The 57,099-nt window shown below is 59.7% G+C and carries 53 protein-coding genes and 1 pseudogene (2 of these 54 cut by a window edge); 18 read left to right on the top strand and 36 right to left on the bottom strand.

Annotation, left to right across the window (positions count from 1 at the left end; all coding sequences use genetic code 11):
* From HNR03_RS28270 to HNR03_RS28225, 10 genes are all read right to left on the bottom strand, one after another.
* A protein-coding gene (locus tag HNR03_RS28270; protein WP_259157392.1) for a methionine ABC transporter ATP-binding protein crosses the window boundary here: on the bottom strand, positions 1-796 show its 5' portion. 326 nt of this gene lie to the left of the window's left edge; the window shows 796 of its 1,122 coding nt (coding positions 1-796); its start codon is at positions 794-796; its stop codon lies beyond the left edge, outside the window.
* A gap of 2 nt (positions 797-798) precedes the next feature.
* Entirely contained in the window at positions 799-1,608 is an 810-nt protein-coding gene (locus HNR03_RS28265; protein ID WP_259157390.1) for a MetQ/NlpA family ABC transporter substrate-binding protein, read from the bottom strand.
* 152 nt (positions 1,609-1,760) lie between these two features.
* Positions 1,761-3,119 carry an LLM class flavin-dependent oxidoreductase gene (locus HNR03_RS28260; RefSeq protein WP_259157500.1) on the bottom strand — a complete coding sequence of 453 codons (1,359 nt, stop codon included), beginning with the start codon at positions 3,117-3,119 and terminating at the stop codon, positions 1,761-1,763.
* Positions 3,116-4,309: an SfnB family sulfur acquisition oxidoreductase gene (locus HNR03_RS28255; protein ID WP_259157389.1), complete on the bottom strand. Its 1,194-nt coding sequence runs from the start codon at positions 4,307-4,309 to the stop codon at positions 3,116-3,118. Before HNR03_RS28255 ends, HNR03_RS28260 begins: the two co-directional genes overlap by 4 nt.
* A gap of 38 nt (positions 4,310-4,347) precedes the next feature.
* A complete protein-coding gene (locus HNR03_RS28250; protein ID WP_259157387.1) occupies positions 4,348-5,589 on the bottom strand; it encodes an SfnB family sulfur acquisition oxidoreductase in 1,242 nt (413 codons plus the stop codon).
* Positions 5,590-5,965: 376 nt separating this feature from the next.
* Positions 5,966-6,730 (bottom strand): hypothetical protein, encoded by a 765-nt coding sequence (locus tag HNR03_RS28245; protein ID WP_259157386.1) that lies wholly within the window; start codon positions 6,728-6,730, stop codon positions 5,966-5,968.
* Positions 6,731-7,219: 489 nt separating this feature from the next.
* On the bottom strand, positions 7,220-7,975 hold the full coding sequence (tcyN, locus tag HNR03_RS28240; protein ID WP_222589312.1) for an L-cystine ABC transporter ATP-binding protein TcyN: 756 nt from the start codon (positions 7,973-7,975) through the stop codon (positions 7,220-7,222).
* 4 nt (positions 7,976-7,979) lie between these two features.
* A complete protein-coding gene (tcyL, locus tag HNR03_RS28235) occupies positions 7,980-8,645 on the bottom strand; it encodes a cystine ABC transporter permease (RefSeq protein WP_222589313.1) in 666 nt (221 codons plus the stop codon).
* Positions 8,645-9,445: a cystine ABC transporter substrate-binding protein gene (tcyJ, locus tag HNR03_RS28230; RefSeq protein ID WP_259157383.1), complete on the bottom strand. Its 801-nt coding sequence runs from the start codon at positions 9,443-9,445 to the stop codon at positions 8,645-8,647. The genes tcyL and tcyJ overlap by 1 nt, the downstream gene beginning before the upstream one ends.
* A gap of 298 nt (positions 9,446-9,743) precedes the next feature.
* Positions 9,744-10,736 (bottom strand): D-cysteine desulfhydrase, encoded by a 993-nt coding sequence (locus HNR03_RS28225; RefSeq protein ID WP_259157380.1) that lies wholly within the window; start codon positions 10,734-10,736, stop codon positions 9,744-9,746.
* A gap of 190 nt (positions 10,737-10,926) precedes the next feature.
* Here HNR03_RS28225 and epsC point away from each other — a divergent pair, with 190 nt between their 5' ends.
* Positions 10,927-11,853 (top strand): serine O-acetyltransferase EpsC, encoded by a 927-nt coding sequence (epsC, locus tag HNR03_RS28220; RefSeq protein ID WP_222589316.1) that lies wholly within the window; start codon positions 10,927-10,929, stop codon positions 11,851-11,853.
* Between the two features lie 403 nt (positions 11,854-12,256).
* The gene (gene betT, locus HNR03_RS28215) at positions 12,257-14,212 is read left to right on the top strand and encodes a choline transporter BetT (protein ID WP_259157499.1); all 1,956 of its coding nucleotides are present in this window, start codon (positions 12,257-12,259) and stop codon (positions 14,210-14,212) included.
* 17 nt (positions 14,213-14,229) lie between these two features.
* Here betT and HNR03_RS28210 read toward each other — a convergent pair whose 3' ends face one another.
* Both HNR03_RS28210 and HNR03_RS28205 read right to left on the bottom strand, forming a co-directional pair.
* A complete protein-coding gene (locus HNR03_RS28210; RefSeq protein ID WP_222589317.1) occupies positions 14,230-14,490 on the bottom strand; it encodes a hypothetical protein in 261 nt (86 codons plus the stop codon).
* A 151-nt stretch (positions 14,491-14,641) separates the two neighbouring features.
* Positions 14,642-15,376 carry an SDR family oxidoreductase gene (locus tag HNR03_RS28205; RefSeq protein ID WP_259157377.1) on the bottom strand — a complete coding sequence of 245 codons (735 nt, stop codon included), beginning with the start codon at positions 15,374-15,376 and terminating at the stop codon, positions 14,642-14,644.
* A gap of 127 nt (positions 15,377-15,503) precedes the next feature.
* Between HNR03_RS28205 and HNR03_RS28200 the strand changes: the two genes are divergently transcribed.
* The 4 genes from HNR03_RS28200 (at position 15,504) to mgrA (ending at position 18,366) form a co-directional block, all read left to right on the top strand.
* Entirely contained in the window at positions 15,504-16,394 is an 891-nt protein-coding gene (locus HNR03_RS28200; protein ID WP_259157376.1) for a LysR family transcriptional regulator, read from the top strand.
* Positions 16,395-16,523: 129 nt separating this feature from the next.
* Positions 16,524-16,706, top strand: a complete 183-nt coding sequence (locus tag HNR03_RS28195) for a type II toxin-antitoxin system HicA family toxin (protein WP_259157375.1) — start codon at positions 16,524-16,526, stop codon at positions 16,704-16,706.
* On the top strand, positions 16,703-17,167 hold the full coding sequence (locus HNR03_RS28190) for a type II toxin-antitoxin system HicB family antitoxin (protein WP_405046095.1): 465 nt from the start codon (positions 16,703-16,705) through the stop codon (positions 17,165-17,167). Before HNR03_RS28195 ends, HNR03_RS28190 begins: the two co-directional genes overlap by 4 nt.
* A gap of 161 nt (positions 17,168-17,328) precedes the next feature.
* Entirely contained in the window at positions 17,329-18,366 is a 1,038-nt protein-coding gene (gene mgrA / locus HNR03_RS28185) for an L-glyceraldehyde 3-phosphate reductase (RefSeq protein WP_259157372.1), read from the top strand.
* Between the two features lie 125 nt (positions 18,367-18,491).
* Here mgrA and tauD read toward each other — a convergent pair whose 3' ends face one another.
* From tauD to HNR03_RS28150, 7 genes are all read right to left on the bottom strand, one after another.
* Entirely contained in the window at positions 18,492-19,334 is an 843-nt protein-coding gene (gene tauD / locus HNR03_RS28180) for a taurine dioxygenase (protein ID WP_259157371.1), read from the bottom strand.
* Positions 19,335-19,479: 145 nt separating this feature from the next.
* Positions 19,480-20,313 carry a taurine ABC transporter permease TauC gene (tauC, locus tag HNR03_RS28175; RefSeq protein ID WP_259157370.1) on the bottom strand — a complete coding sequence of 278 codons (834 nt, stop codon included), beginning with the start codon at positions 20,311-20,313 and terminating at the stop codon, positions 19,480-19,482.
* Complete coding sequence (tauB, locus tag HNR03_RS28170) at positions 20,310-21,104, bottom strand: taurine ABC transporter ATP-binding subunit (RefSeq protein ID WP_259157369.1); 795 nt, start codon at positions 21,102-21,104, stop codon at positions 20,310-20,312. The genes tauC and tauB overlap by 4 nt, the downstream gene beginning before the upstream one ends.
* Positions 21,105-21,120: 16 nt before the next feature.
* Positions 21,121-22,098 (bottom strand): taurine ABC transporter substrate-binding protein, encoded by a 978-nt coding sequence (gene tauA / locus HNR03_RS28165; RefSeq protein ID WP_208670555.1) that lies wholly within the window; start codon positions 22,096-22,098, stop codon positions 21,121-21,123.
* A gap of 221 nt (positions 22,099-22,319) precedes the next feature.
* Positions 22,320-23,903, bottom strand: coding sequence for a glutamate--cysteine ligase (gshA, locus tag HNR03_RS28160; RefSeq protein ID WP_259157366.1), 1,584 nt, complete (start codon positions 23,901-23,903; stop codon positions 22,320-22,322).
* Between the two features lie 292 nt (positions 23,904-24,195).
* On the bottom strand, positions 24,196-24,579 hold the full coding sequence (locus HNR03_RS28155) for a PaaI family thioesterase (RefSeq protein ID WP_259157364.1): 384 nt from the start codon (positions 24,577-24,579) through the stop codon (positions 24,196-24,198).
* A complete protein-coding gene (locus HNR03_RS28150) occupies positions 24,579-26,903 on the bottom strand; it encodes a Tex family protein (protein ID WP_259157361.1) in 2,325 nt (774 codons plus the stop codon). Before HNR03_RS28150 ends, HNR03_RS28155 begins: the two co-directional genes overlap by 1 nt.
* A 360-nt stretch (positions 26,904-27,263) precedes the next feature.
* Here HNR03_RS28150 and ompR point away from each other — a divergent pair, with 360 nt between their 5' ends.
* Positions 27,264-28,004: a two-component system response regulator OmpR gene (gene ompR, locus HNR03_RS28145; protein WP_259157359.1), complete on the top strand. Its 741-nt coding sequence runs from the start codon at positions 27,264-27,266 to the stop codon at positions 28,002-28,004.
* Between the two features lie 115 nt (positions 28,005-28,119).
* On the top strand, positions 28,120-29,433 hold the full coding sequence (locus tag HNR03_RS28140) for an ATP-binding protein (RefSeq protein ID WP_090176964.1): 1,314 nt from the start codon (positions 28,120-28,122) through the stop codon (positions 29,431-29,433).
* Positions 29,434-29,577: 144 nt separating this feature from the next.
* Here HNR03_RS28140 and rimK read toward each other — a convergent pair whose 3' ends face one another.
* From rimK to HNR03_RS28125, 3 genes are all read right to left on the bottom strand, one after another.
* Positions 29,578-30,483: a 30S ribosomal protein S6--L-glutamate ligase gene (gene rimK, locus HNR03_RS28135; RefSeq protein WP_007949201.1), complete on the bottom strand. Its 906-nt coding sequence runs from the start codon at positions 30,481-30,483 to the stop codon at positions 29,578-29,580.
* A complete protein-coding gene (locus tag HNR03_RS28130; RefSeq protein ID WP_231997108.1) occupies positions 30,480-30,893 on the bottom strand; it encodes an ATP-dependent zinc protease in 414 nt (137 codons plus the stop codon). Before HNR03_RS28130 ends, rimK begins: the two co-directional genes overlap by 4 nt.
* Before the next feature lie 83 nt (positions 30,894-30,976).
* Positions 30,977-31,756, bottom strand: a complete 780-nt coding sequence (locus HNR03_RS28125) for an EAL domain-containing protein (RefSeq protein ID WP_259157330.1) — start codon at positions 31,754-31,756, stop codon at positions 30,977-30,979.
* A gap of 116 nt (positions 31,757-31,872) precedes the next feature.
* Between HNR03_RS28125 and HNR03_RS28120 the strand changes: the two genes are divergently transcribed.
* Entirely contained in the window at positions 31,873-32,280 is a 408-nt protein-coding gene (locus HNR03_RS28120) for an RNA-binding S4 domain-containing protein (protein ID WP_090176956.1), read from the top strand.
* A 48-nt stretch (positions 32,281-32,328) separates the two neighbouring features.
* On the opposite strand, the gene HNR03_RS28115 is transcribed toward HNR03_RS28120, so the two are convergent.
* Positions 32,329-33,129 (bottom strand): phosphatase PAP2 family protein, encoded by an 801-nt coding sequence (locus HNR03_RS28115; RefSeq protein WP_259157328.1) that lies wholly within the window; start codon positions 33,127-33,129, stop codon positions 32,329-32,331.
* 102 nt (positions 33,130-33,231) lie between these two features.
* Between HNR03_RS28115 and hslO the strand changes: the two genes are divergently transcribed.
* Together hslO and HNR03_RS28105 are read left to right on the top strand one after the other, a co-directional pair.
* On the top strand, positions 33,232-34,134 hold the full coding sequence (hslO, locus tag HNR03_RS28110; protein WP_222589328.1) for an Hsp33 family molecular chaperone HslO: 903 nt from the start codon (positions 33,232-33,234) through the stop codon (positions 34,132-34,134).
* 182 nt (positions 34,135-34,316) lie between these two features.
* Positions 34,317-35,858: a phosphoenolpyruvate carboxykinase gene (locus tag HNR03_RS28105; RefSeq protein WP_222589329.1), complete on the top strand. Its 1,542-nt coding sequence runs from the start codon at positions 34,317-34,319 to the stop codon at positions 35,856-35,858.
* A gap of 130 nt (positions 35,859-35,988) precedes the next feature.
* Here HNR03_RS28105 and HNR03_RS28100 read toward each other — a convergent pair whose 3' ends face one another.
* From HNR03_RS28100 to HNR03_RS28085, 4 genes and pseudogenes are all read right to left on the bottom strand, one after another.
* The gene (locus HNR03_RS28100) at positions 35,989-36,354 is read right to left on the bottom strand and encodes a DUF1493 family protein (RefSeq protein ID WP_222589330.1); all 366 of its coding nucleotides are present in this window, start codon (positions 36,352-36,354) and stop codon (positions 35,989-35,991) included.
* A gap of 88 nt (positions 36,355-36,442) precedes the next feature.
* Positions 36,443-36,598, bottom strand: a pseudogene (locus HNR03_RS28095) (YhfG family protein); the annotation flags it as partial.
* A 135-nt stretch (positions 36,599-36,733) separates the two neighbouring features.
* On the bottom strand, positions 36,734-37,030 hold the full coding sequence (locus HNR03_RS28090; protein ID WP_259157325.1) for a hypothetical protein: 297 nt from the start codon (positions 37,028-37,030) through the stop codon (positions 36,734-36,736).
* Between the two features lie 434 nt (positions 37,031-37,464).
* Positions 37,465-37,641: a hypothetical protein gene (locus HNR03_RS28085; RefSeq protein WP_259157323.1), complete on the bottom strand. Its 177-nt coding sequence runs from the start codon at positions 37,639-37,641 to the stop codon at positions 37,465-37,467.
* 233 nt (positions 37,642-37,874) lie between these two features.
* Between HNR03_RS28085 and HNR03_RS28080 the strand changes: the two genes are divergently transcribed.
* The 3 genes from HNR03_RS28080 (at position 37,875) to HNR03_RS28070 (ending at position 41,694) form a co-directional block, all read left to right on the top strand.
* The gene (locus tag HNR03_RS28080) at positions 37,875-39,809 is read left to right on the top strand and encodes an ATP-dependent DNA helicase RecQ (RefSeq protein WP_259157321.1); all 1,935 of its coding nucleotides are present in this window, start codon (positions 37,875-37,877) and stop codon (positions 39,807-39,809) included.
* 101 nt (positions 39,810-39,910) lie between these two features.
* The gene (locus tag HNR03_RS28075) at positions 39,911-41,137 is read left to right on the top strand and encodes a 3-hydroxyacyl-CoA dehydrogenase (protein WP_259157319.1); all 1,227 of its coding nucleotides are present in this window, start codon (positions 39,911-39,913) and stop codon (positions 41,135-41,137) included.
* A 137-nt stretch (positions 41,138-41,274) separates the two neighbouring features.
* Positions 41,275-41,694 carry a thioesterase family protein gene (locus HNR03_RS28070; RefSeq protein ID WP_259157317.1) on the top strand — a complete coding sequence of 140 codons (420 nt, stop codon included), beginning with the start codon at positions 41,275-41,277 and terminating at the stop codon, positions 41,692-41,694.
* Between the two features lie 68 nt (positions 41,695-41,762).
* Here the strand turns inward: HNR03_RS28070 and HNR03_RS28065 are convergent, their stop codons facing one another.
* The 4 genes from HNR03_RS28065 to HNR03_RS28050 form a co-directional block, all read right to left on the bottom strand.
* Positions 41,763-42,245: a glycine zipper domain-containing protein gene (locus HNR03_RS28065; protein ID WP_259157315.1), complete on the bottom strand. Its 483-nt coding sequence runs from the start codon at positions 42,243-42,245 to the stop codon at positions 41,763-41,765.
* 343 nt (positions 42,246-42,588) lie between these two features.
* A complete protein-coding gene (locus HNR03_RS28060) occupies positions 42,589-44,937 on the bottom strand; it encodes an FdhF/YdeP family oxidoreductase (protein WP_259157313.1) in 2,349 nt (782 codons plus the stop codon).
* Complete coding sequence (fdhD, locus tag HNR03_RS28055; RefSeq protein ID WP_259157311.1) at positions 44,934-45,773, bottom strand: formate dehydrogenase accessory sulfurtransferase FdhD; 840 nt, start codon at positions 45,771-45,773, stop codon at positions 44,934-44,936. The genes HNR03_RS28060 and fdhD overlap by 4 nt, the downstream gene beginning before the upstream one ends.
* Positions 45,774-45,867: 94 nt before the next feature.
* Positions 45,868-46,755, bottom strand: coding sequence for a LysR family transcriptional regulator (locus HNR03_RS28050; RefSeq protein ID WP_222589340.1), 888 nt, complete (start codon positions 46,753-46,755; stop codon positions 45,868-45,870).
* 136 nt (positions 46,756-46,891) lie between these two features.
* Between HNR03_RS28050 and lysM the strand changes: the two genes are divergently transcribed.
* Positions 46,892-47,332, top strand: a complete 441-nt coding sequence (gene lysM / locus HNR03_RS28045; RefSeq protein WP_222589341.1) for a peptidoglycan-binding protein LysM — start codon at positions 46,892-46,894, stop codon at positions 47,330-47,332.
* 126 nt (positions 47,333-47,458) lie between these two features.
* Here the strand turns inward: lysM and yrfG are convergent, their stop codons facing one another.
* Positions 47,459-48,121 (bottom strand): GMP/IMP nucleotidase, encoded by a 663-nt coding sequence (gene yrfG / locus HNR03_RS28040; protein WP_222589342.1) that lies wholly within the window; start codon positions 48,119-48,121, stop codon positions 47,459-47,461.
* A gap of 91 nt (positions 48,122-48,212) precedes the next feature.
* On the opposite strand from yrfG, the gene nudE reads away from it, so the two are divergent.
* A complete protein-coding gene (gene nudE / locus HNR03_RS28035; RefSeq protein ID WP_208670534.1) occupies positions 48,213-48,779 on the top strand; it encodes an ADP compounds hydrolase NudE in 567 nt (188 codons plus the stop codon).
* Positions 48,776-49,603 carry a 3'(2'),5'-bisphosphate nucleotidase CysQ gene (cysQ, locus tag HNR03_RS28030; protein WP_259157307.1) on the top strand — a complete coding sequence of 276 codons (828 nt, stop codon included), beginning with the start codon at positions 48,776-48,778 and terminating at the stop codon, positions 49,601-49,603. Before nudE ends, cysQ begins: the two co-directional genes overlap by 4 nt.
* 100 nt (positions 49,604-49,703) lie before the next feature.
* Here cysQ and HNR03_RS28025 read toward each other — a convergent pair whose 3' ends face one another.
* The 4 genes from HNR03_RS28025 to rfbC all read right to left on the bottom strand — a co-directional run bounded on the left by HNR03_RS28025 (position 49,704) and on the right by rfbC (position 54,050).
* Entirely contained in the window at positions 49,704-50,159 is a 456-nt protein-coding gene (locus HNR03_RS28025; protein ID WP_259157305.1) for a thioesterase domain-containing protein, read from the bottom strand.
* Between the two features lie 40 nt (positions 50,160-50,199).
* The gene (locus tag HNR03_RS28020; protein WP_259157303.1) at positions 50,200-51,594 is read right to left on the bottom strand and encodes a sigma-54 dependent transcriptional regulator; all 1,395 of its coding nucleotides are present in this window, start codon (positions 51,592-51,594) and stop codon (positions 50,200-50,202) included.
* Entirely contained in the window at positions 51,591-53,399 is a 1,809-nt protein-coding gene (locus HNR03_RS28015) for an ATP-binding protein (protein WP_090176894.1), read from the bottom strand. The genes HNR03_RS28020 and HNR03_RS28015 overlap by 4 nt, the downstream gene beginning before the upstream one ends.
* 105 nt (positions 53,400-53,504) lie before the next feature.
* Positions 53,505-54,050: a dTDP-4-dehydrorhamnose 3,5-epimerase gene (rfbC, locus tag HNR03_RS28010; protein WP_222589348.1), complete on the bottom strand. Its 546-nt coding sequence runs from the start codon at positions 54,048-54,050 to the stop codon at positions 53,505-53,507.
* Between the two features lie 145 nt (positions 54,051-54,195).
* On the opposite strand from rfbC, the gene HNR03_RS28005 reads away from it, so the two are divergent.
* A protein-coding gene (locus HNR03_RS28005; RefSeq protein ID WP_259157301.1) for an aminotransferase crosses the window boundary here: on the top strand, positions 54,196-57,099 show its 5' portion. Its footprint extends 9 nt past the window's final position; the window shows 2,904 of its 2,913 coding nt (coding positions 1-2,904); the start codon lies at positions 54,196-54,198; the stop codon falls past the right edge of the window.

Raw genomic sequence — 57,099 nt, 5'->3', positions numbered from 1 at the left:
TGACCTCATGTTGCGGGTTACCGAAGACTTCCCAGACCGGTCCTTGCTCGACGATTCGACCATGTTCCAGCACCACGACGCGGTCGCAGATATCGCGGATCACGGCCATCTCGTGGGTGATCAACACGATGGTCAATCCCAGGCGCTGATTGATCTCGCGCAGCAGGCCGAGGATCGATTGCGTGGTCTCCGGGTCCAGCGCCGAAGTGGCTTCGTCGCACAACAGAATCGCCGGGTCGTGCACCAACGCGCGGGCGATGCCGACGCGTTGTTTCTGCCCGCCGGAGAGCTGCGCCGGATAGGCCTTGTGCTTGCCTTGCAACCCGACCAGTTCGAGCAATTCATGGACCTTTTGCTCGCGTTTTTCCTTGGGCACGCCGGCAACTTTCAGTGGCAACTCGACGTTCTGCCAAACCGTCTTGGCCGACATCAAATTGAAGTGCTGGAAGATCATGCCGATCCGACGGCGCAGCGCCACCAGACGATCCTCATCGAACTCGCCGATGTCCACTTGATCGATCAGCACCCGACCGGTGCTCGGCTGTTCGAGGCGGTTGATGGTGCGGATCAGCGACGACTTGCCGGCGCCGCTGCGACCGATGATGCCGAACACTTCACCGCGCTGGATCGCCAGGTCGATGCCGTGCAGCGCCGCCACCGGACCTTGCTGGCCGTTGTAGGTTTTACCCAGGCCGATAAAGCGCACGTGGGCGCGATTGAGGTCCGGGTGCAGTTCGGTCTGTGCAGCTTTTTGAGGCTCTGGAATTTCCAGTCGCCATTGGGTGGCCGCCGTCATCCTCAGCTTTCCCAGCCGGCTTGGTAGAGCTTGCCGTGGGCCTTGTCCAGAGCTGCACGAACGGCCGGCGAGTGCTGGTAGATATCAACGAACTTGATCAGGCGCGGATCATTTTTGCTCTTCGGCTGGATCACGAACTGAATCACGTATTCCTTGTGATCGAGGCCGTCGAACAGCAGGGCGGAGCTGGCATCGAAGGTCTTCGACAGACGAATGTAGGCCGGGTAGCCCTGGACCAGGTCGGCGTCGTCATAGGCGCGCACCAGTTGCACGGCTTCAACCTGAAGGATTTTGATTTTCTTCGGGTTGGCGATGATGTCTTCTTCGGTGGCTTTGTAGCCGACTCCCGGTTTGAGGGTGATCAGGCCCGCCTTGGCCAAGAGTTGCAGGCCGCGCCCGCTGTTGATCGGGTCGTTGGCGATGGCGACGCTGGCGCCCTCTGGCAGTTCGTCGAAGCTTTTGTATTTCTTCGAGTAGAGACCGACGTTGTTGATGATCCCGGGGGCGAATGGCACCAGATCAAAACCGGCGGCGGCTTTGGCGTTTTCCAGGAACGGGACGTGCTGGAAGTAGTTCACGTCGATGTCGCCGGCCGCGAGGCTGACGTTGGGGGCGATCCAGTCGCTGAACTCCACCAGGTCGACTTGCAGGCCTTGTTTCTTGGCTTCTTCGACGGCGGCTTCCAGCGGGATGGCGAATGCGGCGGTGGTGCCGACTTTTAGCGGCGCGTCGGCGGCGAAGGCGACGGAGCTGAAGAGGCCGAGGGCCAGGGCCAGTGCTTTGACTGGGTGAGAGAGGCGGGTCTTTTTCATGATTGATTTTCCAGTCAGTGCATAAATTTTCGATCGTTCCCACGCTCCGCGTGGGAATGCCTCCCGGGACGCTCCGCGTCCCTACGGTGGTGACGCGGAGCGTCACTGGCTGCATTCCCACGCAGAGCGTGGGAACGATCGGTATCAGGGAATTAGTGTCGGTAGTGGGAGCCGGTATGTTGCTCAGGCAAATGCGCCTCTGCATGAAACAGCTTTTCCCGCAGGCTGCCCGTGTCATAAGCCGTCTTGTACGACCCTCGGCGCTGCAGCTCCGGAATCACCAGCTCAATGAAATCCACATAGCTTTCCGGCGTGACAATCCGAGTCAGGTTGAAGCCATCGAGCCCGGTTTCAGCGATCCACGATTCCAGTTCATCAGCCACTTGCTCAGGCGAACCGACCACCGTGATGTAGCGGCCACCGAGGGCGTGTTGTTCAAGCAATTTGCGGCGGGTCCAGTCGTTGTTTTGCAGGTTCTTGGTGGCTGACTGGATCGCGTTGCTCTTCACGTACTGGATCGGTTCATCGATCTCGTACTCGGAAAAATCGATTCCGGTCGACGCCGAGAAATGCGCGACGCCGGCCTCAGCGCTGGCGTAGCTCAGGTACTCGGCGTGCTTGGCCCAGGCCAGCTCTTCGGTGGCGCCGACAATCACGTTCAATCCCATGAACACCTTGATGTCCTCGGGATTGCGCCCGGCCTCGACGGCGCTGGCGCGGACCTTGTCCACCTGAATCTTGGTCGATGGTTTGTTCTGGCCGCTGATGAACACGCATTCGGCATGACGCCCGGCGAACAGCAAACCGCGATCCGAACTGCCGGCCTGGAACAGCACTGGCGTGCGTTGCGGCGACGGTTCGCAGAGGTGATAACCCTCGACCTGATAGAACTCGCCCTTGTGCTCGACCTTGTGCACTTTCTCGGGTTGGGCGTAGATCCGTTGCTGCGGGTCATTGAGCACCGCGCCGTTTTCCCAGCTGCCTTCCCAGAGTTTGTAGAGCACCTCCAGGTATTCATCGGCCTGGTCGTAACGTCGGTCGTGTTCGACTTGTTCACTCAGGCCCATGGCCTTGGCGGCGCTGTCGAGGTAGCCGGTGACGATGTTCCAGCCGACCCGACCACGGCTCAAATGATCGAGCGTCGACATGCGCCGGGCGAACAGATAAGGCGGTTCGTAGGTCAGGTTGGCGGTGAGGCCGAACCCCAGGTTTTTGGTGACCGCAGCCATCGCGGAAACCAGCAGCAGTGGATCGTTGACCGGCAGCTGGATCGACTCTTTGAGCGGCACATCCACCGAGTTCTGGTAGACGTCGTACACGCCGACGATATCGGCGATGAACAAACCGTCAAACAACCCGCGCTCCAGCAGCTGTGCCAGTTCGGTCCAGTATTCAATCGTCTTGTATTGAGTGGAGGTGTCCCGGGGATGCGTCCACAGGCCATGGTTGATGTGCCCGATGCAGTTCATGTTGAACGCGTTGAGCAGGATCTTCTTTTTCGCGGCCATCAGATGGTCCCTCGCAACGGAGGGTTTTCATCGTTGAGGTAGTAATTGCCGACGGCGTGATACTTCCAGCGCACCGGGTCGTGCAGCGTGTGTACCCGTGCGTTGCGCCAGTGGCGATCCAGACCGTGTTCGATCAGCGTCGCCTGGCTGCCGGCCAGTTCAAACAGCGTGCTGCCGGCGGCGAGGGAGATTTCAGTGCTCAGGGCACGGGCTTCTGCGACGGCAATCGAGGCGGCAGCGACCGTCTCGGCGTTGGTCTCGGCCTGAGCCTTGTCGAGGAATTCGCCGGAGCGTTCCAGCAAGGCTTCAGCGGCGTGCAGGCGAATGCTCAAGTGACCGAAGCTCTTGATAGTCAGCGGATCGTCGGTGGCTTTTTCGTGTGTGGCGTCGATCCAGGGCCGGGTTTTGGTGCGCACGAAATGCAGCGCATCTTCATAAGCGGCGCGGGCGATACCGGTGTCGATGGCGGCGTGAAGAATCTGCGCCAACGGGCCGACCGGGGTCGGACGCTCGAAGGCGGTTTGAAACGGGATCACGTCTTCGGCGGCGACGTAGACGTCTTCGAACACCACCGAACCGCTGCCGGTGGTGCGCTGGCCAAAACCGCTCCAGTCGTCGATGACCGTCAGGCCTTTGCTGTCGCGAGGCACGAACGCCAGTTGTTGAACGCCGTTTTCGTCCACCACCGAGGTGGGGATGCGCTGAGCGTAAATCGCGCCTGTGGCGTAGAACTTGCGGCCGTTGATGCGGTAGCCGTTACTGTCGCGGGTCAGGCGGGTGACACGGTCATGGGCGGTTTTGGTGCCCAGTTCCGCCAAGGCATTGCCGAAGCGTTGCCCGGCGAGCACTTCAGCGTACAAACGTTTTTTCTGCTCTTCGCTGCCGTTCACGCGCAGCACTTCGAGGGCGTAGAAATGGTTCTGCGGGATCTGTCCGAGCGAGCCGTCCGCCTGGGAAATCAAGGCAATCACTTTGGCCAGGGTGACGTTGGAAACGCCAGCGCCGCCGTATTCTTTTGGCACGCTGATGCCCCAGAGACCCGAACGGGAAAACACCTCCAGTTCCGGGTGCGGCAATCGGCGTTCGCGGTCGCGCAGGGCGCTGTCACGCTTGAAGTCTTCGGCAAGGTCACTGGCGACGATCAGGGCTTGCTCATCGCTGGTTATGACCGCGACGTGGTGAGAAAGAGTCATGTGTTTCTCCAGAGATCTGGTCAAAAGTGTTCTGGTCGTTAGATCCAGGAATGGCGAGCGGGCAAAGTGCCGTTCAAGTGATAGGTGCCGACCGCGTGATATTTCCAGCGAACGGGGTCGTGCAGCGTGTGCACGCGGGCGTTGCGCCAGTGACGGTCGAGGTTGAATTCGGCGAGGGTGGCGCGGCTGCCGGCCAGTTCGAAGAGCTTTTCGCTGGCCAGCAACGAGATCTCGGTGGTCAGTACTTTGGCCTCGGCCACGGCAATCGAGGCGCGGGCCGCGGACTCTGCGGTAAGTGGCGCTGCGCTGACCTGATCGAGCACTTGCCCGGCCTTGCGCAGCAGCGCTTCGGCGGCGTGCAGTTCGATTTTCAGTTTGCCGATATCAGCGATCACATACAGGTCATCGCTGGCTCGTTCGACATTCGCGTCGATCCATGGCCGTGCGCGGGTTTTCACGAACTCGATGGCGTCGTCGATGGCGCCACGAGCGATGCCGGCGTCGATGGCCGCTTGGATCAGCTGTGACACGGCACCTTGAATGTTTGGTTGATCGTTGATCTTCCAGTTATCCACCACCAACTCGGCATCGACACGCACGTTGTTGAGCAGAATCGTGCCGCTGGCGGTGGTGCGCTGACCGAAGCCCGACCAATCATCAACGATGCGCAGTCCCGGCGTGCCGCGACGGACGAAGGCCAGCACTTGCTTGCCGTCGTCGTTCAGCGCCTTGACCGCCACCCAGTGGGCGAACAGGGCGCCGGTGGAGTAAAACTTCTGGCCGTTGATGACAAAACCATCACCGTCAGCGGTGATGCGTGCCTTGAGTTCAAGGGTGTTCTTGGTGCCCCGTTCAGGCCCGGCATTGCCGATGCGCCAGCCTTCGAGCACGCTTTTGAACAGCTGTTTTTTCTGCGCCTCGGTGGCACTGCCGAGCACCAGGTTGAGAATGCCGAACTGGTTCTGCGGGATCTGTCCCAGCGCCGGGTCGGCCGCGGAAATGATCGCGAAGACTTCCGCCAGGGTTACGAATGAAACCTGCGGGCCACCGTACTCGCGCGGGATGGCGATGCTGCCTAATCCGCTGCGGGTGAACTGTTCGATTTCCGACCACGGCAACTTGCGCTGGCGGTCACGTTTGGCGGCTTGCAGGCGGGCGACTTGCGCCAGCTCATGGGCGGCCTTGATGGCTTGTGCATCGTTGCGCAAAACCTGCGCGGGCAACAACAACGGGGCGATGTCCAGATCACTCTGAACGATTGCATCTGCCAGACTGGACATCAGTGCCGCTCCTTGGCTGCACGCAATGCCCTGGCGATCTGCACTGGGGTGATTGTGTTCCGGACCATACCTACCTCACATCTCATGGGGTCGCCGCTCTCTGTGCGGCGAACGAAAAACAAGAATGTCCGGTGGTCCGGTGTATATACCCTAAGCGTGTATAAAAATTAAATAAACTAACTTTTTGGAATATGAATAGAAGAGGGCCTGTTCGTAGCGCAACACTTGTTTATGGAGCAACACTTGCTCTTGCAGCCGCTGGAAAAAGCACTGCGGGAGCGAGCCTGAATGCGATAGCGTCGTTTCAGACGACTCCGTCGTTGTCTGATATTCAGCTATCGCGAGCAGGCTCGCTCCCACAGGGGAAACGGGGGATTTACTTCTTGCCGGTCTCTGCGGCCATGAGTATTTCCTTGGGCCGAACCTTCAAATAGGGATTGGCGCAGCCGATCCTCAACCTGCGCGGCGGCGCCCAACCGGAGTTGTTGCCGACCCGATCGAGGATGCAATACGTCACTTCCAGACGCAGGTCTTCGCCGGCTTCGAGAATGATCGCCGGCGGCACCCAGACCTGAATGGGCTGGCCCACATCGCCCGCCTTGATCCGTGGCAAATCCATGCGTGCATCGCCCCAGCGCAGGGTGATTTCGTCGTCGGTGGCCATGTTCAGGTAGGGCTCGATGGTCAGTGGAACGCCGCGCTTGATCTGGTTCGGATTGACCCCCTGGCGGCGAATGGTTTCGGGAAGGCCTACGGGCGCCAGATGCTCGTTTTCGTGACCGCACAGAGTGAGCGATTGACCGCCCGGGCAATCGAGCTTGATCTCTACTTGAGCGGCAAGCGACACCGCCGGCCCTTGGCCGACTTGCATGACGCGGTAGTGGATGCGCGAGGCGCCGTTGGCGATAAAGCTCTGCGGTACACGCAGACTGATGGCTTTGCCGACATCCTCGGCAGTCAGCACGCGGGAGGCCACGTAGCAGCGGTCCCAGAACAGTTCGATCAGGTCGCCGTCGTCCATGCCGGGGTAGGGCGCCACGTCGACCAGCAGATAGGCGGCCGAGGTGACATTGATGCCGGCCTTGTGTGATTGCGCCAGGGTAGGGGCCGCAAGTCCGGATGTATTCGAGGTGCTTGTCATGGGTTTCTCCTTGAAGCCTTGCAGCGAAGTTCCGTTTCTGAAAGATCAAAAGGCGAGCATTACCCAGCAACAAAACAGCTCATTATTTTCAAGTTAAATAATGATTGAGTGCAAAGGTTGGCGCCTGCTGGCAACTAGATAAGAGTGCGCTTGAAGAGGTGTCAATAGAACTGACTAGTTAAGTTGGTGATTAACTGTTATTCAGAAGTTTCCTACGTGTTGAAGTTAATAAGCCGCACCGCCCTGTCGAACATGCCTTGTATTTGTGGGGGTTGTCGCGCTTGTGATCACCAAAGGCCACCCTTTGAGTAGCGTGGATTCTGGCGAATTTTAGGCGAAGTGATTTTGTTGCAGGACATATATATGTACCGCACAAGGAGTTGATGGGTTATCTAAGGTGTCAGTGAAGGAGTGCGAGAGGGAGGACGTTGATGGTGGGGATAGTTGTCACTTCCATCCATGGAAGTTAACAAGTAGTGAGGCGGTAGTTCAAGAGTGCGCGTTATTCAGGAACTTGCTGAGGAACTGCTTTGTGCGCTCTTCTTTCGGATTGGCAAACAGCGCCTTGGCTTCGCCTTGCTCGACGATCACACCTTTGTCGAAAAACACCACACGGTTTGCCACGTCCCGGGCAAAGCCCATTTCGTGGGTGACAATGACCATGGTGCGTTTCTCTTCGGCCAGACTGCGAATGGTCGACAGCACTTCCCCTACCAGCTCGGGATCGAGCGCAGAAGTGGGTTCGTCAAACAGAATCACTTCCGGTTCCATCGCCAGTGCGCGGGCAATCGCCACACGCTGTTGCTGGCCACCGGAAAGGCGACGCGGGTAAGCGTCTTCCTTGCCCGCCAGACCCACCCGGGCCAGGAGCTTTTTACCCAGGGCAACGGCTTCGGCGTGCGGGATCTTCTTCACGATGATCGGGCCTTCGATGACGTTTTCCAGGGCGGTGCGATGCGGGAACAGGTTGAAGTTCTGGAACACGAAGCCCACATGCTGACGCAAGCGTCGCACCAGGCTCTGCTGCTGGTTCAGTGGACGGCTGCCATCGATCTCGATGTCACCGACCTTGATCCGGCCGCTCGTGGGTTCTTCCAGAAAATTCAGGCAGCGCAGGAAGGTGGTTTTGCCCGAGCCGCTAGGCCCGATGATCGCTACCACCTCGCCTTCCTTCACCTGCAAATCGATGCCGTTAAGCACGACTTGACCCTTGAACTGCTTTGTCAGTTTTTCCACGACAATCATGGGGTCAGGACTCCTGGTCGTGCCGATTGACCCGCTCTTCCAGCTTGTTCTGCAGGTGCGAGAGCACCGTGGCCAGAACCCAGTAGATCAGCGCGGCGGCAAGATACATGGTGAAAATTTCAAAGGTGCGCGCGGTAATCAGCTGCGCCTGACGGAACAGCTCCGGCACCTGGATCGTGGCGGCCAGCGCGGTGTCCTTGACCAGCGAAATGAAGCTGTTACCCAGCGGCGGCAGGGCCGTGCGCATCGCTTGCGGCAGGATGGCCCGACGCAGGGTCTGCGCACGGGTCATACCGATACTCGCGGCAGCTTCCCACTGGCCGCGTTCGATGGAACTGATCGCGGCACGCAGGATTTCACAGGCGTAGGCGGCCATGTTCAGCGAGAAGCCGATCAGGGCCGCTGGCAATGGATCGAGTTCGATGCCCAATTGCGGCAAGCCGTAATAGATCACGAACAGCTGCACCAGCAACGGCGTGCCGCGAAAGAACGACACGTAGATGCGGGCCAGCCAACTCACCAGTTTGAAGCGCGACAGGCGCATCAACGCCAGGCCAAACCCCATCAGCAGGCCGAAAAACATGCCCCCAAGGCTCAAGATGACCGTGTAGTACGCGCCCTTCAGCAAGAAGGGCGCGGAATCCAGCGCAAGTTGGAAAGCTTCTTCCATTATTTGGTGACGTCAGCGCTGAAGTATTTTTCCGAAAGCTTTTTCAGCGTGCCATCGGCGCGCAGCTTGTCGATGGCTTTGTTCACCGCTGCCAGCAGCTCAGGCTCGCCTTTGCGCAGGGCAATGCCGGCTTCCTGACGTGAGAACGCTTCGCCTGCAGCGGTAGTGTCCTTGGCCTTCTTGGCGTATTCCAGCGCGGCGAGACGGTCGATCAGAATGGCGTCAGTGCGACCGTTACGCAGGTCTGCGAACTTGCTCGGGTCATCTTCATAGGTGCGCACGTCAGCGGTCGGCACGTTGGCTTTCACCCACTGCTCGTAGTTGGTGCCCAGGCCCACGCCGACTTTCTTGCCAGCCAGATCGGCGGCAGACTTGATGTTCAGTTCCGCAGCCTTCTTGGTCAGCACCAGCGCCTGAATACCGGAAACGGTGTAGGGCTCGGAGAAGTCATACTTCTTCTTACGCTCTTCGGTGATGGTCACCTGGTTGACCACTGCGTCCAGACGCTTGGATTCCAGCGCTGCGAGGATGCCGTCCCATTTGGTCGGTTGCAGTTTGACCTTCACGCCCAGCTCTTTGGCCAGGGCTTCGGAGAACTCGACTTCGAAACCGGTCAGTTTGCCGTCGGCGTCAACGAAGCTGAAGGGTGGGTAAGTGCCTTCCAGACCGACGTTGATCACGCCTGCGTCCTTGATTTTTTGCAGCTGCTCACCGGCAACCGCTTGACCCAGCAGGCCAGCGCTCAGTGCCAGGCCCAGCGAACCGACCAGCAGATTTCGACGTAGTGCGGAAAAATTCATGACAAGCCCCTGTGTTTTCTTATGAAGACGCTTTTAGGAATGTTGGCAAAATCGGGATTTGGACGACTGCAATATCCTGCCCTAAAGCAGCGTATGCGTCTCGCTGCAAATTCGCCTGCGGCGTGACTATATGATGGCGCTTTTAGATAGGAAAATAATAAATATCATCTTTGTTATTCTTTTTAGAACTAAGTGATCGTTCCCACGCTCCTGCGTGGGAATGCAGCCCGTGACGCTCCGCGTCACTGGACGCGGAGCGTCCCCAGAGGCATTCCCACGCAGAGCGTGGGAACGATCACTACAGAAAATCCTTATAGGCAAACAACGCCGGCGCCCCACCGGTGTGCAAGAAGATGATCGGGCCTTCGTTGAAGCGTTGACGACCGATACCGTCAAGCAACCCGGCCATGGCCTTGCCGGTATACACCGGGTCCAGCAACAGACCTTCCTGACTTGCCAACAGTTTCACCGCTGACAACGTCCCGGCATTCGGTTCGCCGTAGCGTGGGCCGAAATACTCGTCCCACAGCTCGATTTTGAAACTGGTCGGCAAGTTCACACCCAAAAGCTCAGCCGTGCGTTCGGCCAGTCCTTGGACTTTCGGCCGCTGATCCTCATCGCTCCGGGAAACCGTGACACCAATCACTGGCAAATCCGGCAGTGCTTCACTCAACGCCAGCGCCAGGCCACTGTGTGTGCCGGCGCTGCCTGAAGCCAGCACCACGGCAGCGAATGACAGGCCGGTGTCCTTGATCTGTTCGGCCAGTTCCAGCCCGGCGCGCACATAACCCAAGGCACCCAATGCATTGGAGCCACCAATCGGCACCAGGTATGGCTTCTTGCCGTTGTTGCGCAGACGGTCGGCCAGGGACTGCAATTGCTCGTCGGCGTTGTCGAGGTTTTCCACCAGCTCGACCTTGGTATCGAACAGGTCCAGCAACAGCCGATTGCCGTTGCCGACATAGTTGGCGTCGTCGGTGCCCAACGGGTTTTCCAGCAGCGCTACACACCCCAGGCCGAGCTTGGCGGCAATGGCGGCGGTCTGGCGTACGTGATTGGACTGCAGCGCGCCAGCGGTGATCAAGGTGTCGGCGCCCTGGGCCAAGGCATCGGCCGCCAGGTATTCGAGTTTGCGCAGCTTGTTGCCGCCCATTGCCAGGGGCGTCAGGTCGTCGCGTTTGACGTACACGTCGCGGCCCAGCCAGGTCGAGAGGCGTTCGAGTTTTTCCAGAGGGGTCGGGTGGCCGAGCAAATCGAGGCGGTCGAAACGGTCGAGCTGTTGTTTGATCATGGTTCCATACTGGCGGAGAAAGGTTTCAGGACTATAGGCACGCCCCCAAGCGTGGGCAACTGCCAATCACTTATATCCAAAAGTGCTGACCACAGCATAATCGGTTCTTAATTCGGCTTCCGGACCTTGCCGTAAAGTAATCGCCGTCAGCGCGGCCAGACAGTCCGGCCGCCCATGAGGAGTTTCAACCGTGAGCGAGCGTTCCAGCCATTGGCAATTGCAGACCATCGTCAGCCAACTGCGCACAGCGCGCGACCAGTGGCGCGCACAAAACGGCCGCGCCAGCGGCGAGCAGGGCGGTCGCGAATTGCCTTCCCGAGCGGCCATGGCGGAAATTCTCGAGGCATTGTGCGGTGCGCTATTTCCGATGCGCCTTGGCCCGGTGGATTTGCGTGAGGAAAGTGAAGATTTCTACGTCGGGCACACGCTGGACGTCGCATTGAATGCGTTGCTGGCCCAGGCCCGGCTCGAACTGCGTTACGCGGCGCGCCACAGTGCCCAGGCCGACACTGAGGTCGAGGCCAGGACCATTCAGATCATTCAGGACTTCGCCCTCGCGCTTCCAGGCCTGCGCAGTTTGTTGGACACCGACGTGCTGGCGGCCTATCACGGCGACCCCGCGGCTCGCAGCGTCGATGAAGTGTTGCTGTGTTATCCCGGGATTCTGGCGGTGATTCACCATCGCCTGGCCCACCATCTTTACCGCGCGGGGCTGCCGTTGCTGGCGCGGATCAGTGCGGAAATCGCGCACTCGGCCACAGGAATCGACATTCACCCGGGCGCGCAGATCGGCCGCAGCTTCTTCATCGATCACGGGACGGGCGTGGTGATCGGCGAGACCGCGATCATTGGTGAGCGGGTGCGGATTTATCAGGCCGTGACGTTGGGCGCCAAGCGTTTCCCGTCGGATGAAGACGGGCAGTTGCAGAAGGGCCACCCTCGGCATCCGATTGTCGAAGATGATGTGGTGATCTATGCCGGCGCGACAATTCTGGGGCGCATCACCATCGGCAAGGGCTCGACCATTGGCGGCAACGTCTGGCTGACCCGCAGCGTGCCGCCGGGGTGCAACCTGACGCAGGCGAATCTGCAGCATGATGACGGGACGCAGAAGTAAGCCTTTCACCCGACTGTACTGATCGTTCCCACGCTCCCGCGTGGGAACGCCTCAAGGGACGCTCCGCGTTCCAGGGCCGCCGCCGATGCCGTGTCTGGCACCGATGTGACGCAGAGCGTCACGGGCTGCATTCCCACGCAGAGCGTGGGAACGATCGCGATAACCCTGCCTCAAACCCCTCCTTGAGCTAGCGTACAGAACGTACCGCCGAGCCTTGCGATTAGTCCTTAGCAACCTATTCATGTTTAAATTGAACGCTCATTCAAGTTAAACCGCCGGTTTGCTGCCCGCTCACAACAGGAGGCTTGCTTTTGCCGAGTCCGTTATTGATTGCCCTGATTCACCCCCTTGAGGTGCACCTTTCATGAGTGCATCGCCCACCCCCGCCAGCGGCCAGGTCCGCATGAATCCGCCGGTATTTTACTTCGCGGCAACGTTCATCCTGCTATTTGGCATCGTCGTTATCGCCATGCCTGAACAGGCTGGTGCCTGGCTTCTGCAAGCGCAAAACTGGGCGGCCAATACGGTCGGCTGGTATTACATGCTCGCGATGACGCTGTATCTGGTCTTCGTGGTGGTCACCGCCTTGTCCGGCTACGGCAAGATCAAGCTCGGTGCCGACCACGACGAGCCCGAGTTCAGCTACCTGTCCTGGGCCGGCATGCTGTTTGCCGCCGGGATCAGCATCACGCTGTTCTTCTTTTGTGTGTCCGAACCGCTGACGCACCTGGCGCAACCGCCGCAAGGCGAGGCCGGTACGGCGGATGCGGCGCGTCAGGCGATGCAGATTCTGTTTCTGCACTGGGGCCTGCATGGCTGGGGCGTGTTCGCCTTCGTCGGCATGGCGCTGGCCTACTTCGCCTACCGTCACAACTTGCCGCTGGCCCTGCGCTCGGCGCTTTATCCCCTGATCGGCAAACGTATCAATGGCCCCATCGGTTATGCGGTGGATGGTTTCGGCATCATCGCCACGGTGTTCGGCCTCGGCGCCGACATGGGCTTTGGCGTGTTGCACCTCAACTCAGGGCTGGACTACCTGTTCGGCATTGCTCACACCCACTGGATTCAGGTCGGCCTGATCACACTGATGATGGGCGCGGCGATCATCGTCGCGGTCTCCGGCGTCGACAAAGGCGTGCGGGTGATGTCCGACATCAACATGCTGCTGGCCTGCGCGCTGCTGCTGTTCGTGTTGTTTGCCGGCCCGACTCAGCACCTGCTCAACACCTTGATCCAGAACATCGGCGATTACCTCGGCGCATTGCCGATGAAGAGTTTCGATCTTTACGCCTACGACAAACCGAGTGACTGGCTCGGCGGTTGGACGGTGTTTTATTGGGCTTGGTGGATTGCGTGGTCGCCGTTCGTGGGCCTGTTCATCGCACGGATTTCCCGTGGCCGAACCATCCGCGAATTCGTCTTTGGCGTGCTGTTGATTCCGCTTGGTTTCACCCTGGCGTGGATGTCGATCTTCGGCAACAGCGCCATTGACCAAGTCCTAAACCACGGCATGAGCGCGCTTGGTATGTCGGCTATCGACAACCCGTCGATGACGCTCTACCTGCTGCTGGAAACCTACCCGTGGAGCAAAACCGTGATCGCGGTCACGGTGTTCATCAGCTTCGTGTTCTTCGTCACCTCCGCCGACTCCGGCACCGTGGTGCTGTCGACGCTGTCCGCCAAAGGCGGAAATCCTGACGAAGACGGGCCGAAATGGCTGCGAGTGTTCTGGGGCGCGATGACCGCGTTGGTGACCAGCGCGCTGCTGTTTTCCGGCAGCATCGATGCGCTGAAGTCAGCGGTGGTGCTGACGTCGTTGCCGTTCTCGTTGATTTTGCTGCTGATGATGTGGGGGCTGCACAAGGCGTTTTACCTGGAATCGCAGAAGCAGATCGCGCAACTGCATTCCCTGGCGCCGGTGTCCGGCTCGCGACGTGGCGGCTGGCGTCAGCGCTTGACTCAGGCTGTGCATTTCCCGTCTCGCGATGAGGTCTATCGCTTCCTCGATACGACGGTGCGTCCGGCCATTGAAGAAGTCTCGGCGGTGTTCGTCGAGAAGGGATTGAACGTGGTCACCCAACCGGACGCGGCCAACGACAACGTCAGCCTGGAAATCGGTCATGGCGAGGAGCATCCGTTTATCTATCAGGCGCAGATGCGTGGTTACTTCACACCATCGTTTGCCCGTGCCGGCATGGGCTCCAAGGAGCTCAACAACCGTCGTTATTACCGGGCTGAAGTGCATTTGAGCGAGGGCAGTCAGGATTACGATCTGGTGGGCTACACCAAGGACCAGATCATCAACGACATCCTTGACCAGTACGAACGGCATTTGCAGTTCTTGCACTTGGTGCGTTGATCGAGTGCCGGTGGCACTCACGCTTCAGTGCTGAGCACCATGAACAGCACCAGCGCCGCCACCGGTACACCGAACACGGCGCTGCCGACCACCAGTTCCGTGCTCAACGGTTGGCCGGTATGAACCATGCCGACTGCGCCGTTGATCAGCGTCAGCGCCAGCCACAGCGCCACAAAGCTGTAGGCCAGGGTCTGGCGGCTGAAGCCGATTTTCTCGCCGATGAACAGCATCAGCGCCAGGAGAATCAGGCCGAAGGTGATGATGATCGTGGTGTGCATGGGTGTGTCCTCCTGAGTAAATGATCGTTCCCACGCTCCGCGTGGGAATGCAGCCCGTGACACTCCGCGTCACTGGACGCGGAGCGTTCCTTGAGGCATTTCCACGCAGAGCGTGGGAACGATCAAGACTGCGGTCTCAAGTTGAGCATAGTTAAACCAACCCTCCATTCACCCGCAGAATCTGTCCATTGACCCAAGCCGAATCCGGCCCGACCAGAAACGACACCACGCGAGCGATATCTTCCGGCTGACCCAGACGCTCCAGCGGCGGCATCTTGGCGAAGTTCTGGATCTGTTCCTCACTCTTTCCGTGCAAAAACAACTCGGTAGCGACCGGACCCGGTGCCACGGCGTTAACGGTGATGTTGCGTCCGCGCATTTCCTTGGCGAACACCTGGGTCAGCGATTCCACCGCTGCTTTGCTGGCGATGTACACCGCGTAACCCGGCAGGTTCATACCGACCGTGCTACTGGAAAAGTTGACGATCCGCCCTCCGCTATTCAACCGCGTTGCCGCTTCACGCAGGGTATTGAAGGTGCCCCGAGCGTGGATGTTGAAGGTCTGGTCGAACAGTTCATCGGTGTGCTGCGCCAACGGCATCATTTTGAGAATGCCGGCGTTGTTGATCAGCACATCGACCTTGCCCAGTTGTGTTTCGGTCTCGTCGAACATCCGGCGCACGTCATCGGCATTGGCCACGTCAGCCTTGATCGCTATGGCTTGATGGCCGGCCTGACGCAACTCCACCACCAGCTTGGAGGCTTCTGTGGCGCTGCTTGCATAGTTGATGACGACGGCGAAACCTTCGCTGGCCAGTTGTCTGGCGATCACAGCGCCGATGCCGCGGGAGGCGCCGGTCACGATGGCAACTTTCTGAGTAGTCATGGCGTTGATTCCTGATGAGGGAGGGGGGGTGTGAAGCCAGATTCACATGTTTACTCAGGCCGATAAATGCCCGAGAGTTGCCTTGACTATTCAATAATCGCCAACAATCGCGCGCCAGGAGCCAAACGTGGATCAAGTCAAAGCGATGAAGGTTTTTGTGCGGATCTATGAGCGCAGCAGCTTCACCCTGGCGGCTGATGACCTGAACCTGCCACGGGCGACCCTGACCCACACGCTGAATCAATTTGAAACCTGGCTCGGCACTCGGTTGCTGGAGCGTAGTACGCGCAAGGTGCGCCCGACGCTTGATGGAGAGGCGTACTACCTGCGTTGCGTGCAATTGCTGGCGGAGCTGGAAGAGGCCGAGTTGGCGTTTCGTGGCTGCGCCCCCAAAGGCCGGTTGCGTGTCGACCTGCACGGCACGCTGGCCAGGCATTTCGTGATTCCGGCATTACCGCAGTTCATGGCGCGTTACCCGGACATCGAACTGTCCATCAGCGAGACTGACCGTTTCGTTGACCTGATCGCTGAAGGCGTCGACTGTGTGTTGCGCGCCGGCACGCTGAGTGATTCGGCACTGATCGGAAAGCGCATCGCCAACCTGCGTCAAATCACCTGCGCCAGCCCCGCCTATCTGCGCCAATACGGCGAACCGAAACGCCTCGACGACCTGAAGCATCACCGCGCCGTGAACTACGTCTCGCGCACCACCGCCAAGCAGTTTCCGTTTGAATTCATGGTCGACGGCCACCTGAAAGAAGTCGCCATTGAAGGTGCGCTTTCAGTGTTCGGCGCGGAAATTTACGCCGCATCGGCGATTGCCGGGCTCGGCTTGATCCAGTGCCCGCATTACCGAATGGAGACGCAGATTGCCCAAGGGCTGGTGCAGGAAATCCTCACCGACACACCGCCACCGACAATGCCGGTTTCAGTGCTGTACCCCCACAACCGACACATGTCGCCACGTGTTCGGGTGTTTGTGGATTGGTTGGGGGAGGTGTTTGCGAGGGCCAGCTAGCCGCTCGTCCGGGGGCACCATAGCTCCGGGCGGGAACGGTTAATATTTATCAGAGTGTGTATTGTGTGTATTAAAAATATTCTCGTCGCGTAGTGTGCGCAGCTGATGTTGCCCACAAGGACGAAGGTAATGCGAAGTCGGGAAATGATCAGGATGATCGAGGAGGATGGCTGGTATCTGGTGGCGGTGAAAGGTAGCCATCATCAGTACAAGCATTCGGCTAAAGCAGGGAGGGTGACGGTGAAGCACCCTGACTCGGATCTTCCCAAAGGGACGATCAACAGCATATTGAAACAGGCGGGTCTGAAATGAGGCCCGAGATCGGAAACGAGAGCCTCGAAGAGGCCATATCACAGGAAGGACTCACCGAAATGAAATTCCCGGTCGTTCTGCACAAGGATGCAGACTCAGAATATGGAGTGATTATCCCGGACGTGCCGGGGTGCTTCTCTGCGGGCGTTACTGTGGCTGAGGCATTTGAAAACGTAAAAGAAGCGTTGGCTTTGCATTACGAAGGCTTGGTAGCCGATGGTGATCCACTGCCGCAAGTGCGAGAGATAGATGCTCATCTGGACAATCCTGACTACGCCGGAGGGGTATGGGGTGTGGTGGAGTTTGATATCACGCCTTATTTCGGCAAGTCAGTACGCTTCAATGCCACGCTTCCTGAGCAGTTGCTCGAGCGTATCGACCAGACGGTAAGACGAGATCAGCGATACAGCTCAAGGTCCGGCTTTTTGGCGGCTGCCGCGTTACGTGAGTTGTCAGCGTAAGCGCGCAATGGATGGCGGTGTTATCAACGGGCCAGATTTAAAATCTGTGAAACGTTTCAGCATTTTCTCGAGTCCGAGGTTTATCGGCGTTTGTCTGGGCGTATGCTGGGCAACTTGCGAAGCAGTCGATACCAATATCAAGACGGACAAGAGAGGATTCGATGACTTATACCGCTGCCGAAAACCGCTATGACTCCATCCCGTACCGCCGCGTAGGCCGCAGCGGTCTGGTGCTGCCGGCGCTGTCGCTGGGCTTGTGGCACAACTTCGGTGACAGCACGCCGATCGACACTCAGCGCTCGCTGTTGCGCACGGCGTTCGATCTGGGCATCAACCATTTCGACCTGGCCAACAACTACGGTCCTCCGTACGGCAGCGCCGAGATCAATTTTGGTCGTTTGCTGCGTGAGGATTTCAAGCAGTATCGCGACGAGTTGATCATCTCCAGCAAGGCCGGTTGGGACATGTGGCCCGGTCCTTACGGGCAGGGCGGCGGTTCACGTAAATACGTGCTGGCCAGCCTGGATCAGAGCCTGCAGCGCTTGGGCGTGGATTATGTGGATATTTTCTATTCGCACCGTTTCGACCCGGACACCCCGCTGGAAGAAACCGCCAGCGCACTGGCGACTGCGGTGCAGCAGGGCAAGGCGCTGTATATCGGTATCTCCTCGTATTCGGGCGTGAAAACCCGTGAGATGGCGGCGCTGTTGAAAGAGTGGAAAGTGCCGTTGCTGATTCACCAACCAGCGTACAACCTGCTCAATCGCTGGGTTGAAAAGGATCTGCTGGAGGTCACCGACGAACTGGGCGCTGGCGTGATTGCTTTCACGCCATTGGCGCAGGGGCTGTTGACCGACAAGTACCTCAACGGTATTCCGAAGGATGCGCGGGTCAATCGTCCGGGCGGTGGTTCGCTGCAGGAATCTCATCTGTCCGAAGCCAACATCGCCCATGTTCGCGGGCTCAATGAAATCGCCAAGCGTCGCGGCCAGAGCCTGGCGCAACTGGCGTTGGCGTGGACCCTGCGCGATCCGCGCGTGACCTCGGCGCTGATCGGTGCGAGCCGGCCGGAGCAGATTATCGAAAACGTCGGGGCGTTGAAGAATTTGAGCTTTAGCGCAGAGGAACTGGCGGAGATTGACCGGTTTGCCCAAGAGGGCGGGATCAATCTTTGGGAGAAGCCTTCGACGGCTGAGTAACACCCTAACTGATCGTTCCCACGCTCCGCGTGGGAATGCCTCCCGTGACGCTCCGCGTCACAGTGGACGCGGAGCGTCCATCGCTGCATTCCCACGCAGAGCGTGGGAACGATCTGGTGATCGGCTCACCGGAAAAACGGCGCATCCCCCAACACCGTTGCCCGCTGCATCACCCGCCGTGCCGGCCGGTAATCATCCACGGCGTAATGCTGTGTCACGCGGTTATCCCAGAACGCGATGTCGTCTTTCTGCCAGCGCCAGCGAACGGTGAATTCTGGTCGTGTGGTGTGGGCAAACAAAAACTTCAGAATCGCCTCGCTTTCGGTCTCTGACAGCTCGTTGATCTTCGCTGTGAAGCCTTCGTTGACGAACAATGACCGGCGTCCGCTCACCGGGTGCGTGCGAATCACCGGGTGCGACAGTGGCGGATTCTTGCGGCGTGCTTCTTCCCATTGCGCCAAGGCCTCAGGCGTATTGCCATAACGCTCCAGCGGGAATGAGCGGGTGAAATCGTGTGTCGCGGTCAGGCCTTCAAGCAAGCGCTTCATCGGCGCCGACAACGCTTCATACGCCGCAATCCCGCTGGCCCACAATGTGTCGCCACCAAACTCCGGCAGCAGCTTGGCGCTGAGCACTGCGCCCATGGCCGGGGTGGGCAGGAAGGTCACGTCGGTGTGCCAGATCGCGTTGTCGCGCACATCGGTGACGGCGGTGTCGAGGATCAGCACTTCGGGCTGTTCCGGCACGTTGGGGTAGATCGGGTGAATGTGCAAGTCGCCGAAATAGGCAGCGAATCGCGCCTGTTGCTGCGGCGTGATCGGCTGGTCACGGAAGAACAGCACTTGATGCTTGAGCAGGGCCTGCTCGATGGCGTCGCGCTGCTCCAGGTTCAGTGGCTGGCTGACGTCGACGCCACTGATTTGCGCGCCGAGAGCCGTGCTGAGGGGGACGATTGTCAGGTTGCTCATGGTCTTTCTCTTCGAATTCGGAGTGTCGAGCTTTTGTAGGAGTGAGCCTGCTCGCGATAGCGCAGTGTCAGGCGACACGGCTGTGGCTGATGCACCGCCATCGCGAGCAGGCTCACTCCTACAGGGTTGTTCACATGATGATTTTTCAATGAGCCTGGCCGTGCCACGGCACCAGTTTGCGCTGCAGCGCGCGCAGGCCCATTTCCATGGCGAAGGCGATCAGTGCGATGACCAGAATCCCCAGCACTACCACATCGGTGACCAGGAACTGCGCGGCCGACTGCACCATGAAACCCAAACCGCTGGTGGCGGCGATCAGCTCGGCGGCGACCAAGGTCGACCAACCCACACCCAGGCCAATCCGCACGCCGGTCAAAATGTCCGGCAAGGCGCTCGGCAAGATCACATGACGAATCAGCTGCGCTCGAGTCGCACCCAGCGACTGCGCCGCACGTAATTTCGCCGGGTCGACTGTGCGTACGCCGGTCGCGGTAGCGATGGCAATCGGCGCGAAGATCGCCAGATAGATCAGCAAGACTTTTGACAGCTCGCCAATACCGCACCAGATCACGATCAGCGGCAGGTAAGCCAATGGCGGAATCGGTCGGTAGAACTCGATCAGCGGATCGAGAATGCCGCGAGCAATGCGGTTGTGGCCAATAGCAATGCCGACAGGAACGGCGGTCAGCACGGCAAAGCCCAGGCCCAGGCCGATGCGGCTGAGGCTCGCGCCCAGGTGCTGCCACAGGGTTGAATCCATGTAACCGGTGGTCACCAGCAGCCAGCCTTTTTGCAGCACGGCGGACGGTGGCGGTAGAAACAGCGGTTCGATCATGCCGGTAGCGGTCACCGCCCACCACAGGGTTACGAGCGCGACCAGCGTCAATACGCTGATCCAGCGCGTGCTCAAGCTGCGACGAACCGGAATCACCGTCGAACCCGGTTTCACCGTCACCGCAGGAATTTCATAGCTGCTCATGCGCGCTCCTGCCGCTGGGCGGCGCTGCGTTGGGAGAACACTTTGGCGAGTACGTGTTCGCGGGTTTCGATAAAGCGCGGGTCGGATTTGATCGCCCGTGCCGACTCGCCGGCTGCGTAACGCTGACCGAAATCCAGGCTCAGGCGTTCGACGATTTGACCAGGATTCGGCGCCAGCAGAATCAGGTCCGTGGCGAGGAACACCGCTTCTTCAATGTCGTGAGTAATCAGGAACACCGGTTTGGCGGTGCGCTGCCAGACTTGCAGCAGCAGCTCTTGCATTTGTTCGCGGGTGAAGGCGTCGAGGGCGCCGAAGGGCTCGTCCATGAGCAAGACCCGAGGGTCGGCGGCGAGCGCGCGAGCGAGGCCGACACGTTGCTTCTGGCCGCCCGAGAGTTGCCAGATGCGGCGATTTTCGAAACCGGAAAGGTCCACCAGCGCGAGCATTTCCCGAGCACGGATTTCGCGTTTGTCCCTGGACACGCCGGCCAGTTCCAGACCGAAGCCGACATTGGCCAACACGTCCTGCCACGGCAGCAGGGCGTCGTCCTGAAACACCACGCCGCGCTCGGCGCTCGGGCCTTTGACCGGCACCCCGTCAAGGGTGATGCGCCCGGCGCTGGGCTCGACGAAACCGGCGATCAGGTTCAACAGCGAAGTCTTGCCACTGCCGGACGGGCCGAGGGCGACCAGCAATTGCTGGGGCCCTAGGCTCAGGGAAATATCCGCCAGTACCGGTTCCGGACTGCCGGGGTACTGTGCGCTGATGCGCTCCAGCTGTAGCAAAGCCATCGCGGTTAACTCCCGATCAGTTGGTGATGTACTTGGCGCTGACGTACGGGGCGTAGTCCGGCAGCACGGCCTCGACTTTGCCTTGTTCTTTCAGGAACGCGGCGGTGTCGGTGATGGCCTTGGTGGTCGGTGCGCCGAGGGTGATCACCTGGTCAGCCGCCAACGGGTAGACGTTGCCTTGCAGCAGCAATGGAATGTCGCTGGCCTTGGCGCCGGAGAGTTTCACCAGTTTGTCCACGTTGGATTGATTGGCGAGCCAGGCTTTCGGGTCTTTGCGGTAATCGGCGTACGCATCCAGGGTCACTTTAGCGAAGGCGGTGACGATTTCCGGGTGCTTCTCGGCGAAATCCTTACGCACGATCCAGGCATCGAAGGTCGGAGCGCCAAACTTGGCCAGTTCGCCGGAGGTGATCAGCACTTTGCCGTTTTCCTTGGCCACGCCGAGCGCCGGGTCCCAGACGTAAGTGGCGTCGATGTCACCGCGTTTCCACGCGGCAATGATGGCGGGCGGGGCAAGGTTGAGTACGGTGACTTTCGACGGGTCGATGTTCCAGTGCTTCAGCGCAGCCAGCAGGCTGTAGTGACCGGTGGATACGAATGGCACGGCGATTTTCTTGCCGATCAGGTCTTGAGGCGTTTTGATCCCGGACCCGTCGCGGGCAACCAGGGCTTCAGCAGCGCCGATCTGCGTGGCGATGAGGAACGTTTCTACCGGAACTTTGCGCGTGATCGCAGCCGTCAGCGGGCTGGAACCGAGGTAACCGATCTGCACGTCACCGGAGGCAATGGCCGCGATGATGTCGGCACCGTTATCGAATTTTCGCCAATCAATCTTGGCGTTGGTGGCTTTCTCGTACGCGCCGTCGGCCTGGGCAACTTTCGCCGGGTCGACGGTGGTCTGATAGGCGACGGTGACGTCAGCCGCCTGGGCAAAGAAACTCGCCGCAGCCAGCGATGCGGCCGCCAGGAGGCGAAGAGGGAAAGTCAGTTTCATGGAAAAGCTCCTTGTCAGGCGACCGAGAGTCGGCGTGAAAGGAGACTAAATGATCTAAGAATACGAAAATAAATAACTTTTTCGAATGAGCTTATGAGCGGAAAATTCTAAAGGATCCAAAAATCGCAGCCTCGTTTCACTCGACAGCTCCTACAACCGAAACACGGTTCCTGTAGGAGCTGTCGAGTGAAACGAGGCTGCGATCTTGTAGCAGGCGCCGATTAGTTGCTGATCGACAGAATGCTCGCCTGATACGACCCGACAAACACATCGAAGTCGCCGACTTCGTTCTGTTCCAGCTCAGCTTGCTCAACCAGCGAGGAACGTGCCCGCTCTTCGAATTTTGCCTGGTCTTCGCTTGAAAGCGGCTCACTGCGGAAGTACTCCGCGTGCGCCCGGCTCTGGCGCAGGGAGAACTGAGCAAAGCTTTCCTTATGCTCGGCCATTGCCGCCAGTACCTGGGCTGAAGGTGTGCGGGACGAATCCTTGACCTTCTCCATCTGCACGTCCAGCGCGTTGCTGTGCGCATCGCCGCCATGGCTCTGATCGAGCAGCGCGGCGAGCGGAGCGATCTTCTCCAGCAGTTCGGTGGCCCATTCCTTCATGTCCACCGGTTGACCGTCGCGCTGCAGTTGCAGACCCGGACGACGACCTTCCTTGACCACGCTGAGGAAGTTCGACGTGGCGTTGCTGCATGAGGTGTTGGTCAGCAGCGGGCTGTCGTTCAGCGCGCAATACAGCAGGAAAGCGTCGAGGAAACGCGACTCCGGCAGATCGATGCCCATCGGCAGGAACGGGTTGATGTCCAGGCAGCGCACTTCAACGTACTGAATGCCACGGGCCACCAACGCCTGAATCGGCCGTTCGCCGGTGTAGGTCACGCGTTTTGGGCGGATGTTGGAGTAGTACTCATTTTCGATCTGCAGGATGTTGGTGTTGAGCTGAACCCACTCACCATCCTTATGCGTGCCGACTTCAACATACGGCGGATACGGCGTGGCCACCGCTTTGCGCAGGCTGTCGGTGTAGCTGACCAGGTCGTTGTAGCACGGCGTCAGACCGGCCTGGGCGTTGCTCTGGTAACCCAGGTCGCTCATGCGCAGGCTGGTGGCGTAAGGCAGGTACAAGGTGTCCGGGTCCAGTTGTTCCAACTGGTGCGAGCGACCGCGCAGGAAACCGGCGTCCAGGGCAGGTGAGGCACCGAACAGGTACATCAGCAGCCAGCTGTAGCGCCGGAAGTTGCGGATCAGCGCGATATAGGCCGAGGACTGATAGTCGCGGTCGGTACCGACAAAGCCTTCGGCCTCTTTAAGCAACGGCCAGAGCTTTTCCGGCAGGGAAAAGTTGTAGTGAATCCCGGCGATGCACTGCATGGTCTTGCCATAGCGCAGGGCCAGGCCCTTGCGGTAGACGTACTTGAGCTGACCGATGTTGGACGTGCCGTAATAGGCGATCGGGATGTCTTCCTCGGCCGGCAGCGGGCACGGCATCGATGGACTCCACAGAAACTCGTTGCCGAGCTTGCTGTAGGCGAAGCGGTGAATCTTGTCGAGGCTCGTCAGCGTATCTGCCGGGTCGGGCAGGGCGGGCGTGATGAACTCCAGCAGCGACTCGGAATAGTCGGTGGTGATTTGTTCGTTGGTCAGCGCGGAACCCAATTCTTCCGGGTGCGGCGTTTGCGCCAGGCGACCTTCGCCGGTCACGCGCAGGCATTCACGTTCGATACCGTGAAGACACTGTTCGAGCAGAGAGAGGTTAGCGCGCTCGCCGAGCAGAGCCAGGCGGCGGTTGAGAAGTTCGCTCAAGTTGGATTCCTTCACGCGTCAGTCGCCCCAATATGGGGGTGGGCAAGACGGTCTACAAGGGTGAAGTTGAAACTGGCGTTTTCGCCTGGTTTTCGAGCTGCACAAACTACTGGCAGCCGGCCAAGGATCGAGCGCCGCAATTTCCTGTAGGAGCGGGCTTGCTCGCGATTGCGGTGTGTCAGTCAACATTTAAGTCGTCTGGCACACCGCAATCGCGAGCAAGCCCGCTCCCACAGGAAATTTCGGCGCTGCGGTCACAGCGCCGAAATTACCTCAAAACGATGGTATTCATCTACAGGACAGCGAACGTGCCTTGTGCTTTTGCGACGAGTTTGTCGCCCTGCATCACGTCGGCTTCGACCACCAGCGTGCGCCGGCCCGGGTGAATTACCCGTGCCGTGCACATCACTTCACCGTCTGAAACAGCGCGAATGTAGTTGATCTTGCATTCGATGGTCGCGCTCTGCTGGTCAAAGCCGTGGGTGCTGGAACAGGCCAGCCCCATGGCAATGTCCACCAGACTGAACAGCGCCCCGCCGTGCAGCTTGCCGCCGCGATTGCGCAGTTGCGGTTCCAGCCTCAGGGCGACTTGCGCCACCCCGGTTTCCAGGCTGTGCAAGCGACACCCCAGCAATTTGAAAAACGCGCTTTCGGTCAGCCCGGCAGGAATGTCCATCAACGTTTCTTCAATTGCTTGGCGTTGGCGAACAGCGAAGCCATGGCGTTGTTGGCCGGAGCCGCTGCCGTGGTTTCTTTACGTGGCGCGTTGTTCTGGGATTGGCGTGGCGCCGAACCCGGACGTGCACCGCGAGCACCGTCGATTTTCTCGCCCGGCGTGTCGCTCATGCGCATCGACAGGCCCACGCGTTTGCGCGGGATATCGACTTCCATGACCTTCACTTTCACCACATCACCGGCCTTCACTGCTTCGCGCGGATCTTTGATGAATTTCTCCGAAAGCGCGGAGATGTGCACCAAACCGTCCTGATGCACGCCGATATCGACGAACGCACCGAAGTTGGTCACGTTAGTGACGACACCTTCGAGGATCATGCCCAGTTCGAGGTCCTTGAGGTCTTCGACGCCTTCCTGGAACTCGGCAGTCTTGAACTCGGGGCGTGGGTCGCGGCCCGGTTTTTCCAGCTCTTGCAGGATGTCGGTGACCGTCGGCAGACCGAACGTCTCGTCGGTGTACTTCTTCGGATCGAGGCGCTTGAGGAACGCGGCGTCGCCGATCAGTGAGCGAATGTCGCGGTCCGTTTCAGCGGCGATGCGTTGCACCAGCGGATAGGCTTCCGGGTGAACCGCGGAGGAGTCGAGCGGGTTGTCGCCGTTCATCACGCGCAGGAAACCGGCAGCCTGCTCGAAGGTTTTCTCGCCCAGACGCGCGACTTTCTTCAGCGCTGCACGGGTTTTGAACGCGCCGTGCTCATCGCGGTGGCTGACGATGTTCTGCGCCAGGGTCGCGTTGAGGCCGGAGATGCGGGCCAGCAGCGCCACCGAAGCGGTGTTCACGTCCACGCCCACGGCGTTTACGCAGTCCTCGACCACAGCGTCCAGGCCGCGCGCCAGTTTCAGCTGCGACACGTCGTGCTGATACTGGCCGACACCGATGGATTTCGGATCGATCTTCACCAGTTCGGCCAGTGGATCCTGCAGGCGACGGGCAATCGACACCGCGCCACGGATCGACACGTCGAGGTCCGGGAATTCCTTGGAAGCCAGTTCCGACGCCGAGTAAACCGATGCGCCGGCCTCGGAGACCATGACCTTGGTCATTTTCATCGCTGGGTATTTTTTGATCAGCTCTGCGGCCAGCTTGTCGGTTTCGCGGCTGGCGGTGCCGTTGCCGATGGCGATCAGGTCCACCGAGTGCTTGGCGCACAGGGCAGCCAGAATCGCGATGGTCTGGTCCCACTTGTTGTGCGGCACGTGCGGGTAAACCGTGGCGTGATCCAGCAGCTTGCCGGTGGCATCGACCACGGCGACTTTGCAGCCGGTGCGCAGGCCCGGGTCGAGGCCCAGGGTGGCGCGCGGGCCGGCCGGAGCCGACAGCAGCAAGTCGTGCAGGTTGTGGGCGAACACGTTGATCGCTTCGGTTTCGGCGCCGTCGCGCAGCTCGCCCAGCAGATCGGTTTCGAGGTGGGTATAGAGCTTGACCTTCCAGGTCCAGCGCACCACTTCGCCCAGCCATTTGTCGGCGGCGCGGTTCTGGTTCTGGATGCCGAATTGCTGGCCGATCATGCCTTCGCATGGGTGCATGGTGCCCGGCAGCTCGTCACCGACTTTCAGCGCGGAGCTGAGAATGCCTTCGTTGCGGCCACGGAAAATCGCCAGGGCGCGGTGCGATGGCATGCTTTTCAGCGGTTCGTCATGTTCGAAGTAGTCGCGGAACTTGGCGCCTTCCTCTTCCTTGCCGGCGATCACGCGGGCACTGAGGGTGGCTTCCTGCTTGAGGTAGCTGCGCAACTTGTCCAGCAGGCCGGCGTCTTCGGCGAAGCGCTCCATGAGGATGTATTTTGCGCCTTCGAGGGCCGCCTTCACGTCAGCCACGCCTTTTTCGGCGTTGATGAAGCGCGCAGCTTCAACGTCCGGGGTCAGTGTCGGGTCGTTGAACAGGCCGTCGGCCAGCTCGCCGAGGCCGGCTTCCAGGGCAATCTGGCCCTTGGTGCGGCGCTTCTGCTTGTACGGCAGGTACAAGTCTTCGAGGCGGGTCTTGGTGTCGGCGAGTTTGATGTCGCGCTCAAGTGCAGGGGTCAGCTTGCCTTGCTCTTCGATGCTGGCGAGGATGCTGATGCGCCGTTCGTCGAGTTCTCGCAGGTAGCGCAGACGCTCTTCCAGATGACGCAACTGGATGTCATCGAGGCTGCCGGTCACTTCTTTCCGGTAACGGGCGATGAAGGGAACGGTAGAGCCTTCATCGAGTAGCGCGACGGCCGCTTCGACCTGTTGTGGGCGTACACCGAGTTCCTCGGCGATGCGGCTGTTGATGCTGTCCATAAAACCACCTGACAAATTGTGAAAGCAGGCTCGCAGGCGCAGAAATAAAGGCTCGGCGAGTCTGGTTGAGCGGCCTGGCGTGCGCCGCTACCTGGATCAACAGGCATCCCGTTGACCCGTGAAATCGAACAATTACTGCCGCCGGCATGAAAATAAAAAACGGCCGTCTGCAGTAATGATCAGACGTTGCCTGACACAAAAGGCCGCGCATTATAACCAGCGTTCTATCATTCAGGGACATCGCAGGCTGTCGCGCCAAGGCCGGATTTCTAACGGTGAAGGAAAAATCTGCTAACAATGCACTCGGTGCGTATAACGGCAGCTACGCCATAATGCGCGCCGAGCTAAAAGGAGCATCTAATGAGCAGCACTGCAAACATTGCTGAAGGCGAAAAAATTCTTATTGTTGACGACGATCCAGGGCTGAGCAGCCTGCTGGAACGTTTTTTCGTCAGCAAGGGCTACCGCGCCCGTGCCGTACCGAACACCGAGCAAATGGATCGCCTGCTGGCGCGCGAAGTGTTCAACCTGGTCGTGCTCGACCTGATGCTGCCCGGCGAAGACGGCCTGACCGCCTGCCGCCGCCTGCGCACGGCGAACAATCAGATCCCGATCATCATGCTGACCGCCAAGGGCGATGAGCTGAGCCGCATCAAGGGACTGGAGCTGGGTGCCGACGATTACCTGGCCAAGCCCTTCAACCCGGATGAGCTGATGGCCCGCGTCAAAGCGGTCCTGCGACGTCAGTCGACGCCTGTGCCGGGTGCGCCGGGCAGCGAAGACGAAAGCGTGACGTTTGGTGATTACGAGTTGTCCCTGGCCACCCGTGAATTGAAGCGCGGTGACGAAGTGCACATGCTCACCACGGGCGAGTTTGCGGTGCTCAAGGCCCTGGTCATGAACGCGCGTCAGCCACTGACCCGCGACAAGCTGATGAACCTGGCCCGTGGTCGTGAATGGGATGCGCTGGAGCGTTCGATCGACGTGCAGGTATCCCGACTGCGCCGCATGATCGAGCCCGATCCTTCCAAGCCGCGTTACATCCAGACGGTCTGGGGCGTGGGTTACGTGTTCGTTCCGGATGGCGCCGCCACCAAGTGATCGGCGATTTGTAGGAGCGGGTCTCGCGGTCAACGGGTCAGATGACGTTGTCCGCAGACTCGCGATCCGCAATATGCGAGCATCGCTCGCTCCTGCAAGTGTGTAGCGGTTATCCATGAAAACCCCCGTTTGGTTCCCCCAGAGTTTTTTCTCCCGCACCCTGTGGCTGGTGCTGATCGTTGTCCTGTTCTCCAAGGCGCTGACCCTGGTTTATCTGTTGATGAACGAAGACGTGCTGGTGGACCGCCAATACAGCCACGGCGTCGCCCTGACGCTGCGCGCCTATTGGGCCGCCGATGAAGAAAACCGCGCGAAGATTGCCGATGCCGCGACCCTGATCCGGGTGGTGGGCGCTGGCGTGCCGGAAGGTGAGCAGCATTGGCCCTACAGCGAGATTTATCAGCGGCAGATGCAGGCGGAGCTGGGGGCCGACACTGAAGTTCGCTTACGCATGCACTCGCCACCGGCCTTGTGGGTCCGGGCGCCAAGCCTGGGCGATGGCTGGCTGAAAGTGCCGCTCTATCCTCACCCGCTGCGCGGCCAGAAAATCTGGAACGTGCTTGGCTGGTTCCTCGCAATCGGTCTGCTCTCCACTGCCTCGGCGTGGATTTTCGTCAGCCAGCTCAACCAACCGCTCAAAAGACTGGTCTACGCCGCACGGCAGCTTGGCCAGGGCCGAAGCGTACGCCTGCCGATCAGCGACACGCCGAGCGAGATGACCGAGGTTTACCGCGCCTTCAACCAGATGGCCGAGGACGTCGAACAGGCCGGACGCGAGCGGGAGTTGATGCTGGCGGGGGTGTCGCACGACTTGCGTACGCCGTTGACCCGTTTGCGGCTGTCCCTGGAGTTGATGGGTGACCACAACGACCTGACCGACGCGATGGTGCGCGACATCGAAGACATGGACGCGATTCTCGACCAGTTCCTGGCGTTTATCCGCGATGGCCGCGACGAGTCGGTTGAGGAAGTGGACCTGAGCGATCTGGTTCGCGAAGTCGCTGCGCCGTATAACCAGAATGAAGAGAAGGTGCGTCTGCGCCTGGAACCGATCCAGCCGTTCCCGTTGCGTCGGGTGTCAATGAAGCGGTTGTTGAACAACCTGATTGGCAATGCCCTTCACCACGCGGGCAGCGGGGTGGAGGTGGCAGCGTATGTCTCCGGGGATACCAGCGCGCCATACGTAGTGCTGAGCGTCATGGACCGTGGCGCGGGCATTGATCCGTCAGAGCTGGAGGCGATCTTTAACCCGTTCACTCGGGGCGATCGTGCCCGGGGTGGCAAGGGCACCGGGTTGGGCCTGGCGATCGTCAAGCGCATTGCTTCGATGCATGGCGGGAATGTCGAGTTGCGCAATCGCTCGGGTGGCGGGCTGGAAGCGCGGGTGCGGTTGCCGCTTGGGTTGATGCTGCCGCGGGATGCTGTCTGACCTGATCGTTCCCACGTCGAGGCGTCGAACCGTCTACGTGGGAATGCCTCAACGGACGCTCCGCGTTCGGCTTTGAATGGGACGCGGAGCGTCCCGGGCTGCATTCCCACGCAGAGCGTGGGAACGATCAGCAAGGCTGGGCGTCTAGCCCTTACCTTTGGTCCGCGTCATATTCGGCCCGCCATTCTTCTCAAGATGCTCAATGATGATCCCCGCCACGTTCTTCCCGGTGGTGGTCTCAATCCCTTCCAGACCCGGCGAGGAGTTCACTTCCATCACCAGCGGCCCGTGGTTGGAGCGCAGGATATCGACCCCCGCTACCGCCAACCCCATCACTTTCGCCGCGCGCAAAGCGGTCATGCGTTCTTCCGGGGTGATCTTGATCAGGCTGGCGCTGCCACCCCGATGCAGGTTGGAGCGAAACTCCCCAGGCTTGGCCTGGCGCTTCATTGCCGCAATCACCTTGTCGCCGACCACGAAGCAGCGAATGTCTGCGCCACCGGCTTCCTTGATGTATTCCTGAACCATGATGTTCTGCTTCAGGCCCATGAACGCTTCAATCACCGACTCTGCCGCCGTTGCCGTTTCACACAGCACCACGCCAATGCCCTGGGTGCCTTCCAGCACCTTGATCACCAGTGGTGCACCGTTGACCATGTCGATCAAGTCGGGAATGTCATCCGGGGAGTGCGCAAAACCGGTGACCGGCAAACCGATACCGCGGCGCGAGAGCAGTTGTAGCGAACGCAGTTTGTCGCGTGACCGGGCGATGGCCACCGATTCGTTAAGGGGGAAAACCCCCATCATTTCGAACTGACGCAACACCGCGCAGCCATAAAACGTCACCGACGCACCGATCCGCGGGATCACCGCATCGAAGCCCTCCAGCGGCTTGCCACGGTAGTGGATCTGCGGCTTGTGGCTGGCAATGTTCATGTAGGCGCGCAGGGTGTCGATCACCACCATTTCATGGCCACGCTCGGTACCGGCTTCGACCAGACGACGAGTGGAATACAGACGCGGGTTCCGCGACAGCACAGCGATCTTCATGCAACACCTGTGGAGGAGGTAGATACCGGGAACACCGGCTTGTCTTGTACGTACTTGATACCCGGATTGACCACCAGTTGGCCGTCGATCAGGGCTTTGGAACCGAGTAGCAGGCGATAACGCATGGATTTGCGGCAGGCGAGGGTGAACTCGACCCGCCAGACCCGATCACCCAAGGCCAGCGTGGTGCTGACCACGTAGCGCATCTGCGCGTGACCGTTGGAGCTTTTAATGGTTTTCATCGTCACCAGTGGCGCTTCACAGCGCCGGTGACGCAGTTGCACCACCGTCCCCAGGTGCGCAGTAAATCGCACCCAGCGTTCACCATCGCGCTCGAACGGTTCAATGTCCGTGGCGTGCAGGCTGGAGGTGCTGGCACCGGTGTCGATTTTTGCCCGCAGGCCCGCCACTCCCAAATCAGGGAGCGCCACCCACTCGCGCAGACCGACAACGGTCAAATGGTCAAATGTCTTCAATAGGAAAAAACCGGCGGTTAACGCGTCCAGGCCTCAGGGTTGACCTGGGCCAACGCTTTGAATGCAGGCTTGGCGAACCAGTAACCCTGCATCAGAAATATTCCACAGTCCGCCAGGAAATCCCGTTCTCCGGCGCTTTCGATGCCTTCGGCAATGACTGTAACGTTCAACTCCGCACAGATTGTGACAATCCCTCGAACGATAGCCTGACGAACGCGATCGCGATCGACATCGCGGATCAGCGCCATGTCGAGTTTGATCAGGTCCGGTTGGAAATCAGCAAGCAGATTGAGCCCCGAGTAGCCCGCGCCGAAATCGTCGATGGCGGTCTTGAAGCCGAATTCGCGGTATTCACGCAGAATATTGGTCAAATGGCGATAGTTATCTACAGGCTGGCTTTCGAGTGTTTCGAAAATCAGACGATTGATAGGGAAGTCGTACTTTTTCGCCGCCTCCAGGGTGCTGCGAATACACAGCTCGGGACGGTACACAGCGTTGGGCATGAAGTTGATCGACAAGTGTGTCTGCATATTTAAAGCTGCCGCACCTTCAATGGCTCGCGTACGGCATAGCTGGTCGAAACGATAGCGATTGTCGTCAGTGACATGCGCCAGAATCGACATCGCCCCTTCACCGTTCACTCCGCGCACCAATGCTTCGTTAGCGAAAATCGATTGGTCGCGCAGATCGACGATCGGTTGGTAGGCAAACGCAAAATCAAAGCCCAAAGGCTCGCTTTGCCGGCAGCCCTGGCAACCAGCCTGAGGCGAAGTCAATGAGGAAGGGAATATAGTCATTCGATCACTCCATGCCGGGAGCCGGCCAAGATCACATTCTATCTGGGGTTGCCGGGTTCTTGCGCCCGACAGAAACGGTAGTACAGTTCCGACTATTCACCGAGCGAGGAATTCCAGTGGGACAAAAACAGGAAGAGGACGACAAGGTCCGTCTCGATAAGTGGCTGTGGGCCGCGCGTTTTTATAAAACACGTGCTTTGGCCAAGGCTGCGATTGAAAGCGGCAAGGTGCATTGCCGGGGCGAGCGCTGCAAACCGGGCAAGGAGCCGCGGATCGGCGACGAGTTTCAGATTCGTGCCGGGTTTGAGGAACGTACAGTAGTGGTTCAGGCGTTGTCGATAGTGCGCCGTGGCGCGCCGGAGGCTCAGACCTTGTACGCGGAAACCGAAGCCAGCATTGCCAAGCGCGAAGCCGCCGCGGCCATGCGCAAGGCTGGCGCGCTGGGCGTGAGCACGGATGGCAAGCCAAGCAAGAAACAGCGAAGGGATTTGTTCAAGTTTCGTGGTAGCAGCAACGACGAGTGATCAGGTGTTTTGTGTCGTCCGGGCTGACGCTTTCGCAAGCAGGCCCGCTCAGACGCCACGCACCACACTCATCCGCTTTACCACCGGCAACTTCTCCAACAACCCAAATGCCGGCGCAGTCACTTTCAGGAAAAACGCCGAGGCGTGATACGCAAACGGTGTGTAGTAACCCCAGCCCAACGCCCACACCGCCAGCAGCACGCCGCCGATGTAATCGTCCTGGCCCCAATTTGCGCCGGCGACCAGTCGCGGCATCATGAACAGCAGCGTCAAGGACCAAATCAGCAAGGTCTGCCATGAGTTTCGGCTGAACACGGTCATGAACAGCGCCCAGATCAACAACACTGAAGCGTGATCGCCGGGAAAGCTTTGCGTCGACCGGTCCTTCAATTCCCAGCGATTCTCAAGGTCCGGGAAGTAGTCGCTCATGCGCACGGCGCCTTTGATCACCATCGATGGGCTGTTGTGCTGCCAGTCCATGCACCCGACAAGCGTTGAAAACAGCAGGCGGATACACACCAGCACCAGCAGAATCGAGAGAAAGCCCAAAAATGCCTGACGCACCTCATCCCTTTCGAATACCCAGTCGCCTTTGATCGTGAGTGCCAGCAGAATCACGCCGACCACCGTATCGAATGGGCGCAGACTTGCAATCGCCCAACTGTGTAGCCATATCGGGTGACTGGCCAGCGGTGCATTCAATCGATGGAAAAGCCACTCGTCGAAAATCACACACAGCATCTGGCCGGTAGGCCATAACCAGAAGGCCAGCAGCGCCAAGGGCAAAAAATTGCACAGAGCCAACCGGCGGAGGTTCCACCTTGCTTGGAACAAACCCGGATTGTTCATAAAATGCCTCCCATGGCTGAACATTGCGCACAAAACGGCGCCGCACAGGCGCGATTTTCATGTTTTGTAACCCTATTGTCATTACTTCAGATACCCAGACCTATGACCGATCTACCGGATACCGACTACACCCAACGCTTCATCTTCGATGACAGCGACACTCGCGGCGAGCTGGTCGGGCTGGAGCGCAGCTATGCCGAAGTGCTCGCCAAACACGCCTATCCGGAACCGGTGGCGCAACTGCTCGGCGAATTGATGGCGGCCGCCTCATTGCTGGTCGGCACGTTGAAGTTCGATGGCTTGCTGATTCTCCAGGCTCGTTCCGATGGCCCCATTCCGCTGCTGATGATCGAGTGCTCCAGCGAACGCGACATCCGTGGCTTGGCCCGTTACGAGGCCGACCAGATTGCCCCCGGCGCGACCCTCGCCGACCTGATGCCTAATGGTGTCTTGGCGCTCACCATTGATCCGAACCAGGGTCAGCGTTATCAAGGCATTGTTGATCTGGATGGCGAAACCCTGTCGGAGTGCTTCACTAATTACTTCGTGATGTCCCAGCAGGTCGGTACGCGTTTCTGGTTGTACGCCGATGGCCGTCGCGCCCGTGGTTTGTTGCTGCAGCAACTGCCCGCCGACCGCTTGAAAGACGAAGAAGAACGCGCCGCCAGTTGGCAGCACATCACCGCGCTGGCCAGCACCCTGACCGCCGATGAATTGCTGAGCCTGGACAACGAAACCGTGCTCCATCGCCTCTACCACGAAGAACAGGTGCGCCTGTTCGACGTGCAGAAACTGCGCTTTCATTGCAGTTGCTCACGCGAACGTTCGGGCAATGCCCTGGTCAGCTTGGGTATGGAAGACGCCCAGGCGCTGGTCATCGAACATGGTGGGCACATCGAGATCGATTGCCAGTTCTGCAACCATCGCTACCTGTTTGATGCTGCGGATATCACCCAATTGTTCGCGGGAGCGGGGGTCGATACGCCGTCAGATACCCGTCACTAAAACGGTTCAGCGTAGGTAAATTCACTGCTTAGCGCCGGAATAACGCCGTTCTGACCGGAGGGCTCTACTATTTTTGGGCTTTTCTGGCATAATCCGGCCCACTTTTTGTCGCGGTAGTAGTGCACGACTTTCTACTACAAAACGTTTGGAGCACACTCGGCCACTGGCCGACGGGGAATCTCATGACGCAAGCCAATAACGCCGTGTACACCGATCTGAGTGTTGATGATCTGGTAAAAGAAGCTCTGAGTCGCGGTGAGGGCGAGCTTGCCGATACCGGCGCGCTGGTTGTTCGCACCGGTCACCGCACCGGCCGCTCGCCAGTCGATCGTTTCATCGTTGACGAGCCATCCACTTCGGCTTCCATTGCTTGGGGCCCGATCAACCGCAAGTTCCCGGCCGACAAGTTCGATGCCCTGTGGGACCGCGTAGAAGCGTTCAACAACGCGCAAGAGCATTTCGTTTCCCACGTTCATGTAGGTGCATCTGCTGATCACTACCTGGCCGTGAAAATGACCACGCAGACTGCCTGGCAGAACCTGTTCGGTCGTTGCCTGTTCATCAACCCGGCCCAGTACAACCCGGCTGGTCGTGAAGAGTGGCAAGTTCTCAACGTCGCCAACTTCGAATGCGTTCCTGAGCGTGACGGCACCAACTCCGATGGTTGCGTGATCCTCAACTTCGCACAGAAGAAAGTGCTGATCGCCGGCATGCGCTACGCCGGTGAAATGAAGAAAGCCATGTTCTCGGTACAGAACTACCTGCTGCCGGCCGCCGACGTGCTGCCAATGCACTGCGCTGCAAACATCGGTGAAGCGGGCGACGTGACCCTGTTCTTCGGTCTGTCGGGCACCGGTAAAACCACCCTGTCCGCCGACGAAAGCCGTTACCTGATCGGTGACGACGAGCACGGCTGGGGCGAGGGCGTGGTGTTCAACATCGAAGGCGGTTGCTATGCCAAGTGCATCGACCTCTCCGAGAAGAACGAGCCGGTTATCTGGAAAGCCATCAAGCACGGTGCTGTCCTGGAAAACGTCGTTATCGATGAAGCCAAGCACGCCGACTACTCCGATGTCAGCCTGACCCAGAACAGCCGTGCGGCCTACCCGCTTGAGCACGTTGCCAAGCGCTCCGAGAAAAACCTCGGTGGCGAGCCAAACGCTGTAATCTTCCTGACCTGCGACCTGACCGGCGTTCTGCCGCCAGTCTCGATCCTCAGCGAAGAACAAGCGGCCTACCACTTCCTGTCCGGCTACACCGCACTGGTGGGCTCGACCGAAATGGGTTCCGGCAGCGGCATCAAGTCGACCTTCTCCACCTGCTTCGGCGCACCGTTCTTCCCGCGTCCAGCTGGCGAATACGCAGAACTGCTGATCAAGCGCATCCGCGGCTTCGGCTCCAAGGTCTACCTGGTCAACACCGGCTGGACCGGCGGCGGCTACGGCGTGGGTAAACGCTTCAACATCCCGACCACTCGTGGCGTGATCGCAGCGATCCAGAGCGGCGCGTTGATCGGTGCTGAAACCGAACACCTCGACACCATCAACCTCGACGTGCCGTTGAGCGTACCGGGCGTTGAGACTGGCCTGTTGAACCCACGTAATACCTGGGCTGACAAGGCTGCTTACGATGAAGCTGCCAAGGCATTGGCCGGGTTGTTTGTTGAGAACTTCAAGAAGTTTGAAGTGAGCGACGCGATCAAGGCTGCTGGGCCTAAGTTGTAAGGCTTGGTTTGATGTAATGAGAAAGCCGCCCTTTGGGGCGGCTTTTTTGTGGGTGTTCGCTTTAAACCATCGAGTGCGCAACTGCCAATATTCCAGCTGAATTTCCGCTAAACGACCAGAATAATGGCACTTATGCGTTGAGCTCCATGCCTTCCAAACCCTGTGTATCCCACCGTTGCACCTTCACCGCTTGATAAAGCATGCCGATGGTCAGCGGAACTTTGTCGCCGCGACCCTTTGCCCTTCGTTTGAGATGCACATCAAATCCTTCCGGCTGAAAATAGCGATAGGCGTCGTAGTCCACGAAGTCGATCCCGAACTGTTCTTCCAGCGCTTCCATCAAATGCCGCGCATCAGCGCCGTTGCAGCCGAGGTCGAAGTTGATCGAGGTGGTGAGGCTGATGGTTTTGCGTTCGGGCAGGCCGAGTTCTTCGTGCAGCAGCTGCATGAGCAGGTGCATGGTGTGGTCGTCGGGGAAATTGGGGGCGAGGTTCATTGCGGGGTGTCCGGTTGGGCTTGGGTGGATTTTATTGGCCGCCAGGCTTAGGGGGAAGAGCGGGAACAGATTGTTGCGGAATGGCTTGTTGGTATTTGGCGAGCGCTTCTTTTCGTGTAGGAAGTGGTCTGTCGAGGTCCGCCTGTGAGGTGTCGAATCCTGAAAGATGTAGGCTGGCCAAGTAATTTGAACGACGGACCTTTTCGTAATGAGTTTGTTTTTGTTTGAACGTTAATTCGCTCATCGTAGTTGTCTCGTGTTTGATCGTTCCTCGCTCCGCGAGGGAGTGCAGCCAGGACGCTGTGCGTCCCAAGAGCCGAACGCGGAGCGTCCGTAGAGGCATTCCCACGCGGAGCGTGGGAACGATCTTCACTTGGGGTCAGGCGGGTGCTTTCCAGCCGATCATGCGTTGCTGTGCGACTTGCAGCAGGTCGCAACCGTCCTGGGCCAAGAGGAAGAGCGCGTGAGTGATGTGGGGGATGTCTTCGACGTCGCCGTGTTTGAAGCAAACGCAGTGCAGGGTTTTGAGGAGGTCACTGGAGGCTCGGATGCGCTGGAGGGCAGCTTCGAGGATGTCCTGGGGGTTGGCCTCAGTGTCGATGATCAGGGGGCGGGAATCGGTGAGGTTGGTTTGGAGTGGGCGGTAGCGATCAAAAAGAGGATTTAACGTTGTCACTGAGAAACACCTTAGTTAGTTGGAAATGTGAATTCTCTTTGTCGAGTGACCAAGCCCGAGTCGCTGAACCTTCAACGACACCTGAACTATAGATGCGAGCCACCTGGCAGTTATAGGCGACAAAGCCCCGTCTCTTGTAGGACCGGGACGAAGCTTTGATAGGGCGTTGCCTACGGACTTATCCCCAGCCGCAAATTCTCTCGTTTGTTGTCAGGTGCACCGCGTTATCGTTCATCGCGGGCAAGCCCGGCTCCCACAGGGATTTTTCCTTGGGGCTTAACCTGCGGTGGTTTTCGGCAGGCGTTGCCGGGCGATGTCGAGCAGTTCGTTGCCGTCCTAAAGGGAGCCAGATTTGCAATGGCTACGTATGGCCTCGATTTTGTTGCTGTGGACGGATGTCTGTGAGGGTGCCGTAGCCACTTATCCCGCCGTCGTCAGGATGTGCGCCAAGCCTGTTGCGCCGAACGCTCCGGGGTGTCGCATGTCGCGAGCAATGGAGGCTCTTCGGGAATCCTGTTGCAGCCACTCGACAGCAGGGTTGTCAGGATCAGGGCGGAGGCAAAAAATGTTTTTTGAGGCATGGTCGTTCCTTCTTTAAATGCCGCGCTCATCAGGCGTCCTGCCGTGATGTGAAGTGCGCGAGCGGTGGTTGTGCGAGAAGACCTTAACGCCAGATTGAGCGATGCCGCGAGCTACAAAGTGTTTCGTTTGTTTCATCCTGTGGCGAAGGACATTGGGGCGAGGCTGTATCATCCCGTATCGTTTTGGTCCCCGACCTTTTCTCGACTCGCTGCATCTGCCGGCTACGCTTTGGGCTTCGCAGCGGTCAACGGAGTGACAGCTTATGCACAACACCCTGGAACAGGTTTTCGGTTTTTCACAGTTTCGACCCGGCCAGGAAGCGGCGGTCAGCGCGGTGTTGGCCGGGCGTTCGGCAGCGGCCATTTTCCCCACAGGCTCCGGCAAATCCCTTTGTTATCAGCTGCCCGCGCTGTTGCTGCCGCACTTGACGCTGGTGGTGTCGCCGTTGCTGGCGTTGATGCAGGATCAACTGGCCTTTCTTAAGCGCCACGGCATTGCGGCCGGCAGTATCGATTCGGCCCAGAGTCGCGATGACGCCAGCGATGTGATGGCCCGGGCCAAGTCCGGCGAGCTGAAGATTCTGATGATTTCCGTGGAACGCCTGAAGAACGAGCGCTTCCGCCATTTCCTGCAGCAGGTGCCGATCTCGTTGCTGGTCGTCGACGAGGCGCACTGTATCTCGGAGTGGGGCCATAACTTCCGCCCTGACTACCTGAAACTTCCGGACTATCAGCGCCAGTTCAACATTCCCCAGGCACTGCTGCTGACGGCCACCGCGACGCCCAAGGTGATCGCGGACATGGAGGCCAAATTTTCCATCGCGCCGGAAGACGTGGTGACCACCGGGTTCTATCGGCCGAACCTCAACCTGTTGGTCGAACCTGTCCGCGGCCAGGACAAACGCCGACGTCTGGTCGAATGGATGGGCGAGCGCCCTGACCAGCCCAGCATCGTCTACGTCACCCTGCAGAAAACCGCCGAACACATCGCCGAACACCTGAACCGCAACGGCATACAGGCCGAGGCCTATCATGCTGGATTGCCCCACGAGCAACGCGAAGCCATCCAAAAGCGATTCATGGGCGGGCAGTCCAATTGCATCGTTGCCACCATTGCCTTCGGCATGGGCATCGACAAGAGCGACATTCGTAACGTGGTGCATTTCGATCTGCCCAAATCCATCGAAAACTACAGTCAGGAAATTGGTCGCGCCGGGCGTGATGGCTTGCCGTCCGACTGTCTGGTCTTGGCCAACCGCGACAGCCTCAATGTGTTGGAAAACTTCGTCTACGGCGATACGCCTGAACTGGACGGCATCCGCTGCGTGCTGGATGAGTTGAAATCTGCCGCGCCCGAAGGGCAATGGGAGTTTCTGCTGGGGCCGCTGGGGGATCAGAGCAACATCCGGCAACTGCCGCTTAAAACCTTGTTGGTGCAGCTTGAGCTGCGCCGGATCATTGCCCCGCGTTACGCCTATTACGCCGAATACCGTTTCAAGTACTTACAAGAGCCCGAGGACTTGCTGGCCCGTTTCGAAGGTGAGCGCAAAGACTTTGTCGCAGCGATCATCCAGACCTCCACTCGCGCGCGGACCTGGGCCACGGTGAATTTCGATGCGCTGTACGAGCAGCATCAGGCCGAGCGAAGCCGGGTGGTCAAGGCACTGGATTATTTCCAGGAGAAAGGTTGGGTCGAGCTGGAAAGCAAGCAGATGACCGAGGTCTACAGCCTGCTTGATACAAATGTCGACAGTCAGGCACTGAGCGCCGAACTGCATGCCTGTTTCACCCATCACGAACGCACAGAGATTGCGCGGATTCACGCCATGCTGGATTTGTTCGCCACCGATCATTGCCTGGGCTTTCGCTTGGCCGAGTACTTTGGCGACGACAATGCGCCTCGGCAATGTGGGCACTGTTCGGTCTGTCATGGTCAGGTCGCGCGGTTGCCAGCACCGCCTGAGCTGCCGGCGCTTGTGGATAAAAACTTTGAAGCGCTGTGTGGTGATTTTATCCACAGGCACGAACAGCACACCGGCAATGTGCCATCGGCGGAGCGGGTAACGCGTTTTCTGTGCGGGATCAGCGTGCCGCTGTTTACCAAGCTCAAGGCGCGCTCGATTCCAGGTTTTGCGGCGTTGGAAAATTACCCGTATGCCGAGGTGCGCGGGTGGGCCCAGGCGCATTTACCGGTGTAGATCCATCCGCTGAATGTCGCTCATCACAGGAATAAATTTCAAAACTCGCGGTGGCTGACTATGGTGAGGGCTGTCTTCGGATCGCCAACAAGAGAACAACAATGAGCCAGACACCGTTCAATATTCAGCGCGCCGCCGTGATCGGCGCAGGCACCATGGGCCGTGGCATCGTGATGTGCCTGGCCAACGCCGGGGTGCCGGTGCAGTGGGTCGATAACAATCCACAGATGCTGGAACAGGCGCTGTCCGCCGTAGCGGATACCTACGCCCATAATGTGCGTCAGGGGCGGATCGATCAGGCCGAAGCCGACGCCCGCATTGCCCGGGTCACGGCGGCGGCTGATTATGCGGCGATCCGCGATGTCGACCTGGTTATCGAAGCGGTCTACGAAAATCTGGAGCTCAAGCAAAAGATTTTCCGTGAACTGGACGGCCTGCTTAAGCCCGAAGCCATCCTGGCCAGCAACACGTCGGCGCTGGACATCGACGCCATCGCCGCCGCTACACGCCGTGCGCCCCAGGTCCTGGGCCTGCATTTCTTCAGCCCGGCGCACATCATGAAATTGCTGGAAATCGTCCGAGGTGCCCAGACTTCGCCAGCGGTGCTGGACGCGGCGCTGGAGTTGGGCAAGCGCATGGGCAAGGTGAGTGTGGTGGCGGGTAATTGCGAGGGTTTCATCGGCAATCGGATGCTCAATACCTACGTCCTTGAAGCGCGCAAGATGCTGCTTGAAGGCGCCTACCCTTATCAGGTGGATGCGGCGCTGCAAGGTTTTGGTTTTGCCATGGGGCCGTTTCGCATGTTCGACGTCGTCGGTATCGATCTGGGATGGCGTGCACGGGAACTGGCGGGTCAAGGCCAGGATGCGCCGGAGGTTCAGGTGGATAACCGCTTGTGCGAGCTGGGGCGTTTTGGGCAGAAGAGCGGCGACGGCTATTACCACTACGAACCTGGCAGTCGCCAGGCTGAGCACGATCCGCAAGTCGATGCGCTGGTGCTGGAGGTCAGCGAAAGGCTCGGGTTTCAGCGTCGGGAAATAACACCTGAGGAGATTCTGGAGCGCTGTCTGCTGGCACTGGTCAATGAAGGCGCCAAGATCCTTGAAGAAGGCATCGCCGGCTCGGCCCACGACATCGACCTGGTGTACCTCAACGGTTATGGTTTTCCGGCAGACAAAGGTGGGCCGATGGCTTGGGCGGACCAGCAAGGGCTGACGGATATTCATCAGCGCTTGAGGGCGCTGGAGACCCGACAGGGCGATCACTGGAATCCCGCTCGCTTGATCGGCGAGTTGGAGGCGGTGGGTAAAGGGTTTGCTGATCGGTAGACTCCACGAATACTGATCGTCCCCACGCTCTGCGTGGGAACGCCTCCATGGACGCTTTGCGTCCGCTGTCGGGACGCGGAGCGTCCCAGGCTGCATTCCCACGCAGAGCGTGGGAATGATCCTTAAGGCGAGAACCCATGAATCAACGCACCGACTACCCGCACTTCCAGCCCATCACCACTCGCTGGCATGACAACGACGCCTACGGCCACATCAACAACGTCACCTACTACAGTTTTTTCGACACGGCGGTGAATACCTACCTGATCGAAGTCGGTGGCCTGGATATCCACGACGGCGCGGTGGTGGGTTTTGTGGTGAGTTCGTCTTGCGATTACTTTGCATCTATCGCCTTTCCGGATCGCATCGAGATCGGCCTGCGGGTGGGCAAGCTGGGCAACAGCTCGGTGCAGTACGAACTGGCGGTGTTCAAGGCGGGGGAAGATGACGCCTGCGCGGTCGGGCGCTTCGTGCATGTATTTGTCGATCGTGCTTCGAATCAACCCTTGGCGATTCCTGCCGGTTTGCGCGATGCGCTTGAACGTTTGGTGGTTTGACCGGCAAAAAAAAATCGCAGCCCGTGGGCTGCGATTTTTTCATCTACCGTAAACGAGGCGATCAAGCCTCAGTCGTGATAGCGATGATGCTTGCGGTGGCCGTAAGCATGGCCGCGACCACGATGGTCGTCATCACGGTAATAGCGGCGATCATCATGGCCACGATAGGAACGACGATCATCTTCGTCATTGCTCTGGTTGCCCATGTAGTTACCCAGCGCGCCACCGGCGCCGCCGCCTGCCGCGGAGCCGATCAGGCTGCCGGTGGTGCCGCCCATGCTGCGGCCGACCACGTTACCGCCTGCTGCGCCGAGCGCACCGCCAATGGCGGCTTGGCCACGGCTGCGTTTGTCGGCGCCGACGGCGCTACCACCCGCGCCGCCCAAGGCCGCGCCAATGGTTGAACCTGTATTGCCGCCTAAGGACTGACCGACGACCGAGCCAAGAACCCCGCCCAATGCGCCGCCCACACCTGCTTCGGTGGTGCCTCCGGCAGAAGCGAAGCCACTGACCAGGCCAAGGGACAACAAGAGAATCGAGGAGAACTTCATAGAGGAACCTCAAGGGGATGACGGCGCGATCCTGAGGCTGTGTCATAGTTGTGACAATCGAATTCCGACGAGTAACACGACTTCACCACATTTCTATAAGTTACTGTTTTTTAGTCGGAACTTAAGTGTTTTTCGCTGGTCTTTTACTACTTCGGACAGGCCGTTTCCATGCAGAAACGGCCTTTTTTGTGGGCGATGGAAAAGTATTGGCTTCGAGATCTTCGTTGAATGATTCAGCGCTTTCGCGAGCAAGCCCGCTCCCACAATGACCGAGTTCTTTCAGGAATAATGCGATCACTGTGGGAGCGGGCTTGCTCGCGAAGAGGCCATACCTGCTAGCGCGTCAGGCCGACTTGGCCATGATCAACCCGGTCTCACTCGCCGCCTCCAGGCGGATCGCGACAAACTTCGACGTCGGTGTATGGCTGCCGTCACCGGTGCTTTCCAGGGGCACCAGCGGATTCACTTCCGGATAGTAAGCCGCTGCCTGCCCCGCAGGGATATCAAACGCCAGCAGCGTAAAGCCCTTCACGCGACGCTCACGACCATCGTCCCAGATCGAAACGATGTCCGCCTTCTGCCCTGGCTTGAAGCCCAGGCGAATGATGTCCGCTTCGTTCACAAACAACACGTCACGCTGTCCCTTCACCCCGCGATAACGGTCATCAAGACCATAAATCGTGGTGTTGTACTGATCGTGGGAGCGCATCGATTGCATGATCAGATCCGGCAACACACCCGTGGCGCGCGTGCGTTCGTGAACCAGGTCTTTTGGCAGGACGTTGGGACGGAAGTTGGCCCGGCCCGACGGTGTATTCCACTTGCGCGCACCAGCGCTGTTGCCAAGGTAGAACCCGCCCGGGTTCTTGATCTTCTCGTTGAAGTCGCGAAAGCCCGGAACGGTGTCGGCGATCAAGTCGCGGATGCGGTTGTAATCGGCCACCAGCCAGTTCCAGTCCACCGGTTTGCTGCCCAGGGTCGCGGCGGCGATGCCGGCGATGATCGCTGGCTCCGAACGCATCTGGTTCGACAATGACTGCAATTGGCCGTTGGAGGCGTGGACCATGCTGAATGAGTCTTCAACGGTCACCGCTTGCGGGCCTTCGGTCTGGATGTCGATGTCGGTACGGCCCAGGCACGGCAGGATCAGCGCCTCTTTACCGTGGGTCAAATGACTGCGGTTGAGCTTGGTACTGATCTGCACGGTCAGGTCGCAGTTGCGCAGGGCCTGGAAGGTCCGTGGGCTGTCCGGCGTGGCTTGGGCGAAGTTGCCGCCCAGACCGATGAAGACCTTGGCGCGGCCTTCGGCCATCGCATGAATCGCCTCGACCACGTTGTGGCCGCTTTCACGGGGCACTTTGAACTGGAAGCGTCGTTCCAGGGCATCGAGGAAGGCCGCCGGGGGACGCTCGTTGATGCCCATGGTCCGGTCGCCCTGCACGTTACTGTGACCACGCACCGGGCACAGACCGGCACCCGGCCGGCCAATGTTGCCGCGCAGCAACATCAGGTTGGCGATTTCCTGGATGGTCGCGACCGAGTGGCGGTGCTGGGTGATGCCCATCGCCCAGCACATGATGACGTTCTTGCCCTTGGCATACATGCGCGCCGCTTGTTCGATTTCCACCAGGGGCAGGCCGGATTGCTCGACGATCTGCTCCCAAGGGGTGTCGTCAATGGTGCCCAGGTATTCCAGCACGTTGACGCTGTGTTCATTGAGGAAGTCGTGGTCGAACACCGCAGGCTCACCGGCCTTCTGCGCGTCGCGCTCCCATTGCAGCAGGAACTTGGCCATGCCGCGCATGATCGCCATGTCGCCGCCCAATGCGGGGCGGAAGTAGGCCGTGTTGGTTGGCTTGTCGCTGTTGGTGAGCATTTCGATCGGGTGTTGCGGGTGCTGGAAGCGTTCCAGACCGCGCTCTTTCAGCGGGTTGATGCACACCACCTGCGCACCGCGTTTCACCGCTTCGCGCAGTGGTTCTAGCATCCGTGGGTGGTTGGTGCCAGGGTTCTGGCCCCAGACAAAAATCGCATCCGCATGTTCGAAGTCGTCGAAGGTCACGGTGCCTTTGCCGACGCCAACGCTTTGCGCCAACGCAACACCGCTGGCCTCGTGGCACATGTTCGAGCAGTCGGGAAAATTGTTGGTGCCGTAGGCGCGCACGAACAATTGATAGAGGAACGCCGCTTCGTTGCTGGCACGGCCCGAGGTGTAGAACTCGGCCTCGTGGGGGCTCGACAGGCCCTGCAAATGTTTGGCGATCAGGGAAAATGCAGCATCCCAGCTGATCGGCTTATAACGATCGGTTTCGGCGTCGTAGCTCAGCGGCTCGGTCAAACGGCCCTGATACTCGAGCCAATAGTCACTTTGCTCCAGCAACGAACTCACGCTGTGCTTGGCGAAAAACGCGCCATCGACCCGCCGTTTGGTCGCTTCCCAGTTCACTGCTTTGGCGCCGTTCTCGCAGAACGCCACCATGCCGGCTTCCTTGGAATCGCCCCAAGCGCAGCCGGGGCAATCGAATCCGCCGTTCTTGTTGGTCTTGAGCATCATGCGCAGGTTTTTCAACGCGTTGTCGCTGGTCAGCCAGGCCCGGGCAACGCTGGCCAGTGCGCCCCAGCCACCGGCGGGGCCTTTATAGGGTTTGTAACGTGGAACGGGTTTCTGGTCGGCTTGTTGGTGTTGGCTCACGCTTGATTCTCCGAAGCCGGGCTGTAGACCCGTGGCGCATTCTTTTGTGGCAAATGGATGAGATTGAGGTTGTGGCGACGGGCCCATTGCACGGCAAGGCCGGTAGGTGACGACAGGCTGACCAGGGTCTGGATACCGGCGCGCAATACTTTCTGGATCAGTTCGAGGCTGCAACGGCTGGTGACAATCGCCAGGCCGCCCGTGGTCGGGATCTTCTGACGGATCAGCCCGCCAATCAGTTTGTCGAGGGCGTTGTGCCGGCCGATGTCTTCACGGCCCAGCAGCAATTCGCCCTGACCGTTCATGAAGACCGCCGCATGCACCGCGCCGCAATGCTGGCCGAGCGGCTGGAAGGCGCCGATGCGCTGGCGCAAGCCATCGAGCCATTCGGCGGGTGGCAACGGCGCACCCGGCAACACCTTGAGGTCCGGCAATGCCTGTTCGACCGCTTCCACTCCGCAGAGCCCACAGCCGCTGGTGCCGGCCAGTTGCCGACGCTGTTGCTTGAGGTTCCAGAACGCACGATTGGCGATGGTCACTTGCGCGTATTGCGCCGAGCCCGAGCCGCTGAGCTGCAAGTCGTAGATGTCAGTGGCGTCTTCGATGATGCCGCTGCCGAGGCTAAAACCGACGATGAAGTCTTCAAGGTCGGTCGGCGTCACCAGCATTACCGCCTGGCTGATGCCGTTATAGGCGATCGCCAACGCCACTTCCTCGGCCAACGCGGTGCTGGCGGATTCGGTGTATTGAAGGTCGCTGTAGGTGTACGTCTGGCTAGCGGCGGGCGCGGGCGTTTCAAGGGCGGGCGCCGCGCAGACAGGGCGCTTGGCGTTCATGGGGCATCACCGACGGTTTGATCAGCTTTAAGCCTAGGCGCGTCAATAGGTCGCGTCTAATCGCTATTACTGATCTACCGATAGATGACGTCGATCAAGAGTCTGTCCGCGATTTCTGATACAGCGCAAAACAGGCTTCCGCCAACGCCGAACGCGGGGCACTGCGGCGCATGATCAGCCCAAGCCGGGCAAGGGTTTGCGCGTTTTCGATGGGTTGCAGGCGCAAATGATCGGTGAGGTTTTCGAGACCAGCGTCCAACGGCATCACCGCGCAACAGAAGCCGCCGTGCACCGCTTGTAACAACTGGTGGACGGCATCGGTTTGCAATAACGGTTGCGGCACCAGGCCACGGCTGTGGAAGTTATGGTCGATGGACTGGCGAAAATGCATGCCGCTGGTGAGCATGCCCAAGGGCAGCTCGATCAACGACTCCCAACTCAGCGGTGCCTCGCCGAAGCTGAAGAAGCGCTGATCGTATAGCAGCCCCATGTGGGTTTCGCTGAAAGCCACTGAGTCGAAACGCTCACCGTCCAGGCGTTCCAGGTACGATACGGCAAGGTCGATGCGGTTATTCGACAGTTGTTCGAGGATCTGTTCGGAACTCAGGGACGAGAGTTCAAAGCGCAGGTTCGGGTGTTGGGTGTGTAGCCGTTGCATTAACGCCAGCGGATCGAAACTCGACAGCGGCACCACGCCCAGTCGCAACGTACCCACCAGATTGCCGCGACACGCAGCGGCTTCGGCCTGCAAACCGTCGTAAGCCGCCAGCACGGTGCGGGCCCACGCCAGCACTCGCTCGCCCGGCGCGGTGAAACCTTCGAAGCGCTGGCCGCGATTGACCAACGGCAAGTCGAGCTCTTCTTCAAGGCTGCGCAGACGCATGGACAGGGTCGGTTGAGTGATGTGGCAGCGCGCGGCGGCCTGGCCGAAGTGGCGGGTTTCGTCGAGGGCGATGAGGAATTTCAGCTGCTTGATGTCCATCTTCGCTCCAGGGCGCGGGAAGGACTGGATTCTAGCGCCTGGGTGCAACCGGCGTCATTGGTCGGGTGGGAACCGTGTGTTGCAGCCTTGGTCTAGTCTTTTGCGTCTGGAACCCAAAACCCAAGGAGAGTGCACCATGAGTATTTTTAGCTTTGTGAAAGAAGCAGGCGAAAAACTTATCGATCTACTGACACCGGGCAATGCCAATGCCAGTGAGCAATTGAAGGAACACATCAGCAAGGTCGGCCTGGGTAACCCGAATGTGCAGGCTACGGTGGACGGCGACAAAGTCACGGTCACCGGTGAAGTTGGCAGTCAGGAAGAGAAGGAAAAGATTCTGCTGGCGGTGGGCAATATCGCCGGTGTTGGCAGCGTCGACGATCAGATTACCGTGACCGGGCCGGTGGTTGTGGCCGCAAAGTTTGTCACCGTCGTGAAGGGCGACACCCTCAGCGCTATTTCCTTGCGCGTGTATGGCGATGCCAACAAGTACAACAAAATCTTTGAGGCCAACAAGCCGATGCTCAAGGATGTGAACAAGATCTATCCTGGGCAGTCGTTGCGGATTCCCGAGTAAGCCTCAAGACCGTGTGATGGCCTTCGCGAGCAAGCCCGCTCCCACAGGTTTTGTGTTGGTCACGATGTATGTGTACGACACAAGTCCTGTGGGAGCGGGCTTGCTCGCGAAGCAGGCGACCCAGTCTCAGAGCCCTGTAATCAGCTCCCGATAATCCCCAACCGCCGCAAACTCCGCCGTGTCTTTCGGCCCTTTGCGGCTGTCCGGCTCGCTCACCGCCAACAGATGCGCCACGCCAAAGCCGCGTGCGCTGCGCAGTATCGGCAACGTATCGTCGATAAACAGACTGCGCGCCGGATCGAAGTCGATATCGGCCTGCAACGCTTCCCAGAATTGCGGATGCTCCTTGGGAAAACCGTAGTCATGCGAGCTGATCAACCGCTCGAAGTACGGCGCCAGCTCAATCCGTTCCAGCTTCAATGACAGCGAGTCCCGGTGCGCATTGGTGATCATCACCACACGCTTGCCGGCCTTTTTGATTGCCGCCAGAAACGTATCCGCGTCCGGGCGCAAGGCAATGAGATGCGCGGTCTCCAGTTTCAATTCACGCACTGGCAACTTCAGTTCAGCGCTCCAGAAATCCAGGCAGTACCACTGCAACTGGCCAGCATTGCGTTCGAACAGCGGCTGTAATTCCATCTCGGCCATGGCCCGGCTTACCCCGTGCAGCTCGGCGTAGCGCTGTGGCAGGTGTTCCATCCAGAAATGGTTGTCGTAGTGCAGGTCCAGCAGCGTGCCGTCCATATCCAGCAGAACGGTGTCGATGTCGCGCCAGGGCAGCAGGGACATAAAAAACTTCTCCAGACGGTAAAAAAGATATCCGAGGTCAACAATCAGGATAGGCCGGGTATAGTAACCCGCTTACGCCAAGGAGCCTTTCATGCGCCAGAAACCCACCGTACTCGCTCGCGAGATCGTCGCCACCAGCCGTTTATTCTGTGTCGAGGAGCTCAAGCTGCGCTTTTCCAATGGCGTGGAGCGCACCTACGAGCGTTTGGTCGGCAAGGGCGCGGGGTATGGCGCGGTGATGATCGTGGCGATGCTCGACGCCGATCACGCCGTTTTGGTCGAAGAGTATTGCGGTGGCACCGATGAATACGAGCTGTCCTTGCCTAAAGGCTTGATCGAGCCGGGCGAAGACGTGCTGGCGGCGGCCGAGCGCGAGCTCAAGGAAGAGGCCGGGTATGGCGCGCGGCAGCTGGAGCATCTGACCGAGCTTTCGCTGTCACCCGGTTACATGAGCCAGAAAATCCAGGTGGTGCTCGCCACCGATCTGTACGAAGAGCGCCTTGAGGGCGACGAGCCCGAGCCGATGGGTGTGGACAAGATCAACCTGCGTGAATTGTCGTCCCTGGCGCAGAACCCACGATTCACGGAGGGTCGGGCCTTGGCGGCGCTGTACCTGACCCGTGACCTGTTGACCCAGCGCGGGGTATTTCTGCCATGAATTTTCCGCATCCATTGATGGCGCCGGTCATTGAACTGGCATTGAAGGCTGGCGAAGCGATCCTGCCGTTCTGGCGCACGGGGACTGCCGTGACGGCCAAGTCTGACAACTCGCCGGTGACTGCCGCGGACCTGGCGGCTCATCACCTGATCCTCGCCGGGCTGACCGCGCTGGACCCAAGCATTCCCGTGCTGTCCGAAGAAGACGCCAACATTCCCCTGAGCGTGCGTGCCGGGTGGCAGCGCTGGTGGCTGGTCGATCCGCTGGACGGCACCAAGGAGTTCATTTCCGGCAGTGAAGAGTTCACCGTCAACATTGCCCTGATCGAGCAAGGTCGGGTGGTGTTCGGCGTGGTGTCGATGCCGACCAATGGGCGCTTTTACGTCGGTGGCGCCGGTTTGGGCGCCTGGCGTGGCGATAAAGATGCTGAGCCGCTGCCGATTCAGGTTCGCGAAGTGCTGGCGGCGGGTGAAGCCTTTACCGTGGTCGCCAGTCGCCGTCATTCAAGTCCGGAGCAAGAGCGCTTGCTTGCCGGGTTGAGCGACAGCCTGGGTGAGTTGCAACTGGCCAATATCGGCAGTTCGCTGAAGTTTTGCCTGTTGGCGGAAGGGGCGGCGGATTGTTATCCGCGACTGGCGCCGACTTCGCAATGGGACACGGCTGCCGCTCAAGGGGTCTTGGAAGGGGCGGGCGGTGAGGTGCTGGATCTGAGCGGCGCGCCGTTCTGTTATCCGGCGCGGGAATCGTTGCTGAATGAGTTCTTTTTGGCGCTGCCGGCCAAAGCTGCCTGGCGCGAAAAATTGTTGGAGTTGGCGCGTAGTTAAGATCGTTCCCACGCTCTGCGTGGGAATGCAGCCCGTGACGCTCCGCGTCACTGGACGCAGAGCGTCCCTTGAGGCGTTACCACGCAGAGCGTGGGAACGATCATTTGTGAAGGACGTACTGCCCGGTAAACGTCACGGCATCTTCATCACTGTCCGCATTGACGATCCGCGAATGCAGCGTCAATCGCGCCCGTCCATAACGCTGATACATTGCCAGAAACTTCTTCCACACTGCCGCGCTCGGTGCCTGGCAAATCGCCGTTGCGTCCATGGTCACCGGCAATGGGTAGGCGATTTGCCCTTCCTGAATCACGATGTGCCCGTCCTTGATCCCTTCTTCATGCAACCGCAAATGCAGCCAGCCCCAACCCGCCAACACGGCGCCGCAATACAGGCTGCCGCCAAACATGGTGCTTTTGTGGTTGACGTTGGCGTCCAGCGGCAAGTACAGGCGCAATTGCTGATCGTGCCAGTCGAGCACTTTGATGCCCATGGCCCGCGTCAGGGGAATGTCGTGATGGAGAACTGATTCCAGGTGACGACTGTCGCGGCTCATGCATTGATCTCTTGTTTGAAAATGATGATTGGACGGTAGCTCAATCGAGTTCGTCGGTGTGGCTGCTGGCGCCACCGTCGGCGAAATTCAGGCCATGCTTGCGCAGTTTGTCGTGCAAGGTTTTGCGCGGAATGCCGAGTGCTTCGGCAAGGCTGCGCACCGAGCTGTGAGAACGCGCCAGTTCGGCGGCGATCAGGCTCTTCTCGAAGCTTTCCACTTGCTCGCTCAGACCGCCACTGACCACGTCGACCGTCATGCCGGTCGCGCCCTGCGGTGCGTTGTTATCCAGCGCCAGCTCCAGGCCCAGGGCAAAACGTTCGGCGGCGTTTTGCAGTTCGCGTACGTTGCCGGGCCAACTATGGCGCAGCAGCAGGGCGCGTTGCCCCGGTTGCAGTTCGTGGGGTGGCAAGCCGTGGCGGGCGCTGGCTTCGTCGGCAAAGTGCTGGAACAGCATCAGCGCATCTTCACCGCGCTCGCGCAGTGGCGGAATACGCAGCGGCGCGACGTTCAGGCGGTAATACAAGTCGGCGCGGAAGCGTCCCTGATCGGCGGCCTGGCGCAGGTCTTCCTTGGTCGCGGCGATGATGCGGATGTCCAGCGGGATCAACTGATTGCCGCCCAGACGTTCGACGACTCGCTCTTGCAGCAAGCGCAGCAACTTCACTTGCACATCGAGGCTCATGCTTTCGATTTCATCGAGAAACAGCGTGCCGCCATTGGCGAATTCGAACTTGCCGATGCGGCGTTTCTGCGCGCCGGTGAACGCACCAGGCTCATGCCCGAACAGTTCGCTTTCCACCACCGATTCGGCCAGTGCCCCGGCATTGATCGCGACAAACGGACCGCTACGGCGGCTCGACAAATCGTGCAGCGCCCGGGCGACGACTTCTTTACCGGCACCGGTTTCACCGAGGATCAACACGTCAGCCTTGGTCGCCGCCAGTGCCCCGATCTGTTCGCGCAGGCGCAGCATCGGCGCCGATTGCCCGACCAGTCGGGTGCTCAGTTCATTGCGGTCGCTGAGGGCCAGGCGCAGGCTGCGGTTATCCAGCACCAGACGACGCAGGGCCAATGCGCGGCGCACGCTGTCGAGCAGGGCATCGCTGGCGAAGGGTTTTTCGAGGAAGTCATAAGCGCCAGCGCGCATCGCTTGCACCGCCAGCGGCACATCGCCGTGGCCGGTGATCAGCAGCACCGGCAGCTCCGGGTCTTGGGCATGCAGCTCGCTCAGCAGTTCGAGACCGTCCATGCCGGGCATGCGGATGTCACTGACCACCACGCCCGGCCAGTCGCGCTCCAGTTGAGCGGCCAGGCCTTTGGCTTCGGCGAGCGGGAGAATTTTCAGGCCCGCCAGATCCAGCGTCTGGCTCAAGGCCTGACGCAGATGGGGATCGTCGTCGATCAACACGACCTGGACGCGGTTATCGATGGTCATGCACTTCGGTCCTCGGACGGTTGCAGGCTCACGCCCGGTGCGCCGGCGCGCAGCTTCAGGGTAATCAGGGCGCCACCTTCCTTGTGATTGGCGAACGACAGTTCACCACCGAAGGCGCGCATCAGGGTTTCGCAAATCGCCAGACCCAGGCCAAGGCCCTGCGTGCGGGTCTTGGTGGTGTAAAACGGTTCGCTGGCGCGGCCAAGGGCTTCCATGCAAAAGCCGGGGCCGTTGTCGCGAATGTACAAAGTGACGCCGTCCGCAGTGGATTGGGCACTCAACCAGAGTTTACGCGGCGGGCCTTTTTCGGTCAGCGCGTCCAGTGCGTTGGCCAGCAAGTTGCCGAGCACCTGGCGCAGACGGGTCTCCCCAGCCTCGACCCACAATGTGGCGGCAGGCAGATCGCGGATCAGCTCGACTTCCATGCTGCGCCGGCGCTTGGCCAGTAACGCCAGGGCATCGTCCAGCGCCGGTTGTAGCGCCACGCTTTCCGGCGCATGGCGATCGCGTCGGGCGAAGGCGCGCAGATGAGCGATGATCGAGGCCATGCGGCCGGTCAGTTCGCTGATCAACTTGAGGTTGCCGCGCGCATCGTCGGTGCGTTGATGATCGAGCAGCACTTCGGCGTTTTCCGCGTAGCTGCGGATTGCCGCCAGCGGCTGGTTCAATTCGTGGCTGATGCTCGCCGACATCGTCCCCAACGCCGACAGCTTGCCGGCCTGGACCAGATCATCCTGAGCGCGCACCAACTCTTGCTGGGCGTGCTCGCGTTCCAGCACTTCCTGTTTCAGGCGCCGGTTGAGGCCTTCCAGGTCGCTGGTCCGTTCGGCGACCCGGCCTTCCAGCTCGCGTCGGGCCTTGGCTTCGAAAGCGATACGTTCAAGGTAGTGGCGGCGCCGTTGCATCATCAGGCCGAGCAGCAACATCAACACCAACAGCGTCGCACCGCCAATGGCGACAACCGTTCGGACCGGGCGGTCGATCAAGGTACGCGGGGCGAGGATGCTGACGTTCCAGCCGGTTTCGGCGATCTGTTGCGTCTGTGTCAGCCAGGCGTTGGGATTGAGCGTCAAGGGTTTCGGGTCGCGGGTCGGGTACGGTTGAATCGCGGTGATCGCTTTGCTTTCTGTTTCGTTCAAAGGGCGGGTCGAGCGGAATCGCCATTCAGGGCGCGAGGTGAGAATGACCACGCCATTCTGGTCGGTCAGGAGCAATTGTTCCGGGGTTTTGCCCCACAGGCTTTCGGTGTGGTCCAGGTCGACCTTGACCACCAGCACGCCGACGATTTTCTCGCCGTTACGTACGGCGGCGGCGAAGAAATAGCCGCGTTTGGCCGACGTTGTGCCCAAGCCGAAAAAGCGCCCGAGCCGCCCGGCCATGGCTTCGCTGAAATACGGCCGAAAGGCAAAATTACGCCCGACGAAGCTGTCGTGCTTGTCCCAATTGGACGCCGCGAGGGTCTTGCCGGTGGTGTCCATCAGGTACATGACTTCGGCGCCGGTCTGGGCGCTGATGTTTTTCAGCAGGCGATTGGCATTGCCTTGCGTGACGCTGTCGTCCGGCGCCCCGAGCACCGCTCGCAAGGCCGGCAGATCACCGAGAATCTGTGGCAACACTTCATAACGGTGCAGCGTGCCCAACAGGTTGGCGACGTACAGGTCGAGGGTCTGACGGTTCTGTCCGGCCAGTTCGCTGCGGTAATAACGCTCGGCCAGATGTTCCAGCGGCCACAGCAACGGCGCCAGGCACAGCGCAAGCAGTGCGAGGCTACGCCAGCGGGGTCTGCGGGGGAGGGTCGGAGTCATGAGCATCGGGCGCCTGTGGGTACAGGCGCATTATGCCTAGGCTTGACGGCGCAGTCTGCGCAGCTTGGGCCAAGTCGTTCTTGTGGCGAAGGTTCAGACCGGATTTCAGGAAAAGACGTCGGCGTCCTTGAAGAAAGCGGCGTTCTGATCCTTGCCGGACAACTGCGGGGCTTCGTCCAGTTGCCAATCGATGGCCAGGTCCGGGTCGTCCCAACGGATGCTGCGCTCGGCCGACGGGGTGTAGTAATCGGTGGTTTTGTAGAGGAATTCGGCAAAATCGCTCAGCACCACAAAGCCGTGGGCGAAACCTTCCGGGATCCAAAGTTGGCGATGGTTGTCAGCGGACAAACGCACGGCAACCCATTTGCCAAAATGCGGCGAGCTGCGACGAATATCCACCGCCACATCCAGCACTTCACCGGCCGTAACGCGGACCAGTTTGCCCTGGGTGTTTTCCAGTTGGTAATGCAGACCGCGAAGTACGCCTTTCTGCGAGCGGGAGTGGTTGTCCTGAACGAAGGTTGGGCTCAGGCCAGTGGCGTCTTCAAAAGCTTTGGCGTTGAAGCTTTCGTAGAAGAAGCCGCGATCGTCACCAAATACCTTGGGTTCGATGATCAGAACACCGGGGAGGTCGGTGGTGACTACATTCATGGTGTTTCTCCAGCAATGGCGTTGATGCTCGGCATTCTCCCGCAAAGTGTAAACCAGCGCGAGAGGGCACTGCATTTAAAGGGGGTTGCGTAACGCCTCAAGCAGTGGCGATATAAGCGCCTAATAACATTTAAGGGGTCGTTGTATGCCGCTCGCCACGTTGATTCACCGCGCCAGTTTGCCCAGCCCGCAAGTGACTGCGGAGCAAGCGCTAGAGCTGCTGGAGGGGCATTACGGGTTGAGCGGCAGGTTGCAGGCCCTGGGCAGTCAGCAGGACCTCAACTTTCGGTTCGACAGTGACCAGGGGCGTTTTGTTCTCAAGATCTGCCGTGGCGACTACTCGGCGCTGGAGCTGCAAGCCCAGCATGCCGGTCTCAAGCATTTGGGTGAGAAGTCCAATGTTCACGTTCCGCGAGTGATCCCCGCGAAAAATGGCGCTGACCTGCTTACGCTGGACGTCGGTGGCCAGGCGGTGCACGTGCGCCTGCTCGATTACATCGAAGGCCAGTCGCTCACACACCTTGATCACCTGCCCGGTGCTGTGGTGGCCGGTTTTGGTCGACTCTGCGGTGAAATGGACCTGGCGTTGGCGGCCTTCGAGCATCCGGGCCTTGAGCGCACCCTTCAATGGGATGCCCGCCACGCCAACGCGTTGATCGGTCATTTGTTGCCCGTGATCAAGGATGACGCGCAGCGCCGGTTGATCGCCGATGCGGCCGAGTTGGCCCAGCGCCATTTGCAGCCGCTGGTGAACACGCTGCCGGTGCAGGCCATTCACATGGACATCACCGATGACAACGTGGTCTGGCAGCGGGATGCGCAACGCCAGTGGCAATTGCAGGGTGTAATCGATTTCGGCGATTTGATTCGCACTTGGCGCATTACCGATTTATCGGTGACGTGCGCGGCGTTGCTGCACCACGCCGATGGCGACCCGTTTTATATCTTGCCGGCGGTTCAGGCTTATCACGCAGTCAATCCGCTCACGCGTGAGGAACTGCAGGCGCTCTGGCCATTGATCGTTGCGCGTGCGGCGGTGCTAGTGCTCAGTGGCGAGCAGCAGGTCAGTATTGATCCGGGCAATGATTACAGTCGCGACAACCTGACCCATGAGTGGGAGATCTTCCGGGTGGCCATGTCGGTTCCGCTGGAATTGATGGAAGCGGCGATTCTGACGTGCGTTGGCCAGGCATTGCCGAGCATCGGTAGCGAAGGCTTTGCGCCGTTGCTGCCAAGCCTGGTAGGGCGCGAGTTTGCCTTGATCGATCTCGGTGTCCTCAGTCCGCACTTCGAGGCCGGTAACTGGGAGCAGGAAGGGATTGATCAGCGTTTGTTGACCGAGGCTGCGGTGGCCCATGGCCTGGCGGCCAGTCGTTATGGTCAGTATCGGCTGTCCCGTACACGGCCCGATAGCTCGACCGAGCCCGAAACGTGTCCGCTGCACGTGGAGTTGCGAGTGCCGCATGGCACGGCTGTCGAATCGCCGTTTGCCGGCGTGGTCCATCAATCGGCAGCAGGTGTGCTGCAACTCGACGGCCCGCAACTGAGTTTACGCTTGTGGGGCGTGACCCCGTCGCTGCACAGCGGCGCGGCGCTGGTCAAAGGCCAGGTGCTGGGTTCGGTCAGCGGACCGTTGATCGTGCAATTGAGTCGAGGCGCTTCGTTGAATGCGCCGCTGTTTTGCACGCCATCTCGCGCCTTGGCCTGGCAAGCGTTGTGCCCATCACCGGCGGCGCTGCTGGGGCTGGCGTGTGACGCCGAAGAAGAACTGGATTCGCAAACGTTGCTGGCCCGCCGCGACGCCAGTTTTGCCCGCACCCAGAAACACTATTACGTCGACCCGCCACGCATCGAGCGCGGCTGGCGCAATCACCTGATCGACATGCAGGGCCGCTCCTACCTCGACATGCTCAACAACGTCGCGGTGCTGGGTCACGGTCATCCGCGCATGGCCGCGGTGGCCAGTCGTCAGTGGTCGCTGCTCAACACCAACTCGCGCTTTAACTACGCCGCGGTCGCCGAGTTTTCCGAGCGCCTGCTGAAGTTGTCGCCGGATGGCATGGACCGGGTGTTCCTGGTCAACAGCGGCAGCGAGGCCAATGACCTGGCGATCCGCCTGGCGTGGGCCTACAGCGGCGGTCGCGACATGCTCAGCGTGCTGGAGGCCTACCACGGCTGGACCGTGGGCGCGGACGCCGTCTCGACCTCGATTGCCGATAACCCCAAAGCCTTGAGCAGCCGTCCCGATTGGGTGCATCCGGTGACCGCACCGAACACCTATCGCGGTGAATTCCGTGGGCCGGACAGCGCCCCGGACTACGTGCGCAGCGTCGAACACAACCTGGCGAAAATCGCCGAGCAGAAACGCCAGTTGGCCGGTTTCATCTGCGAACCGGTGTACGGCAATGCCGGCGGGATCTCGCTGCCGCCGGGTTATCTGAAACAGGTCTATGCAATGGTGCGCGCCCGAGGCGGCGTGTGTATTGCGGACGAAGTGCAGGTCGGTTACGGCCGCATGGGCCATTTCTTCTGGGGCTTCGAAGAGCAAGGCGTGGTGCCGGACATCATTACCATGGCCAAAGGCATGGGCAACGGCCAGCCATTGGGTGCGGTGATCACCCGCCGGGAAATCGCCGAGGCGCTGGAGGCCGAGGGCTACTTCTTCTCGTCGGCCGGCGGCAGCCCGGTCAGTTGCCAGATCGGCATGGCAGTGCTGGATGTAATGGAAGAAGAAAAGCTCTGGGAAAACGCCCAGGTGGTGGGCGGGTATTTCAAGGAGCGGCTTGAGGCGTTGATCGATATTCATCCGCTGGTGGGCGCGGTGCATGGTTCTGGCTTCTACCTGGGCGTGGAGCTGATCCGCAATCGCGAAACCCTGGAGCCGGCGACCGAAGAAACCACAGCGCTGTGTGATCGTCTGCGCGAATTGGGGATTTTCATGCAGCCGACGGGGGATTACCTGAACGTGCTCAAGATCAAACCGCCGATGGTGACCTCGCGCCAGAGCGTGGATTTCTTTGTCGACACCCTGTCGAAGGTGCTCGCCGAA

This window comes from Pseudomonas sp. JAI111 (genome assembly GCF_024809425.1).
Taxonomy (GTDB): Bacteria; Pseudomonadota; Gammaproteobacteria; order Pseudomonadales; family Pseudomonadaceae; genus Aquipseudomonas.
This window is presented reverse-complemented; position numbering and strand designations above follow the sequence as displayed.

Bases quoted from the DNA above. Each gene is read 5' to 3' on its own strand.
- HNR03_RS28140 (WP_090176964.1), top strand. From the start codon at position 28,120: ATGAAAACCCCCGTTTGGTTCCCCCAGAGTTTTTTCTCCCGCACCCTG.
- ompR (WP_259157359.1), top strand. From the start codon at position 27,264: ATGAGCAGCACTGCAAACATTGCTGAAGGCGAAAAAATTCTTATTGTT.
- tcyL (WP_222589313.1), bottom strand. From the start codon at position 8,645: ATGGAAGAAGCTTTCCAACTTGCGCTGGATTCCGCGCCCTTCTTGCTG.
- HNR03_RS28265 (WP_259157390.1), bottom strand. From the start codon at position 1,608: ATGAAAAAGACCCGCCTCTCTCACCCAGTCAAAGCACTGGCCCTGGCC.
- HNR03_RS28080 (WP_259157321.1), top strand. From the start codon at position 37,875: ATGCACAACACCCTGGAACAGGTTTTCGGTTTTTCACAGTTTCGACCC.
- HNR03_RS28205 (WP_259157377.1), bottom strand. From the start codon at position 15,376: ATGACTACTCAGAAAGTTGCCATCGTGACCGGCGCCTCCCGCGGCATC.
- HNR03_RS28150 (WP_259157361.1), bottom strand. From the start codon at position 26,903: ATGGACAGCATCAACAGCCGCATCGCCGAGGAACTCGGTGTACGCCCA.
- HNR03_RS28100 (WP_222589330.1), bottom strand. From the start codon at position 36,354: ATGAACCTCGCCCCCAATTTCCCCGACGACCACACCATGCACCTGCTC.
- cysQ (WP_259157307.1), top strand. From the start codon at position 48,776: ATGAATTTTCCGCATCCATTGATGGCGCCGGTCATTGAACTGGCATTG.
- tauD (WP_259157371.1), bottom strand. From the start codon at position 19,334: ATGAGCAACCTGACAATCGTCCCCCTCAGCACGGCTCTCGGCGCGCAA.
- HNR03_RS28155 (WP_259157364.1), bottom strand. From the start codon at position 24,579: ATGGACATTCCTGCCGGGCTGACCGAAAGCGCGTTTTTCAAATTGCTG.
- tauA (WP_208670555.1), bottom strand. From the start codon at position 22,098: ATGAAACTGACTTTCCCTCTTCGCCTCCTGGCGGCCGCATCGCTGGCT.
- HNR03_RS28190 (WP_405046095.1), top strand. From the start codon at position 16,703: ATGAGGCCCGAGATCGGAAACGAGAGCCTCGAAGAGGCCATATCACAG.
- HNR03_RS28255 (WP_259157389.1), bottom strand. From the start codon at position 4,309: ATGACTCTTTCTCACCACGTCGCGGTCATAACCAGCGATGAGCAAGCC.
- HNR03_RS28195 (WP_259157375.1), top strand. From the start codon at position 16,524: ATGCGAAGTCGGGAAATGATCAGGATGATCGAGGAGGATGGCTGGTAT.
- mgrA (WP_259157372.1), top strand. From the start codon at position 17,329: ATGACTTATACCGCTGCCGAAAACCGCTATGACTCCATCCCGTACCGC.
- rfbC (WP_222589348.1), bottom strand. From the start codon at position 54,050: ATGAATGTAGTCACCACCGACCTCCCCGGTGTTCTGATCATCGAACCC.
- rimK (WP_007949201.1), bottom strand. From the start codon at position 30,483: ATGAAGATCGCTGTGCTGTCGCGGAACCCGCGTCTGTATTCCACTCGT.
- HNR03_RS28210 (WP_222589317.1), bottom strand. From the start codon at position 14,490: ATGCACACCACGATCATCATCACCTTCGGCCTGATTCTCCTGGCGCTG.
- tcyJ (WP_259157383.1), bottom strand. From the start codon at position 9,445: ATGAATTTTTCCGCACTACGTCGAAATCTGCTGGTCGGTTCGCTGGGC.
- HNR03_RS28105 (WP_222589329.1), top strand. From the start codon at position 34,317: ATGACGCAAGCCAATAACGCCGTGTACACCGATCTGAGTGTTGATGAT.
- HNR03_RS28125 (WP_259157330.1), bottom strand. From the start codon at position 31,756: ATGACTATATTCCCTTCCTCATTGACTTCGCCTCAGGCTGGTTGCCAG.
- tauB (WP_259157369.1), bottom strand. From the start codon at position 21,104: ATGGCTTTGCTACAGCTGGAGCGCATCAGCGCACAGTACCCCGGCAGT.
- lysM (WP_222589341.1), top strand. From the start codon at position 46,892: ATGAGTATTTTTAGCTTTGTGAAAGAAGCAGGCGAAAAACTTATCGAT.
- HNR03_RS28115 (WP_259157328.1), bottom strand. From the start codon at position 33,129: ATGAACAATCCGGGTTTGTTCCAAGCAAGGTGGAACCTCCGCCGGTTG.
- HNR03_RS28020 (WP_259157303.1), bottom strand. From the start codon at position 51,594: ATGACCATCGATAACCGCGTCCAGGTCGTGTTGATCGACGACGATCCC.
- nudE (WP_208670534.1), top strand. From the start codon at position 48,213: ATGCGCCAGAAACCCACCGTACTCGCTCGCGAGATCGTCGCCACCAGC.
- HNR03_RS28050 (WP_222589340.1), bottom strand. From the start codon at position 46,755: ATGGACATCAAGCAGCTGAAATTCCTCATCGCCCTCGACGAAACCCGC.
- HNR03_RS28225 (WP_259157380.1), bottom strand. From the start codon at position 10,736: ATGATCAAACAACAGCTCGACCGTTTCGACCGCCTCGATTTGCTCGGC.
- HNR03_RS28245 (WP_259157386.1), bottom strand. From the start codon at position 6,730: ATGACAAGCACCTCGAATACATCCGGACTTGCGGCCCCTACCCTGGCG.
- HNR03_RS28250 (WP_259157387.1), bottom strand. From the start codon at position 5,589: ATGTCCAGTCTGGCAGATGCAATCGTTCAGAGTGATCTGGACATCGCC.
- yrfG (WP_222589342.1), bottom strand. From the start codon at position 48,121: ATGTCCCTGCTGCCCTGGCGCGACATCGACACCGTTCTGCTGGATATG.
- HNR03_RS28085 (WP_259157323.1), bottom strand. From the start codon at position 37,641: ATGAGCGCGGCATTTAAAGAAGGAACGACCATGCCTCAAAAAACATTT.
- tauC (WP_259157370.1), bottom strand. From the start codon at position 20,313: ATGAGCAGCTATGAAATTCCTGCGGTGACGGTGAAACCGGGTTCGACG.
- HNR03_RS28025 (WP_259157305.1), bottom strand. From the start codon at position 50,159: ATGAGCCGCGACAGTCGTCACCTGGAATCAGTTCTCCATCACGACATT.
- HNR03_RS28065 (WP_259157315.1), bottom strand. From the start codon at position 42,245: ATGAAGTTCTCCTCGATTCTCTTGTTGTCCCTTGGCCTGGTCAGTGGC.
- betT (WP_259157499.1), top strand. From the start codon at position 12,257: ATGAATCCGCCGGTATTTTACTTCGCGGCAACGTTCATCCTGCTATTT.
- HNR03_RS28075 (WP_259157319.1), top strand. From the start codon at position 39,911: ATGAGCCAGACACCGTTCAATATTCAGCGCGCCGCCGTGATCGGCGCA.
- tcyN (WP_222589312.1), bottom strand. From the start codon at position 7,975: ATGATTGTCGTGGAAAAACTGACAAAGCAGTTCAAGGGTCAAGTCGTG.
- HNR03_RS28015 (WP_090176894.1), bottom strand. From the start codon at position 53,399: ATGACTCCGACCCTCCCCCGCAGACCCCGCTGGCGTAGCCTCGCACTG.
- HNR03_RS28070 (WP_259157317.1), top strand. From the start codon at position 41,275: ATGAATCAACGCACCGACTACCCGCACTTCCAGCCCATCACCACTCGC.
- fdhD (WP_259157311.1), bottom strand. From the start codon at position 45,773: ATGAACGCCAAGCGCCCTGTCTGCGCGGCGCCCGCCCTTGAAACGCCC.
- hslO (WP_222589328.1), top strand. From the start codon at position 33,232: ATGACCGATCTACCGGATACCGACTACACCCAACGCTTCATCTTCGAT.